Origin of the sequence: Micromonospora sp. CPCC 205554 (genome assembly GCF_036902745.1) — a bacterium.
Lineage (GTDB): Bacteria > Actinomycetota > Actinomycetes > Mycobacteriales > Micromonosporaceae > Micromonospora > Micromonospora tulbaghiae.
Genome location: NZ_JBAKHP010000003.1, coordinates 1 through 56,373, shown reverse-complemented (window position 1 = coordinate 56,373; position 56,373 = coordinate 1). Strand labels below are relative to the sequence as shown.

Here is a 56,373-nt window from a genome sequence, read left to right as displayed (position 1 = left end):
ACTGTCGTCCAGTCGCGCGATGACCGCCCGTCGAAGCTGTTCGCGCTTGTGTGGGTTGTCCCAGAAGCCGACCAGGCGAATGTCCTCACGGATGAGGTGTACGACGTCGATGGTGGCCTGTCGCAGCGGTCCAGTGGTCTCGGGGGAGACTGGCCGGCCATGTTCGGCCAGCGCTTCGGCGATGAGGTCATGGAACGGCGCCTCGGTACGCGGGTCGAGCCCCTCGGCATGCTTGGTCCGCCCGGCGGTCACCACCGGCAGGAAGTCGGCTAGCGCCAGCGCAAGCTGCTCCCACTGATCCCGCAGCTCGGTGAGGATCTGCTCCAGATGTTCGGAAAGCCGCTGGTAGTGGGCCGGGTCGCTGTCCATGTGCTCGCTGATGTGGTGCCGGATGGCGTGCTCCATCTCCGACGCCTTCGCGCGCGGGCTGGTCAGCCCGCTGACCTTCTCGGCGTAGTCGGCGGCCGTGATGGAGATCGGCGGGATCTTCTGCTCGATGCCCAAGGCATGGACGTGCGCGTCGATCAACGCGCGGACCTTCTCCCCGTACACGCGGACGTCGAACAGGGTGTGGTCGCGGTAGCGGCGGCGGGCCAGGTGCGCAATAGCGCCGAATGCCTTGCCGTCGGCCACGTACCGCAGCGCCTTCTCCGACGGCAACACGATCTCCAGGCTGCGGGTGAACATCTTGAGCGCAGCCTCGAACCTCGCCCGCAGCCGCTCGTCGGCCAACGCCTCCACGCAGGTATCCTGGGCATCGACGGTGCTGAGGTCCCGAATGCCACCGAAGAGCTGCCGGACGGCGGCGTGTGCGGCGGCCAGGCGCGGCACCTCGTCGTCGAGGCTGCTCAGCGCGCCCTCGATGTCGTCCGGGGCGTACGCCTCCAGCGCCTGCGCCAGATGCTGGGCGACGCCGTAGTAGTCCACCACGTAACCGACGCTCTTGCCGGGCGCGGTGCGGTTGACCCGGGCGATGGCCTGGAGCAGGTCGGCCTCGCGAACCGCCTTGTCCAGGTAGAGCACCTGCTCCCGGGGCGCGTCGAACCCGGTCAGCAGCATCGCGTTGACGATCAGCATGGCGACCGGGCTGGCCTGCTCGGCGGGCACGCCAGGCATCGGCAGCTTTTTGGCCTTGAAGTCCTCGACGACCTGTTCGTAGCCGCTGGTCCAGGCGGCCAGGTCTGCCGGGTCGTTCTGCCGGCCGGAGATCACTGGGACGAAGTCCAGGGCGGCGATGACGTCCCGGTACCGCCAGGCCCGCACCAGCGTGGCCCGCTTCGCCGGCAGCCGGTCGACCCGTGCCAGCGCCTCGGGCTCCCGCCACACCAGGTCCAGGGCGTCCAGCTCGGCCACCAACTCGTCGCGGGCGGCCAGTAGCGCGTTACGGTAGCGCACGGTGGCCCGCCGGCTGCTGGCCACCACCTGAGCCTTGAACCCGTTGGGCAGCACCACGTCCACGTAGTGGCGCAGCATGTTACGCGCCTTGGCGGCGATGAGCTGCTCGGCCTCGTTGACGTGCGCCTTGGTGGCGTACCGCTGCTTAAGCTGCTCGGTCTGCTCAGGGCTGAGCCCGTACAAGTCGATGAACTCGTCGATGTCGTCGGCGTCGGCAACCCCACCGCGGGTGGTGCGGCCCTCGTACACGATCGGCACGGTGGCGCCGTCGGCTTCCGACTGGCGGATGTCGTACCGGTCGAGGTAGGCACCGAAGATCGCGTGCGTTTTCTTTTTTGCACCCATGATGATCGGTGTGCCGGTGAAGCCGACTCGAGCAGCGTTGGGAAGGGCCGTGCGCAGCGCGGCATGCAGCGCGCTGGCGTGCGACCGGTGCGCCTCGTCCACCAGCACCAGCACCTCAGGTGACGGGTCGAGCTCGCCGATGGTCTTCAACGCCGCGTCGTCGTTCTTGCGCGCCTCCGGATTCCGGTACTTCTGGATCATCACGAAGAGCAGCGCCTTGCCCGGCATGGCGAGGAACTGCTTGGCTTTCGCGACGCTCTTGGCCGTGTGCACCGTCTCGCCGGTAAGCTCGGCCGTGCCCGCGAGCTGCTTTTGCAGGTCGCGTCGGTCGGTGATCACGACCACCTTGAACCCCACAAGCGCCGGATGCGAGCGCATCGCCCGCACCAGGAACACCATGGTCAAGCTCTTGCCGGAGCCCTGGGTATGCCAGATGATCCCGCCACGCCGATCATGCGCACCGTCCTGCGCCCGGGTCGGCCCGCTAACCAGCCGATCGATGGTCGCCCGCACTGCCCGGTACTGCTGATACCGTGCCACCACCTTGATCTTCTGGTCCTCTGGCTGCATGAACAACGTAAAGTGCCGCACCAGGTCCAGCAGCCGGGCCGGGTGCAGCATCCCCGCGGCCAAACGCTGCTGCGACGACAACCGCGTTACGCCGAGGTCGTCTTGGACGTCTTCTTCGGGTGCGGGGGCAGTTGTCTTCCACTCCACGTAGTGCTCGGCAAGTGAGGTGAGCGTGCCCACCCGGGCCTCGTGGAAGGAGGTGGCAACGACAAACTGGTTGGTGTGGAACAGCCGCTCGCTTCCCTCGGGCTCGACCGAGCCACGCTGATTGGCGTATCGGCGTAGCTGCTCAATCGCCGCGTTGATCGGAGCCGGCAGGGTCGGGGACTTGGCCTCCACCACAACCAGAGGGATGCCGTTGACGAACAGCACCGCGTCCGGATAGATCGGGGCACGTCCACCGGGCGGATTGACCCGGAACTGGTTGACCACCAGGAACTCGTTACGGGCCAGCGGATCGGTACTGGTCCAATCGATGAAGTGGACCGTACGGTCCCGGCCGCCATCCCAGCCCGGAATCCCCTCGACGGTGACGCCGCGTAACAGCTTCTCGGTCAGTTCCTCGTTGATCTCCAGCAAGGAATTGGCCTGAGGCCGGGTGAGCTGAGAGATCGCCTGGCTGATTCGCCTGTCATCGAGCCACGCGCGGCCGTCGTCATTTAGGTTGATCCGCAGCAGCGCGGCGCGGAGCCGGTTGATCAGCAGCACGTCCCGAAAGCTCTCCCGCCCCGTGACGTTGGGCGGGTCCGCCTTGCTGCCCTCGATGTGCTGCCAGCCCATCCGGATGAGCTGCTTAAGCAACGGTTGCTCGACCCGTTCGTACTCCGACCCCGAGCCCACCCCGCTACGCCCTTTCTGCCGGAACCCGAACACGTCCTGTCAACAGATCCTCCATTAGCCCTTGCTTGAGTTGTTCGAGCTTAGCCAGCTCAGCACGAGCTTGAGTCACAGGAGGGTCGCTGGCCGCAATCTGACGACATATCGCCTCCTGCTGTTCCAGTGAGTGCGGGAACTCGATTCGCACCTTCTTGAGATTAGTTGGATTGATGTTCACCTGGTGCACGCCAGGCGTGGCAAACCGCCGCATCTCGATTTGAACCTCGTCCAGGTTCAACCACAGCATGAGATACTCGGGTAGTATCTTTCGCTCATCCTGAACAAGCCTCACCAAATAGGAGGCGAAGGTAGTTGTTCCTGAGGCACCTCGCCAGATCGAAGTGCGCCCGACGTGATCGAGACTGTTGGTTCGATTGAACAGCACATCTTTGTAATTCAAGAACAGCCTTCGTGGCACGGGAAACACGGTGTACTTTAGGTCGGCGGTGTCGACTTCGCCACCCTTGAGATTATTCATCCGAAGGACTGGCACTCCGGCTCCATACCCAAGGGGTGAGGAGATGCCGTATTCGGCTCGAACGAGCACGTCCCCGATTCTTGCAGAACTACGATTCGCATCTGGCAGACCATTCCCTAGCAGCAGTTGGCGCCGGAGGGCGAAGCTAACAGTCGAAGCCTTCCCAACTAGCCGCTCAGTTGAGCGGATCGCCTCGTCCACCGAGTCTAATATCTCTGCAATTCTCCGCTGTTCAGGCAGGGAGGGAAGAGGCACATTGATAAGGCCGAACTCTCGCCTTGATATCTCCAGGAAAGTAGTGCCCGATGCGCGGCGCACCATCTCCGGTTTGAGAATTTTGAAGAGGTGGTAGAAGAAGTGGGGGTCGCAGCCGCCACGGAAGACGATGGACTTGAATCCTTGATTCGTGCTGAGGGGAACACCCGCAAGAGCTACTGACCCTATTGTCGCCCTCGTGGTAACAATAAGGCTATCGACCGGCACTACCCGTGCAGCGGAAGCAGCGCATCCTTGGCTGGTTATCCGATCACGGGTCGAACGCAGGTACTTGTCGCCATGACCCGTCAGTTCGCCTGGTGTCACCCATGGGATACTTCCGTTCCAATAGGCAGGTACGTAGCGAGACGGGGTTCCGCCGGACTCGATTCGAGTCGCGATCTTGTTTAGAGAGGAGACTGTCCACCCGTCGGGACGTCCGCTGAGTAGGTGTTCGTGCGTGTTAAGCATGGCCCAACTCCCGGAGGTAAGTGGTGAGCTGGGCGGCAGCGGCGTCGCGCCGGCCTTCGATATCGGCGAGTGACACTGCGTACTTGTCCCACCAATTCTCAAGCGCAGCGATAACCATGCGACGGTGGTTGCAAGTGTAACGGTCCAGGTGGGCGGTCAGGTGCTGACGCCAGATGCCCAGCACGAGGTCTTGTTCCTCTTGGTCAGTGAGGGCTGATCGAGCCTTGTCCATTCGAGCGATGAGCGCGGCCTCAAGCTCCCGCTGCCGCCGCTTGATCTTGGCAAGTTGGGCTTTGATCCGCTTCAACTCAGCCGGACCGATCTCCGGTTCGGCACCTGTCTCGTCGTCCTCTTCATCTCCGTCCCGACTTGAGGTGGCTATGGCGATCTGGGACTCCAACGACGCTCGCTCCGCCTCGACGCCATTGAGCTCTTCGAGATACTCGGGGATCAGCCGCAGCGGAAGCGGGTGATGGTACGGGGCGTCGGAGCCGAGTGCGGCCTCGATGGTGACCATCCAGCCGTCAATGACGCCACCGAACCCGTGAGTGGCAAGGGTTCGTAGGTTGTATTGGTTGTCGTCCCACCAACGCACAATCACCCCAGCGATCTGGAACCGGTCGAGTAGCCCTACCGGCAACAACGCGTCGATGAAGGACTCGATCAGCTCGGTGCGGGCTGCCATCAGCCGCTGTGTCGCCGGCAGCTCGATGACCAGCTTGCGGTGCTCGTCCCACCAGTCGTCCTGGGCGGCGGCCAGCGAGGACTCACGGGCGCGAACCCCGGCATGGTTCGTAACCAGTGCGGCGAGCGTGGCGCGGTCGACGGCTGGGGCAAAGTCGAAGTAGCTGTCGTCCCGGTCTGCGAACACGGCATCAGTGGTGAAGCCGTGCGCGGCGAAGAGGTCCGTTTTGTCGGCAACCTCGGCCTTCGGCACGCCGCCGTGCAGGTGGGCGCGCACGTCGTGCGGCTCGGGTGGCGGGGCGTTGTCGGCATACCTGCGGATGTTCAGATTGTCGTCGTTGTCTCGCAACTCCGCGCGGGTCACCACCCGGGCGTAGCCCGGGATGTTCGTGAACGCCTCATACGCGTACACGATTTTCTCGATGTGCTCGGGCAGCAGGTAGTTCTGGGCGCGGCCAGCGGCGTATTCGTGGTCGGCGTTGATGAACAGCACCTGGCCGGCCCGCTCTGGTGGCTTGGACCCGGGCGCGCGGAGCACCAACACGCAGGCGGGGATACCCGTCCCGTAGAAAAGGTTGGGGGCTAGACCGATGACGGCTTCGATGACGTCGTCGTTAAGAAGGTTAGTGCGGATGTCACGCTCGGCGCCACTGCGGAACAGCACGCCGTGCGGCATGACGGTGGCCGCAATGCCATTGGCTTTGAGCATGGCGATCATGTGCTGGACGAACATCAGATCGGCCTTCTTACCACCTTCGGGTGCCCAGCCCCAGCGGAACCGGCTGCTGTAGCGCATGCCGTCCGTGGAATAGTTCTGCGAGAACGGTGGGTTGGACAGCACCCGGTCGAATAGGTCGAGCTGGCCGCCGTGTGCGTGACGAGGGTTGGCCAGGGTGTCGTCGTTCTCGATCTTTGCGTCGGGGATGCCGTGTAACAGCAGGTTGATCTTCGAGATCGACCAGACGCTGCCGGCGTCCTCCTGCCCGGCCAGCAGTAGGTTGCGCGGGTTGCCGCCGTGCTCCTCGACGTACTCCTTGGCGTGGATCAGCATTCCGCCAGAGCCCGAGCACGGGTCGTACACGCTCATGCCCTCGGCCGGCTTGACCAAGCGGACCATCATCCGAACCACCGCCCGGGGGGTGTAAAACTCACCGCCCTTCTTGCCGGCCGAATCCGCGAACTCCTTGATCAGATACTCGTACGCAGCGCCTAGCAGGTCCGGAAACTCGAAGTCCTCGGTGCGCAGGCGGTACTTGCTGAAGTGCGCGATTAGATCCCGCAGCTTCTTGTCCGGTATACGCGAGTTCCCGACCTGCTGGTTGAAGTTGATGTGCTGAAGAACCGCTTCCAGTGAATCGGGGTTAGCCTCCTCCAAGGCAGACAATGCCTTGTTGATGCCGCTACCGACATCGTCGTGCAGCCGCCGAAGACGGTCCCAGCGCGCAATCTTCGGGACGAAGAAGGCGTCCCGGTACGACTCCGGCTGCTCGGCGCGGTGCTCGGCTTCCTGTGGGCCGCGATCGGCGTAGCGGGCCAGGACCCGTTCCCGCTCGGCGTCGAACATGTCCGACGCCCGCTTGAGGAACAGCATCCCGAAGATGTACTCCTTGAACTCCGAGGCGTCCATCTTGCCCCGCAGGATGTCCGCCGCCGCGAACAGATGCCGCTCCAACTGCGGCAACGTCAACTTCCGCACCCGCTCCACCCTCTACGCTCGCCCATCGTCGTGCAACCGCCAAGCCTAGGCCCGCGCAGTCCGCCGCTCGTAGGCGGATCACTGTGTCGCGGATGCTTTTAGACTGCCGATCGTGACCGGGTGTGACGCTCCAGCAACCCAAGGGCCGCCTGATGCGGGGTGCGCGGTGGGTCATGATGGCGGAGGAGTTCGCATTGGGTCTAATGCACATAAAACGACCGATAGGGTGCGAGCGATCTCGCAGAGCGAAGTTACTCTGCTGCGAGGCTGGGCGTTTGGTCTGCGCTACCGTTCTGCTCGTTGGTAGCTCGTTCGGGCGGTAGGTCTAAGGCTTCGAGAAGCCGCTCGGCGTAGGTCTCGGCAGCCTGGCGCACCCACGCGGGTCGGATGAAGAAGAGCCAGGCGGCGGCGAGGCTCAAGTGCAGTCCGCCGACCACTACGAGCGGGCTCGTCAGCCCGTCGCGCAAATAGATGACAGCGTCGGCCGCAGCTGAGGCCGTGAGCACGACGAGCGCGAGCGGTTTGATGCCAAGCAGGTTGCGGGCGAAGCCGTAGGCGGCGTTTTCGTGATCAATGAGGGGAAACTGGCCAGGTCGCGAACGCACATGGGTGATCAGGCAGCGGGTTGCTGCGATGTAGGCTTCATCTGCCTTTTGAGGGTTGGCGGCTTCTTGCCGACGGGTGGGTAGCGGAGCGCCGAACAGCGCTTCCAAGGCTTGTCGACGCCGTTGCAACATGACGCTGTTCTGAGCCTCGCGGAATCGGAGCAGCTTGGTCGTGGGCATGCCGTCCCACTTCACAATCAAGCGCTGCTGCGCGCGTTGGCCGAGTACGCGCACGATGTTGCTGGCTAGGAACAATGTTCCTGCGCTCAACAAGATCGGGCTCAGCGCTACGAGCGGTTTGTTGTTCGTGAGTAGCGCCGAGATCAGCGCGATGGGTAGCACGGCGAGCATCGCTGGATAGATGCGAGCCCGCCGGCTGTAGGAGTCAAAGCCGCTGACCGCCTCACTAAGCTTCATCGTCGTCCTCGACCAGCGCCGGGAGTGGCTGCAAGGTGCCCCATCCCGGACGCGTCAGTGTTCCCGAGTTATGGCAGATGGCTTTTCCCTCGGTGGCTCCCACGAAGCAACCTCGACGCGTCAGGGCGTTGACCACCTTCGGTGAGGGATGCTTCGGAGCCGCCTTGGCGGAGCTGATGAAGGCGATCGTCGAGGGCGCGTGCGGCGAGTTGGGCATGCCGAGGATGCGGTTCAGGAGGGTGGGCCCCAGGTTGCGCTTGCTCCCGTGGTGCGGCGCCTGCATGAAGGACAGCGGGAAAGCCGCGAACGACCCGTATGTGCTCTCGTACTGATCGGCGGCGGCCGTCATGGCGGGGATGCCGGCGTCGCCGGTGAACAACATCCGTTGTCCGTCCAGGGTCAGCAACGTGATCACCGAGGAGTTGTTCCGGTGGCTGGTCTCGCCGTCATCGGTCAGCGTCTCCACCGGCAGCCAGTCGACTGCTCGTTCGAGGAGGTTGACCCCTCGCTGCCACCAGCCCCTGGCGGACGTCGCCGACGCGGCCAAGTGCTTGGCTTCCCACAACTGCTGCGCCAGCAGGCTCTCGTAGTAGCTGGTCGTCGGCCCGAGCACCGTCAGCTGACCACCGAACCGCGACTCTCCGGTGAAGGGCTCGCTCACCGCCACGTTCCGGGCTTTGGCCCTGTCCAGGAGTTCGTCCAGGGCCTCGAGATTGCTGAAGTCGGACACGTCACGGGCATGTGCGCGGGGCTGGTGGACCATCAGCTCCCGCACCTCGAGGGCGTCCACGACGCCTGCCAGTCCATTCAGGTGGTCCGCATCGGGATGCGTGGAGATCATCAGGTCCACCACGTTCGTACCGTAGTACTCCCTGATGTGGCTGACCAGTGAGTCGGCGGTGTCCTTGAAGCCGCCGTCGATCACCACAACGGCTTGCCGCTGCTCGGCGTGCACCGTGAAATTGATCGCGATGGCGTCGCCGCTCTTGCCGCCGTCCTGGTCCCGGTTCTCCACCGGCAGAAAGTCCACCTCGAACATCGTTCTCTCAACCCCCCGAGAGGTGTCGTACACATGATCGAACTTTGCCGAACTGTACGCCTCGACCCTCATGGACGTCGGCCATTGTGAGAGACATCTTCTGCTCGTCACCTGCTAGACCTGTTGCTCGTTGACTATTGAGGCGGGATCTGTTGGCTTCTTGCGCTACTTGACTACGGTGAAGAGCCAGTCCGCCCGCGGTCTGGACACGTTGCGCGGCCTCCTGTCACCCATGCACTCACCGAGCGAGAAGGGGCAACGATGAACGGAGACCAGCTGCGCGAGGCGCTTCGCGACGAGATGCTCAGCGTCACCACGCCACCGCACCTGAACGCCGAGGGCATGCTGCGCTCCGCCCGGCGGGCCCGCACCAGGCGCCGAGCCGTCCGGGCCTGCGCCGGATCGGCGACTGCCGTACTCGCGGTCGCGGGCGTCGCGGGTGTCGTGGCGCTCTCCACCCCGGACGGCGGCGACCGGCGCCCACCGGCCGCGCTGCCCCAGGCCGCCCCGCCACCGTCGTCGGACGGCAGCGCCGAGCCGATGCCCACCGGACCCGACGGTCTGCCGCAGCAGGACCGCACCGCACGGGCGGGTTACCGGTCCGACCAGGCCGTCCTGCTGCTCGACCGGCTCGTCACAGTGGTGCCCGCCGGCTACACCGCCGAGAAGACCGTCTCCAGCGAGACCGGGAAGGAGACACTGGGGATGCACGAGGCGAACTTCGGCGGACGGGCCGGCGGCATCGAGCTGTGGAGCTACCTGGCCTCGGTCGACGTGACGAAGGGGACGTGGCGGGGACGCCTGCTCACCGAGGTGCACACCGCAGGCAACCTGCTGCCGACCGAACCGTGTGCCCTGGCGCGTGAGTTCTGGGGCATGGGGGGCGAGTGCCAGCCGATGACCGTCGGCGACGCGACGGTGGGTGTGGTGGTCCGGCCCGGCTCGGACAACCGGTTCGACCAGTGGGCCGCCTACCGGCATCCCGACGGCGTGGTGGTGTTCGTCGCGCAGGGCACGTACGACAGGCAGGCGCCCGCGGCCCCGCTGCCGTTCACCGCGCGCCAACTGGCGGCACTCGCGGTCGACGAGCGGCTGCACCTTCGGTAGTCCCGCCGCGGTGCGCGCCTGAACTACTCTCGCCGCCGTGGACACTGTGGAGATCGACGCGCCGGTCGTCGGCGTGACCGTCTACCCGGACCGCGCCCGGGTCACCCGCCGCGGCCGCGTCCGGCTGACCGCCGGCGACCACCGGGTACGCGTCGCCCCGCTCCCGCTGGGCCTGCGCCGGGACTCGATCCGGGTGGGCGGCCGGGGCGCGGTGACGGTACTCGGGGTGGACGTGGCCGCGTGGCGGCAGGCCCGCAGCACCGACGCCCAGGTGGTCGAGCTGGAACGGCGACGCCGGGAACTCGCCGACGAGCTGGCCGAGGTCGGCGACACCGACGCGGTCGAGGAACAGCGCGGCGAGTTCCTCGCCCGGCTGGCCGAGCGCGCGGGTGGCACGTACGCCCGGGCGCTGGCCGCCGGCGACGCGGCACCGGCCGACGTCGCGGCCTTCACCGACTCGGTGTCCGGTCAGCTCGCCGAGTCCCGGACCCGGCGGCGCGGGCTGGCCCGGCGGCGCACCGAGCTGGCCGAGGACCTGGCCGCCGTCGACCGGGAGCTGGACGCGGCGCGCGGCAAGCGGGAGCCGGACCGGCTGGCCGCCGAGGTGTCCGTCTCGGTGGACGCCGACGACACCGAGGTGGAGCTGGAGCTGACGTACCTGGTGGACGGCGCCCGCTGGACGCCCTCCTACGACCTGCGGCTGGTCGAGGACACCATGACCGTCACCTGGTTCGGGCTGGTCAGCCAGGGCACCGGCGAGGACTGGCCGGAGTGCGAACTCCAGCTCTCCACCGCCCGGCCGGCGGCGGCGAGCGGCGTACCCGAATTGTCGCCCTGGTATCTCGACCGCCTCCGGCCGGAGCCGCCGACGGCCGTGTCGGCCGCGTCGTTCGCCGGCATGGTGCCGCCCCCGGCGCCCGGCGCGACGCCGGCGGGCCGCCCCCGCGCGGCGCGGGCCGCGGCACCGGCGGTGCGGGAGAGCGTCGCCGAGGTGGAGCAGGGCGTGACGGCGGCGACCTACCGGCCCGCCCGGCCGGTGGCGGTGCCCGCCGACGGCAGCGCGCACCGGGTCACCATCGCGGTGCTGGAGCTGCCGGCCCGGCTGGACCACGTGAGCGTGCCGGTGCGCGCCGCCGAGGCGCACCTGCGGGCCACGGTCCGCAACACGTCGGACCACACCCTGCTGCCCGGCCCGGCGTCGGTCTTCCACGGCGCCGACTTCGTGGCGGCGACGCGACTGAAGACCTGGGCGCCGGGCGAGGAGACGGAGCTGGCGCTCGGGATCGACGACCGGGTGCGGGTGGAGCGGAAGCTGTCCCGGCGCACCGAGAGCAAGGCCACGCTGGGGTCGACGCGGCGGCGGGAGGTGGAGTACCGGATCACTGTCGCGAACCACACGCCCCGCCCGGCCACCGTCGAGGTGCGGGACCAGCTACCGGTGTCCCGGGACGAGGCGGTGGTGGTACGCGAGACCGCGCTGACGCCGCCACCGGCCGAGCGGACGGAGCTGGGTGAGCTGACCTGGCGGCTGTCGCTGGCACCGGGTGAGAGCGGCGAGATCGCCCTGGGCTTCCGGGTGGAGCTGGCGAAGGGCGTCGAGCTGACCGGCTGGCGGGAATGACACGACAGGGCCGCTCCCGCGACGTGCGGAAGCGGCCCCGTGTCGGGTGCCTCAGACGCGGCGGCGGCCGTAGAGGCCGGCGAAGACGGCGACACCGATGGCGGCGAAGCCGACCTGGAGCGCCAGCTCGATCCAGTCGATGCCGGGGGTGTCGTCGACGCCGAACGCGCCGGCCACCAGGGTGCCGACGAACGCGGCGACCACACCGATGAGCAGGGTCAGCCAGATCGGGATGTTCTGCTTGCCCGGCACCACCAGGCGCCCGAGCGCGCCGATGACGAGGCCGATGATGAGCGCGGTGAAGAAGCCCGTGATCTCCACGAGAGGCGTCCCTTCCCTCGGATGTGTTGACGCCTCGCTGGTTGCCCCAATCAACCACTCGGCCAAACCCGGGAGCTGCTTTCGTCACGGAACTGTCATGACCGTCCCTGATCAGTGGTCCGAGGGCTGGCGGCGGCGCGGCGCGCCGGGGGGCTCCTCCCGGTCGATGCGCAGTTCCCGCTCCAGCTCGGCGATCACCATCCGCAGGTCGTCCAGGCGCTGACTGATCGCGATCCGGTCCACCTCGTCCGGTATCCCGTCCCCGTCGGAGTCGTAGTCCGGGGCCAGCCCTTCGGTCATCTCCAGCCGCCGCGCCTCCTCCATCGAGTTGACGATGACGGCGATGAGGATGTTCAGCAGGAGATTGACCGCGATCATCACGAAGCTGACGTAGTAGAGCAGCGTCCAGGGCGACACCTCTAGACCCTGTTCGAGCAGGTCCGGCAGCGTCTCCAGGGACAGCAGCACGAACAGCGTGACGAGCGAGCGGCCGATGTCGCCGTACTGCTCGGGGTAGCGGTCCCCGAAGATCAGCCAGCCCGCCATGCCGTACACGTAGAGCGTGACGGCGGCGAGCGCGAGGAAACCCGCGACGCCGGGCAGGCTGCGCCACAGCGCCGCGACGATGGTCCGCAGGCCGGGTGAGAAGCGCACCAGGCGCAGCACCCGGGCGACCCGGATGAATCGCAGCACCGCGGAGTCGCCGTGCAGGCCCGGGATGAATATGGCCGCTGTGACCAGCAGGTCGAAGACGTTCCAGCCGTGCCGGAAGAAGTCCTGCGGGCGGCGGCCGTACGCGAGCACCCGGATGGTGATCTCCACGACGAAGACCGCCCGGAACATCCACTCCGTCCACCGCAGCACCGGCCCGGCAGCGCCGAGGTCCCGGTACGTCTCGATACCCAGCACCACACCGTTGGCCATGATGAGCACCACGATGGCCACCTCGAACGGCCGGGACGCGACGAGTCGTGCACAGTGGCCGGCCAGCCCGCGCTTTCCGGTGGCGGTCCGGCGCCCGCCGCGCGGTGCCGGAACCGTGTCGCCGATCAGCGCTCCCCTCCGGCACACGAGAGCCGGACGACGCGCGGACGACAGGGGGTAGCCACCCGGACACTTTAGTGGATCACCGACGGCGAACTGTTCCGGCCGAGGCGCGCCCGGCCCCGCTCACAGCCAGCCGCGGCGCTTGAACAGCAGGTAGAGCGCGCCGCAGACGGCCAGCATCAGAGCCACCGCGAACAGGTAGCCGAACCGCCAGCCCAACTCCGGCATGTGGCTGAAGTTCATCCCGTAGACGGTGCCGATCAGGGTGGGCGCGAACAGGATCGCCGCCCACGCGGAGACCCGTTTGATCTCCTCGTTCTGCTCGAAGCTCGCCGCGGTCAGGCTGCGCATCTCCTCGTTCTGCGCCTGCGACACCAGTGTGGCGTTGACGGTGAGGATGTTCTGGAGCAGGTGCCGGAACCCGTCCACCCGCTCCACCACCTGCGTGAGGTGGTCGGCCACGTCGCGCAGCCGGCGGCGCAGTTCCTCGTCCGTGCCGTAGCTGTCGAAGCCGTGGGTGAGCGCGTCGACCACCTTCAGCAGCGGCCGGGCGGCCCGCTGGAACTGGATCACCTCGCGGCTCAGCTCGTAGATGCGGCGGCTGGCGTTCGGGTCGCCGCCGAACACCTCGGTCTCGATCTCGTCGATGTCGTTCTCCAGCCCGGCGACCACCGGCGCGTAGCCGTCCACCACCCGGTCGAGCACGGCGTAGAGCACGGCTTCCGGGCCGAGCGCGAGCACCTCGGGTTCGGCCTCCAGCCGCCGCCGTACCCCGGCCAGGTCGGGCGTGCCCCCGTGCCGCACCGTGATCACGAAACCGGGGCCGAGGAACAGGTGCAGCTCGGCGAACTCGACCGCGTCCCGCTCGTCCAGGTAGCGGGCGGCGCGCAGCACCACGAACAGGGTGTCGCCGTACCGTTCCAGCTTGGGGCGCTGGTGGGCGTTGATCGCGTCCTCGACGGCCAGGTCGGGGAGCTGGAACTCGGCGGCGAGCGTGGCGATCTGCTCGCGGCCCGGCCGGCGCAACCCGATCCAGGCCATCGCGTCGTCGAGCTGTTGCAGGCAGCGGAACGTGTCGGCGAGGCTCATCGGCGACGCCCGGCGTATCCCGTCGACGTAGACGCCGCTGTCGACCAGCCCGTCGGGTAGCTCCGGCTCGGTCGCGCCGGCGTCGATGGCGTGCTCGTCCAGGCGCCGGCCGAACCCCTCCGAGGACCGGTTGTCCGCCATGCCCCTCCCCCGCTGCTCGGCCGGGTCGCCGAGTCCCCCACCGGCGCTCGCGCAAACGTCAGGGGCGGTAGCGGTAGCCCATCCCGGGCTCGGTGATCAGGTGCCGGGGCCGGGCCGGGTCGTCCTCCAGCTTGCGCCGCAACTGGGCCATGTACTGCCGCAGGTAGTTCGTCTCGTGGTGGTACTCCGGTCCCCACACGTCGTGCAGCAACTGGCGCTGGCTGACCAGCTTGCCCGGGTTGCGCAGCAGCTTCTCCAGCATGGCCCACTGGGTGGGGGTGAGCTTGACCTCGACGCCGTCGTCCCGGGTGACGGTCCGGTCGGCCAGGTCGACGGTGTTGCGGCCGATCCGCAGCGCGGGCACGGCGGGCGAGGCCGGGGCGAGCCGCCGGGTCACCGCCCGGATGCGGGCGAGCAGTTCGTCGACCCCGAACGGCTTGGTCACGTAGTCGTCGGCGCCCGCGTCGAGGGCGGCCACCTTGTCCTCGCTGCCGGCCCGCCCGGAGAGCACGATGATCGGCACGGCGGTCCAGCCGCGCAGCCCCCGGATGACGTCGGTGCCGTCCAGGTCGGGCAGGCCGAGGTCGAGCACCACCAGGTCCGGCGGGTGACCGGCGGCGGCCCTGAGCGCCGCGGCGCCGCTGTCGGCCACCTCCACGTCGTAGCCCCGGGCCCGCAGGTTGATCCGCAGCGCGCGCAGGATCTGCGGCTCGTCGTCGACGACCAGGATCCGGGTCATTCCTGCGGCACCTCCGGCAGGGCGGCCGGCAGCCGCAGCACCATGGTGAGACCGCCACCGGGCGTGGTCTCCGGGGTGATGCTGCCACCCATCGCCTCGGCCAGTCCCCGGGACAGCGCGAGCCCGAGGCCCACCCCGGTCTGGTTGTCCCGGTCGCCGAGGCGCTGGAACGGCAGGAAGACGTGCTCCCACTGGTCCTCCGGGATACCCGGGCCGGTGTCGATCACCCGCAGCTCGACCTGCCCGGCGTGCGCGCTGCCGGTGATCGCCGGCGGGTGTCCGGGCGGGCTGTGCCGCAGCGCGTTCGCCACGATGTTGACCAGCACCCGCTCCAGCAGGCCCGGGTCGGCCAGCGCCGCCGGCAGGTCGGCCGGGATGTCGGTGGTCACCTCGGCCGCCGCCGGGCCCAGTTCGTCGAGGGCCAGGGGTACGGCGTCCTCCAGCCCGATCGCGGTGGCGCTCACGCCCAGCGCCCCGGCCTGCAACCGGCTCATGTCGAGCAGGTTCGCCACCAGCCGGCCCAGCCGGTCCAGCGACTCGTCGGCGGTGGCGAGCAGTTCCTCCCGGTCGTCCGCGTCGAACTCGACGTCGGGACTGCGCAGGCTGCTCACCGCCGCCTTGGCCGACGCCAGCGGCGTACGCAGGTCGTGGCTGACCGCCGCGAGCAGCGCGGTCCGCATCCGGTCGGCGGCGGCCAGCGGGCGGGCGGTGGCGGCCTCCTCGGCCAGCCGTTCCTGACGCAGCGCGACGGCGGCCTGCGCGGCGAACGCCTCGACCACCCGCCGGTCGGCCGCCTCCAGCCGCCGGCCGGCGAGCACCACGCTGAGCCGGTCGTCGACCGGCACCACCGTCTCGCCCGCGCTCGGACTGCCCGGCGGCCGCTCGCCGACGCTCGCCACCACCCGCCAGGCGTCCGCCTCCCGGGCGCGCGCGGGGCGTCCGCCCGCCTCGTCGGCCAGCTCCAGCACGCTCACCGCGCGCAGCCCGAACGTCTCCCGCAGCCGGTCCAGCAGCGCGGGCAGCGGGCGCTCGCCGCGCAGCACGCTGCCCGCGACGGTGGCCAGGGTCTGCGCGTCGGCGGAGGCCCGGGCCGCCTCCCGGGTACGGCGGGCCGCCACGTCGACCACCCAGCTCACCGCGATGGCGACGCCGACGAACACGCCCAGGGCGAGCAGGTTGTCCGCCTCGGCGATGGTCAGCGTCCGGTACGGCGGGGTGAAGAACCAGTTGAGCAGCAGCGAGCCGCCGAGCGCGGCGACCAGCGCGGGCCACAGCCCGCCGACCAGTGCCACGCCCACCACACCGGCGAGGAACAGCAGGATGTCGTTGGTGAGGGTGAGGTCGGGCAGCGTCCGCAGCACGAGCGTGAGCAGCGGCATGCCGAGCACCGCGAGCGCGTACCCGATCAGCCGTCGCCGACGGGACAGCGCGGCGGGCACCGACGTGCCCCGGCGCCCGCGCCCTGCCTCGGGGTGGGTGACCAGGTGCACGTCGATCGGGCCGGACAGCGCGGTGGTGGTCACCCCGACGCCGCGGGCGAACACCTGCGCGAACCGGCCCCGGCGGCTCGCCCCGAGCACGAGCTGGGTGGCGTTGACGCCCCGGGCGAAGTCCAGCAGCGCCGCCGGGATGTCGGTGCCGAGCACCTGGTGGTACGTGCCGCCGAGGCTCTCCACCAGCACCCGCTGCCGGGCGAGCTGGGCCGGGTCTGCGCCGGCCAGCCCGTCGCTGCGGGCCACGTGCACGGCGAGCAGGTCGGCGCCCTTGCTGCGGGCGGCTATCCGGGCGGCCCGGCGGATCAGCGTCCCGCCCTCCGGCCCGCCGGTGAGCGCGACGACGACCCGTTCCCGCGCCTCCCAGGTGTCGGAGATGCCCTGCTGGGCCCGGTACGCGTCGAGCTGCTCGTCGACCTTGTCGGCCAGCCACAGCAGCGCCAGTTCGCGCAGCGCGGTGAGATTGCCGACCCGGAAGTAGTTGCCCAGCGCGGCGTCGATCCTGTCGGGCCGGTAGATGTTGCCGTGCGCCATCCGGCGGCGCAGCGCCTCCGGCGTCATGTCCACCAGCTCGACCTGCTCGGCGGCCCGGACCACCTGGTCCGGCACGGTCTCCCGCTGGGTGGTGCCGGTGATCTGCGCGACCACGTCGTTGAGCGACTCCAGGTGCTGCACGTTGACGGTGGAGAGCACGCTGATCCCGGCGTCGAGCAGCTCCTGCACGTCCTGCCAGCGCTTGTCGTGGCGGGAGCCGGGCACGTTGGTGTGGGCCAGCTCGTCCACCACGACCACCTCGGGCCGCCGCTCCAGCACCGCGTCCAGGTCCATCTCGGTGAACTCGGCGCCCCGGTAGGTCATCGACCGGCGCGGCACCACCTCCAGGTCGCCGATCATCTCGGCGGTGTGCCGGCGGCCGTGCGTCTCGACCAGGCCGACCACCACGTCGGTGCCGCGTTCGGCCCGGCGCTGGGCCTCCTCCAGCATCGCGTACGTCTTGCCGACGCCCGGGGCGGCCCCGAGGTAGATCCGCAGTTCACCCCTGCCCACAGCGTCCATCCTCCCTGACCGGCCGGGAGCGGCCCCGGGTCTTCCCCGGGGCCGCTCCGGTCGCTGTCGCGTCAGCGCGCCGGGAACGCCTCGTCCAGCGCGAGGTTGAGTTCCAGCACGTTCACCCCGGGCTCGCCCATGAAGCCCAGCGCCCGGCCGGTGGTGTGCTCGGCGACCAGCCGCCGCACCGCCGCCGGGTCCGCGCCGCGCTCCCGCGCCACCCGGGCCACCTGGATCTCCGCGTACGCCGGGGAGATGTGCGGGTCGAGGCCGCTGCCACCGGCGGTGACCGCGTCGGCCGGTACGGCGGGGCGCGCCGGGGCGTCCCCGCGTACCGGGGTGACGATGCCGCCCTCGGCCACGTAGTCGTGGCCGGGCCGGGCCGCCTCCACCGGCACGCCCTGCCAGGTGGCGACGAACGGCGTCGCGGGCGCGGCCTGGTTGACGCTCACCACGCGGGTGATCCGGCCGGTGAGGCCGTCGGCGCGGAACACGGCCAGCACCGCGCCCACCCCGTCCGGCGTGCAGTACGGGCGTCGCCCGTCCACGCCGTCCAGTTCGCCGACCGCCTTGCTGCGCGCGCAGACCTGGGTGAGCAGGCTCTGCGCCGAGGTCTCCTCGTCGCCGCTGAGCGTGTCCACCACGCTCTCCGGGCCGAGGTTGCTCGCCGCGGTGGCGGTCGGGTCGTAGCCGTCCCCGGCGGCCGACGGGCGGGACTGGAAGTAGCGCGGGACGGGGTTGCCGTCCGCGTCGGTGAACGACTGGCCGATCAGCGAGCTGCCGACGGTCCGGCCGCCGACGGTGAGCAGTGACCCGCCCGCCCTGCCGTCGAGGCCGGGCGTCCGGCCCACGGCGACCAGGGCGAGCGGGTAGACCAGGCCGAGCAGCACGGTGAAGACGAGCACCGCGCGCAGGGCGGCCAGGTGCTGGGAGAGCCAACTGGGAAGGCGCATCACGAGATCCCCGGAACGAACTGGACGAGCAGGTCGATGAGCTTGATGCCGACGAACGGCACCACGATGCCGCCGAGGCCGTAGAGCCACAGGTTGCGGCGCAGCAGCGTCGAGGCGCTGGCCGGGCGGTAGCGCACGCCGCGCAGGGCCAGCGGGATCAACGCCACGATGACGATCGCGTTGAAGACGACGGCGGAGAGGATCGCCGACTCCGGGCCGGCCAGGCGCATGATGTTGAGCCGGTCCAGCGACGGGTAGATGCCGGCGAACATGGCCGGGATGATCGCGAAGTACTTCGCGATGTCGTTGGCGATGCTGAACGTCGTCAGCGCGCCCCGGGTGATCAGCAACTGCTTGCCGATCTCCACGATCTCGATCAGCTTGGTCGGGTCGGAGTCGAGGTCGACCATGTTGCCGGCCTCCTTCGCGGCCGACGTGCCGGTGTTCATGGCGACGCCGACGTCCGCCTGGGCCAGCGCGGGCGCGTCGTTGGTGCCGTCGCCGGTCATGGCGACGAGCCGGCCGCCCTGCTGCTCCTTCTTGATCAGTGCGAGCTTGTCCTCCGGCGTGGCCTCGGCGAGGAAGTCGTCCACGCCCGCCTCGTCGGCGATCGCCTTCGCGGTACGCGGGTTGTCACCGGTGATCATCACGGTCCGGATGCCCATCCGGCGCATCTCGTCGAAGCGCTCCCGCATCCCGGCCTTGACCACGTCCTTGAGGTGGATGACGCCGAGCGCCCGGGCCGGTTCACCGGCCACGTGCTCGGCCACCACGAGCGGCGTGCCGCCGGTGCCGCTGATCGCGTCGACCAGTTCACCGACCTGCTCGGTCGGGTGGCCGCCGTTCTCGCGTACCCACTTCATCACCGCGGCGGCGGCGCCCTTGCGGACGTGCCTGATCTCGCCGTCGGCGTCGAGGTCGACGCCGCTCATCCGGGTCTGCGCGGTGAACGGCACGAACGTGGCGTGCGGGATGAGGCCGGGCTCGCGCTCGCGCAGCCCGAACTCGTTCTTGGCGAGCACCACCACCGAGCGGCCCTCGGGGGTCTCGTCGGCCAGGCTGGACAATTGCGCCGCGTCGGCGAGCGTGGCCGCGTCCACGCCGGTCACCGGCAGGAACTCGGCGGCCTGCCGGTTGCCGAGCGTGATCGTGCCGGTCTTGTCCAGCAGCAGCGTGTCGACGTCGCCCGCCGCCTCGACCGCCCGGCCGCTCATCGCCAGCACGTTGCGCTGCACGAGCCGGTCCATGCCGGCGATGCCGATCGCGGACAGCAGCGCGCCGATGGTGGTCGGGATGAGGCAGACCAGCAGCGACACCAGGACGACGCCGGTGACGCCGGAGTCGGTGATCGCCGCCGTGTCCGGCGCGGCGGCCTGGTAGCCCTTCGCGAAGATCGCCATGGGCTGGAGCGTGACGACGGCGAGCAGGAAAATGATCGTCAGCGCGGCCAGCAGGATGTTGAGCGCGATCTCGTTCGGCGTCTTCTGCCGGTTGGCGCCCTCGACCAGCGCGATCATCCGGTCGATGAAGCTCTCGCCCGGCTTCTGCGTGATCCGGACGACGATCCGGTCGGAGAGCACCCGGGTGCCGCCGGTGACCGCGCTGCGGTCGCCGCCGGACTCCCGGATCACGGGCGCGGACTCGCCGGTGATCGCCGACTCGTCGACGCTGGCGATGCCCTCGACCACGTCGCCGTCGCCGGGGATGACCTGCCCGGCCTCGACCAGGACGACGTCGCCCTGCCGCAGGTGCGGGGCGGGCACCGCCTCGTCCCGGTACGCGTTCGCGGCGGCACCGGGCGTCCAGCCGACCAGGCGGGTCGCGACGGTGTCCTGTTTGGCCCGGCGCAGCGTGTCGGCCTGCGCCTTGCCGCGCCCCTCGGCGACCGCCTCGGCCAGGTTCGCGAAGATCACGGTGAGCCAGAGCCAGACGGTGATCGCGATCGCGAAGACCGACGGATCGGCCACCGCGAGCGCCGTGGTGAAGAGCGCGCCGATCTCCACGATCAGCATCACCGGATTGCGCCACAGCGTGCGCGGGTCGAGCTTGCGCAGCGCGTCCGGCAGCGACGCGAGCAACTGCTTCGGGTCGAGGAGTCCGCCGCCGACCCGGTCGCCCCGGGTGGCTCGGTCGCCGGTGACCGCTGCGTCGGGAGCCGGCGCGGCGGCGGTCTGAACAGGCGCGGTCATGTCCTTGTCTCTCATGGTGGTCACAGCCCTTCGGCCAGCGGGCCGAGCGCGAGTGCGGGAAGGAAGGTGAGCGCGACGAGGACCACTGTGACGCCGACGACCATGCCGACGAACAGCGGCCGGTGGGTCGGCAGGGTGCCCTCGGAGGCGGGTGTGGGCTGCTGGCGGGCCAGCGAGCCGGCCAGCGCGAGCACGAAGATGATCGGCAGGAACCGGCCGAGCAGCATGCAGAGCCCGAGCGCGGTGTTCCACCACGGCGTGTTCACGGTGATGCCGGCGAACGCGGAACCGTTGTTGTTGCTGGCCGAGGTGAACGCGTAGAGCACTTCGGACAGCCCGTGCGGCCCGGCGTTGAGCGCTGTCGAGGCGTTGCCGGTGGCGAACGCGGCGGCGGTGCCGGCGAGCACCAGCGCCGGGGTGATCAGGAAGTACATCGAGGCGAACTTGATCTCGCGCGCGCCGATCTTCTTGCCCAGGTACTCCGGGGTGCGCCCGACCATCAGGCCGGCCACGAACACCGTGATCACCGCGAGGATCAGCAGCCCGTACAGGCCGGCGCCGACGCCGCCGGGGGCGACCTCGCCGAGCATCATGTCGCCCAGCGTCATCATGCCGCCCAGCGCGGTGTACGAGTCGTGGAACGAGTTGACCGCGCCGGTCGAGGTGAGCGTGGTGGCCGCCGCGAACGTGGCCGAGTTCGACACGTCGAAGCGCACCTCCTTGCCCTCCAGCGCCGCGCCGACCGCCTGCGGCACCGTGCCGTCGCCGGTCAGTTCGAAGACGTTGGTGAGGGTGATGCCGGCGAGCGCCAGGATCGCCATCACGGCGACGATCGCGTAGCCCTGCCGCTTCTGCCCCACCATCCGGCCGAAGACCCGGGGCAGGCTGAACGGGATCGACAGGATCAGGAAGATCTCCAGCCAGTTCGTCCACGCGGTCGGGTTCTCGAACGGGTGGGCGCTGTTGACGTTGTAGAAGCCGCCGCCGTTGGTACCGAGCTCCTTGATCACCTCCTGGCTCGCCACCGGCCCGCCGGTGACGGTCTGGGTGCCTCCGGTCAGCGTGGTCACGTCGGTCCCGCCGGACAGGTTCTGCACCACGCCGCCGAGCATCAGCACGAGCGCGCCGAGCACCGCGATCGGCAGCAGGATCCGCAGCGTGACCCGGGTCAGATCGATCCAGAAGTTGCCCAGCTCGCCGGTGCGGCTGCGGGCGAAGCCCCGGACCAGCGCCACCGCCACGGCGATGCCGACGGCGGCCGAGACGAAGTTCTGCACCGCCAGGCCGGCCATCTGCACCAGGTGGCCCATCGTCGACTCACCCGAGTACCACTGCCAGTTCGTGTTGGTCACGAACGACACAGCGGTGTTCCAGGCGCCGTGCGGCACCACCGGGTCGAATCCCAGCGACAGCCACAGGTGGTTCTGCAGGCGCTGGAACGCGTACAGGAACAGCAGGGAGACGGCCGAGAAGGCCAGCACCGAGCGGGCGTACACGCCCCAGGTCTGCTCGGCGGCCGGGTCGACCCCGACCAGGCGGTAGATCCCCCGCTCGACCCGAGACGACCGGGTTCCGGCGACCACGCGGTGCATGTGATCGCCGAACGGCCGGTGCACGGCGACGAGCGCCGCCACCAGCGACAGGACGAAGAGCACTCCCGCTGTCGTCATGCTCATCAGAAGCGCTCCGGGAACAGCAGGGCGGCGACCAGGAACACGCCCAGGCCGAGCGCCAGCACCAGGCCGACGGCGTTGACGGCGCTCACAGCTTCTCCACGCCCCTCACCACGAGGGCGAGAGCCGCGAACAGCCCCACCGTCAGCAACACGAACAGCACGTCAGACACGGCTGATCTCTCCTAGCGGAAGATGTCCTCGCGACCGCCTCCCGGCCGCGCCGGGCAATCACAACGCCGTATCCGCCGGACGGACAGGGTTCTTGACGCGACCATCACGCGGGGCCGCGGTTTCTTGACGCGCTTTTCACGCCGCCTCCGTGGCCGGTGATCCGGGTCACCGGACGGGCCTCGGCGCCGATCGACCGGAGATGCCGGAACCCGGTGGCGAGCACCGCGGCGAACCCGATCGGCGCGGCCCGGTACCAGGCGGCGCCCGCCCCGGCCGCTCGCCGGGTGCGGATCAGCGAGCGGCGGCGCGGGAGACGAGGGCCTCGGCCACCTCGCGCAGCTTGCGGTTGGAGTCCTGGGAGAGCTTGGCGAGCAGGCTGAACGCCTCGTCGGCCGAGCAGCGCCGCTGCCCCATGATGATGCCCTTCGCCTGCTCGATCACGGCCCGGCTGCGCATCGCCTCCTGCATCTGCCGGGCGAGCGTGGAGGCGCTGTCGTAGAGGTGCGCGTTGGCGAGCGCCACCGCCGCATACGCGGCGAACTCCTCCGCCAGCTCGATCGACGCCTTGTCGAAGGCGTGAGTGGAGGTGCCGTAGAGGTTCAGCGCCCCGGTGACCGCCTCCTGGATCGGCAACGCGATCGACAGCGAACTCGCCACGCCCGCCGTGTGGGCCTCGGCCGCCCACTCCGGCCAGCGCGGTTCGTCGGACAGGTCGGGCAGGGACACGCTCGTCGCGCTGACCGACGCGTCGAGGCAGGGGCCGTCGTCGTGCTCGTACTGCCACTCGTCGAGGCTGCGCGCCAGGTCGCTGGTGTAGGCGATGGCCCGGTTCGCGCCCGCCTGCACCAGGGAGACGGACACGTGCACGCTGCCCGGGACGGCCCGGTTGGCCAGCTCGGCGACGCGTGCCAGGACGTCGTCGAGCGCCACCTCGTCGAGCCGGATCCGGCTCAGCTCCGCGAGGGCGTCGGCGGGGTCCATGCGGGCGGATTCCATCCTCGTGTCCTGTCCTGGCGGGGTCATCGGCGCCTGTCGTTCCGCTGACCGTACCCGGCACGGGCGGGTCCGAACGCATCCCACGCTGCGACGTCCACCCGGTCGGCGTATGTTGGGTACGGGTCAAGACATGCGCCCTCCTGCTCACGGCGAGTCCGCCGGGAGCTTCCTCGGACGTTGAGGCGGGAGGTGCCATGTCGGACGAACGGCCGGTCTTCGGCTGTCATCACGTTCACACGGCGTCCGGGTCACTCCGACCCGACGAACCGATCATGTGGCTGAGCTGCGACACAGGCGCGGACATGACCCGGATCTCGGTGGCCGGCGAGGTGGACCTCAGCAACGCGCACCTGCTGACCGAACTCGTGGAGACCGCCGTCGCGGCTTCCGCCCCGCTCGTGGTGATCGACCTGTCGGAGGTCGGCTTCTTCGGGGCGTACGGCACCAGTGCGCTGGTGCTGGCGCAGCGGAGCCTCACCGAGCACGGGCGGCGGCTGATCCTGCACCGGCCCTCTCCGGTGGTCCGGCGCGTCCTCGGCGTCACCGGCACGCTCACCGCCTTCGAGGTCGTCGATCGCCCCGCGCTACCGGCCGCCGACGACGGGTCGGCACGTCCCGTCGTATCCACCCGCTCCGGGTCGTAGAGTTGTCCGGGTAGTCGACGTCCCGTCCGGGACGTCACGAACGAGCGTCAAGAAGCGGCGCCGGTCCCGATCCATGCCGGAATCGGGACGCTGGTCCGTCACCACGGGCCGCCCCGCCACCAGCCGTCGCGCCCCACCCGGGCCGGCGGCGTCGCTTCGCACAAGGACGTCAGCTCATGCCGCAGGCCCACCCCGACCTCGCCGCAGCCCTGATCAGACTCGGCCGGATCAAGTACGACGAGGTCGACCTCGACGTGGTGCTGTCGACCATCGCCCAGGTCGCCAAGGACACCCTGCCCGGGACCGCCGAGGTCTCGGTCACCCTGGTGCAGGGCACGCAGGCGCACACCGCCGCCTACACCGGCGAGCTGGCGCTGACGCTCGACGAGTGGCAGTACGCGCAGGGCCGCGGCCCGTGCCTGGACGCCGCCACCACCGGCACCGCCATGCTGGTGCCGGACATGGCGGCGGAGAGCCGCTGGCCGGAGTGGGCGGCCCGGGCGCACGAGGCGGGGGCCGCCAGTTCGCTGTCGATCGGCCTGCCCATCCAGGAGGCGGTGGTCGGCGCGCTGAACATCTACGGTGCCGCACCAGGTGTCCTGGACCGGCAGGTCGAGCTGGCACAGACGCTGGCCGGGTACGCCGCCATCGCGCTCGCGAACGTCCACCTCTACGAGAGCACGGCGACGCTGGCGCAGCAGATGCAGGAGGCGATGCAGAGCCGGGCCGTGATCGAGCAGGCGAAGGGCATCATCATGGGGCAGCGGCGCTGCTCGGCCGACGAGGCGTTCGCCATCCTGGCCCGGGTGTCGCAGGACTCCAACCGCAAGCTGCGCGAGGTCGCCGAGTCACTCGTCGATCGCGCGGTGCACGGGCCCCGTGACTGAGCGTGCGGTCAGCGCGGCATCTCGCGCCAGCCGGAGCCGCTCGCGCGCCACGCCCCGGCCAGGATCGTCGCCGAGCCGCGGCTCGGGCACTGCTGAATCTTCGACCGGCCGCTCGCCCCGCCGATCTGCGCCTGCACCTGCCACTGGCTTCCGTCGGTACGGATGTATACGTCGCGCCGTCCGCGAGGGTTGCTGACGCCGTTCCACCAGTGTTCCTCGACCACCATGCGGTGACCGTACCCCAGGAGACCCGGACCGGCCCAGACCGGAATTCCGTTGCTCCGCGTCACCGGGCGGCGGCACCCTCCACGGATGACCTCACCGGACCTGCCGCGCCAGTTCACCATTCGCGAGGGTGGCATGCGCATCCTCAACCCGATCGACGACGTCAAGCTGGCCACGCTGGGCCGGGCGATCCGATTGCGCCCCGGCGACGAGCTGCTCGATCTGTGCAGCGGCAAGGGGGAAATGCTCTGCACCTGGGCCCGCGACCACGGGATCACCGGCACCGGGGTCGACCTGAGCACCGTCTTCACCGCCGCCGCCCGGGAACGCGCCGCCGAACTGGGCGTGACCGACCGGGTACGCTTCGTGCACGGCGACGCCGCGGCGTACACCCCGGATCGGCCGGTCGACGTGGCCGCCTGCGTCGGTGCGACCTGGATCGGCGGCGGGGTGCCCGGGACGCTGGAACTGCTCGACCGGGCGTTGCGGCCGGGCGGCCTGGCGCTCGTCGGCGAGCCCTACTGGCGGCGTGACCCGCCGGACGACGAGGCGGTCACCGGCTCGCACGCCCGGTCCCGCGACGAGTTCAAGGATCTGCCCGGCCTGGTCGGGTCGTTCGGCGACTGCGGCTGGGATCTGGTCGAGATGGTCCTCGCCGACCAGGACAGCTGGGACCGGTACGCGGCCGCGCACTGGCTGAACCTGCGCCGCTGGCTCGACGCCAACCCGGACGACGAACTGGCCCCGGAGCTGCGCCGGGAACTGACCGAGGATCCGGTGCGGTACGTCCGCTTCCAGCGCGAGTACCTGGGCTGGGGTGTCTTCGCGCTGCTACGGCGCTGACCTGCTTAGCGGGCGGCTACGCAGGGTAAAGCCAGATCATGGGACAGTTGCGCACCTCGCCGCCGCCGCCACAGGCCACCGAGCTGGAGCAGTGGGTGCTGGACAGTCCCGAGGATCTGCGCGGGCTGCGCGCCTCGCTCCGGGACGCGCTGAACCGGCACGGGCTGGTGCAGGGCGAGGATCTGGACGAGGTGCCGCACCTGGTCGTGCTCGTCGCCACCGAGCTGGCCAGCAACGCGCTGCGGCACGGCCGCCCGCCCACGATCATCACGCTGCTCACCACCGACGACCGGTTCCTGCTCGACGTGGCCGACCACGACGTGAGCACGGTGCCGGAGCTGACCGACATCAGCCCCATGGACTCGGGCGGCCGTGGTCTGTTCCTGGCCCAGTCGGTCTCACTCGACGTCGGCTGGTACGCCACCGAGAAGACCAAGAACATCTGGGCGTCGTTCTCCCGCTGAGCCGGCCCGGCGGCCGGGCGGCCTCAGCGGTCCCCGGCCGGGATCGGGTCGTCGTACTGGCCGGGCGGCCCGGCCAGCGGTTCGCCGCTCACGATCGGCCACGGGTTCGGCGTGCAGCCGTGCAGGCCGAGCGTCTGCTGCACCATCACCGGCGCCGGACCGCCGGCGCGGGGGCAGCGCTCGTGGCCGCGGCCCAGCCGGTGGCCGACCTCGTGGTTGAGCAGGTACTGCCGGTAGCGGGAGAGATCGCCGACGTGCGGCACCCCGTACACCCAGCGGGCCACGTTGATCACGACCCGGTCGCCGTTGCGGCAGGACGTGTAGCGGTCGCTCGGGTCGTCGCACAGCCGCCCCCGCGTCACCGGCGTGGTGAGCAGCACGGCGAAGTCGGCCCGGTCGTCGCGGCCCACCCGTTGCAGCCGCCGCCGGCCGTCGCCGGTCCAGCCGCGCCGGTCGGCGAGGGTGGCGGCGACGTCCCGGGCGAAGCGTTCCACGTCCACGTTGCGGATGCCATCCTCGACCGCGACCTGGTAGCGCAGCAGCTCACCGGCGCTACCGGCGACCGCGCCGACCGTGTCGGCGGTCCGGAAGGTACCGGCGCCCCGGGCCGGGTAGCCGATGCCGGGGGCCACCCGGCCGGCCGCCGGGACCGCTGTCGGCGCGGCAGTCGGCGTGGGGCGGACGCCCGGTGCGGGCGCGCTCGGTGCGGCCGCCGGCACGGTCCGCCGGACCTCGATGCGGTCCAGCAGGTCCGGGTGCCGCGCGGCGTACCCGCCTGCGGCCAGCGCGGCCCCGACCAGGACCACTGCCAGGAACCGCCCTGATCGCGACCTGCGCCGTCGCCGGTGCAGCCCCCGGTCATGCCCGCCCACGTCGATCTCCGTCCGTCGCGCCGCCCCGCTCCGGGCAGGAGTACGGACGCCGGGCCCGGACGGTTGAACGGGCGGGCCGGGTACCGTCGGTGCCGGGGTGGGCGACCTGCCGCCTGTCGGAGTCCAGGGAGAGCCACCCGTGTCACCAGCCGAGCGACTGCTCGACGCCGCCGTCGCGACCGCGCGCGGCACAGACGTACGCGCTGCCGAGCGAGCCCTCGACGGGCTCGTCGTGGCCGACGGCGCGGCGGTGGACGCGGCGCTGCTCGCCCGGCTGACCCGCGACGTGGGCCGGCTCTGGCCGCGTGGCTGGCAGCCCGCCGACCTGGACCGGCTCGCCACCCGGCGGCTCACCCCGCGCGGCGCCCGGCTGCTGCGTGACGTCATGGCCGCGCAGCGGCGCACGCTGCCCGCGCCGGTCCCGGCCTGGTTCGACGAACAGCTCACCGACACCGGCGCCCGCTGGGACGACGACACGGGCTGGCTGGACCGGCGCGCCGACGGCGACCGGATCACCGCGCTGCGGGACGCGGTCGACGCGGTCGTCCTGGTGGCGGGGCTGCCGCCGGTCGCGGCGCTCCGCCCGCCACCCGGCTCGGCCGGTACCGCGCTCGCCGCCGCGACACCGAGCGGCTCCCGGATGCTCGACCGGGTACGCGCGCTGCTCGCCAAGGCCGAGTCGACCGGCTACCCGGCCGAGGCGGAGGCGTTCACCGCGAAGGCGCAGGAGCTGATGGCCCGGCACAGCATCGACGCGGCGCTGCTCGACGCCGGGGCCGAGCGGTCCGGCGGCCCGGGCGGCGTGCGGATCGGCGTCGACGCCCCGTACGCGGCCGCGAAGGCGCTGCTGATCCAGGAGGTGGCGGCGGCGAACCGGTGCGAGTCGGTGTGGTCCGACGACCTGGGCTTCGCCACGGTGCTCGGCTTCCCGGCCGACCTGGCCGCGGTCGAGCTGTTGCACACCTCGCTGCTCGTGCAGGCCACCGCCGCGATGCTGCGCGGCCGGGGTGAGCGCGGCCGGGCCGGCGGGCGGCGCACGAAGGGCTACGACGAGTCGTTCCTCAACGCGTTCGCGCTGCGCATCGGCGACCGGCTGCGGGAGGCGAGCGCGGCGGCGGCCGAGGAGCTCGACGACGACCGGCTGCTGCCGGTGCTCGCGGCCCGCTCGGACGCCGTCCGGGAACGCGTCGACCAGCTCTTTCCCGGGACCACCCGGCACCGGCTCCAGGTGCGCGACGAGCAGGGCTGGGTCTCCGGCACCAGCGCGGCCGACCGGGCCTCGCTCGACCCGGGCCGCCCGGCGCGCCGTCCGCTTCGCGGGGGCCGCTGAACTTTCCCCGGAGGATGATGTCGGATCGGGCGGACCGGCTCCGACCCGTCTGCGAGGCGCCACCGCCGGTGGCCCGCACCCGAGGAGTGCACCGTGAAGTACATGCTGCTGATCTGGAACCGGCCCGGCTTCGTGGAGGAGCTGTCCGAGGCGGAGCGCACCGCGATCTTCGGTGAGGTCGACGAGATCATGAAGGAGCTGACCGAGTCCGGCGAGCTGGTCGGCGGCGAGGCGCTCGCCCACCCGTCGCAGACCCGTACGGCCCGTCCGGCGGCGGGCGGCGTCGAGGTCACCGACGGGCCGTTCATGGAGAGCAAGGAGCAGTTCGCCGGTTACCTGACCGTCGACTGCGAGACCCCGGAGCGGGCCGCCGAGATCGCCGCGCGCTGGCCGGACGTACGGCACGGTTTCGGCGTGCTGGAGGTGCGCGCGGTGATGGAGCAGGCCGGGACGGAGATGTGACAGCACCTGTGGTCGAGGACCTGCTGCGTACGCTCGCGCCGCAGGTCCTCGGCGTGCTCGTCCGCCGCCACGGCCAGTTCTACGCCTGCGAGGACGCCGTGCAGGAGGCGCTGCTCGCCGCCGCCGTGCAGTGGCCGGAGCAGGGACCGCCGGACCATCCCCGCGCCTGGCTGGTCACCGTCGCCACGCGCCGGCTCACCGACGAGTGGCGCAGCGAGCACGCCCGCCGGGAACGGGAGGTGGCGGTGGCGGTCCGGCAGCCCGCGTACGCGGCGGTCGCACCGCCCGCCGACGAGGAGCCGCCCGACGCTGACGACACGTTGAAGCTGCTGTTCCTCTGCTGTCATCCGGCGTTGCCGGTGAGCGGGCAGGTGGCGCTCACGCTGCGTGCCGTGGGCGGGTTGAGCACGGCCGAGATCGCCCGCGCGTACCTGGTGCCGGAGGCGACGATGAGCCAGCGGATCCGCCGGGCGAAGCAGCGGATCGAGGCGTCCGGCGCGCGTTTCACGCTGCCGTCGCCGGCCGACCGGGACGAGCGGCTGGGCGCGGTGCTGCGCGTGCTCTACCTGATCTTCAACGAGGGCTACACCGCGTCCAGCGGCGAGGCGCTGCACCGGGCCGAGCTGACCGGGGAGGCGATCCGGCTGACCCGGGAGCTGCGCCGGCTGCTCCCGGACGACGGCGAGGTGGCCGGGTTGCTGGCGCTGATGCTGCTCACCGACGCGCACCGGGCCGCCCGTACCGGGCCGGACGGCGAGCTGGTGCCGCTGGCCGAGCAGGACCGCGGGCGGTGGGACCGGGACGCCGTCGCCGAGGGGGTGGGTCTGGTGACCGAGGCGCTCACCTGGTCGGCGCCGGGGCCGTACCAGGTGCAGGCCGCGATCGCCGCGGTGCACGCGGAGGCGCCCACCGCCGAGGACACCGACTGGCGGCAGATCGTCGCGCTCTACCGGGTGCTGGCGCGGGTCGCGCCGAACCCGATGGTCACGCTCAACCAGGCCGTCGCGGTGGCCATGGTGGACGGCCCGCGCGCCGGGCTGGCGCTGCTGGCCACGCTCGACACCGACGACCGGACCGCGGGACACCACCGGCTCGCCGCCGTCCGCGCGCACCTGCTCGACATGGCCGGTGACCGTACGGCGGCCCGGGCCGCGTACCTGGCCGCCGCGCGGGCCACCACGAGCCTGCCGGAGCGGCGTTATCTGGAGGTACGCGCCGCGCGCCTGGCCGGTGACCGGCCGCGCTGACCCGCGCCCGGACAGCACTCCGGGCCGGCCCGTGGGCCGACCCGGTGGGTGTGTGTGCGTCGCGTACTCAGCTCTTGAAGGCGTCCTTGATCTTCTCGCCGGCCTGCTTGAGCTTGGCGCCGGCCTGGTCGTTGCGACCCTCGGCCTCGAGGCGCTCGTTGTCGGTCGCCCGGCCGATGCCCTCCTTGACCTTGCCCGCGGTGTCCTGCGACGTGTTGTCGATCTTGTCGTCCAGACCCATGATGACCTCCACTGATGCGGTTGCCTGACGACAACTGGTTACCCCGGAGGCCGTCCGCTCAACCCCCTCACCCGATCGGGCGGAAGCGCCGCAGCCGGAGGCTGTTGCCCACCACGAAGACCGACGAGAACGCCATCGCCGCCCCGGCGAGCATCGGGTTGAGCAGCCCGGCCGCCGCCAGCGGCAGCGCCGCGACGTTGTAGGCGAACGCCCAGAACAGGTTGCCCTTGATGATCGCCAGCGTCCGCCGGGAGAGCCGGATGGCGTCCGCCGCGACCATCAGGTCGCCCCGGACCAGCGTCAGGTCGGCGGCCTCGATGGCCGCGTCGGTGCCGGTGCCCATGGCCAGCCCGAGGTCGGCCCGGGCCAGCGCGGCGGCGTCGTTCACCCCGTCGCCGACCATGGCGACCACCCGGCCCTCGCGCTGGAGCCGCTCGACCACGTCGACCTTGTCGGCGGGCAGCACCTCCGCGATCACCTCGTCGATGCCGACCTCGGCCGCCACCGCCTTCGCCACAGTGGTGTTGTCGCCGGTGAGCAGCACCGGCTTCAGGCCCAGCTCCCGCAGCCGGGCGACCGCCGCCCGGCTGGTCGGCTTCACCGCGTCGGCCACCGCGAGCACACCGCGGGCCCGCCCGTCCCATCCGGCCAGGATCGCCGTCCGCCCGGCGGCCTCCGCGCCGGTCGCGGCCCGCACGACCTCCTCGGGTACGTCGAGACCCCGCTCCCGCAGCAGCCGGGCCCGGCCCACCACCACGGTCCGGCCGTCGACGGTGCCGGTCACGCCCAGCCCTTCGGCGTTGGCGAACTCGCCGACCGGCGGCAGCGCCCCGGCCTCGGCTGCGGTTTCGGCGACGGCCCGCGCGATCGGGTGCTCGGAGGCGGCCTCCAGCGCGCCGGCCACCCGGAGCAGTTCGGCGGCGTCCTCACCGTCGGCGGGCAGCACCTCGGCCAGCGCCATCCGGCCGGTGGTGACGGTGCCGGTCTTGTCCAGCACCACGGTGTCGACCCGGCGGGTGGACTCCAGCACCTCCGGTCCCTTGATCAGCACACCGAGCTGCGCGCCGCGCCCGGTGCCGACGAGCAGCGCGGTCGGCGTGGCCAGGCCGAGCGCGCACGGGCAGGCGATGATCAGTACGGCCACCGCGGCGGTGAACGCGGCGGTCGGCCCGGAGCCGGTGCCGAGCCACCAGCCGAGCGTGCCGGCGGCCAGCGCGATCACGATCGGCACGAAGACGCCGGAGATCCGGTCGGCGAGCCGCTGCACCGCCGCCTTCCCGGTCTGCGCCTGCTCCACCAGCCGGGCCATCTGGGCGAGCTGGGTGTCGCCACCGACCCGGGTGGCACGGACCACCAACCGGCCGCCGGCGTTCACCGTCGCGCCGACCACGGCGTCACCCGGTCCCACCTCGACCGGCACGGACTCGCCGGTGAGCATGCTGGCGTCGACCGCCGACGTGCCCTCCTCGACCACGCCGTCGGTGGCGACCTTCTCGCCGGGCCGGACCACGAACCGGTCGCCGACCGCGAGCCGGCCGACCGGGATCCGGGTCTCCTGCCCGTCGCGCAGCACCGCCACGTCCTTGGCGCCGAGTTCGAGCAGGGCGCGCAGCGCCGACCCGGCGGTGCGCTTGGAGCGGGCCTCGAAGTACCGCCCGGCCAGGATGAACACGGTCACCCCGGCGGCGGCCTCCAGGTAGATGTTGCCGGCGCCGTCGCCGCGGGTGATGTCGAAGCTGAACGCGTGCGTCATCCCGGGCATGCCGGCGTCGCCGAGGAACAGGGCCCAGAGCGACCAGCCGAACGCGGCCAGCGTGCCGAGCGAGACGAGCGTGTCCATGGTCGCGGCGCCGTGCCGCAGGTTGACCAGCGCGGCGCGGTGGAACGGCAGCCCGCCCCAGACCACCACCGGGGCGGCCAGCGTGAGCGAGGCCCACTGCCAGTAGTCGAACTGCCAGGCCGGAACCATGGCGAGCACGATCACCGGCAGGGTCAGCACGGCGGAGACCCAGAGCCGGGTACGCGCGGTGCGCAGTTCGTCCACCGGCTCCCCGGCCGGGGCCGTCTCCGCCTGCTCGGGCGGCGGCGGCACCACTGCGGTGTAGCCGGTCTTCTCGACTGTGGCGATCAGGTCGGCCGGCGCGATGTCGTCGGCGTACCGGACGGTGGCCTTCTCGGTGGCGTAGTTGACGGTCGCCTCGACGCCGTCCATCCGGTTGAGCTTCTTCTCGATCCGGGCGGCGCAGGACGCGCAGGTCATCCCGCCGATCGCCAGTTCGATCAGGTTCGGCGCGGTGGGCAGCGCCTTTCCCGTGGCAGTCATCGCGGCACCTCCGGCGCTCAACTGTGCCCGTGCCCCGGGGTGCCGTGTCCGGCGTCCGGGGTCGGTGCGGTGGTGGTTGCCGGCGCGGCGGGCACCGGCGCGGTCCGGTCGCCGGCCAGGACGGTGAACTCGGCGGTTCGCACCGCGTCGCCGTGCCGGAAGTCCAGGTAGAGACGGTACGCCCCGGCCGAGGGCACCTCGGCCGCGAACGTGATCGCCGGACCGGCCGGTGTGCGCCCGTCGCCGGGCGTGCCCTCCGGGTGCACGTGCAGGTACGCCAGGTCGCCCTGCCGCAGCGCCACCAGGTGCCCGTACGCGCCGAGGTAGGGCTGAAGGTCGGTGACCGGCTGCCCGTCGCGGCTGACGGAGAGTGTGAGCCGGCTGGTGCGGCCCGGTTCCGGCGTGCCGGTCAGGGTGACCGTGTAGCCGTCGACTGTGGTGCTGGTCACCGGCGCCGGCAGCGGCCGGGCGGTCAGCTCGCCGGGGACCGTGACGTCCAGGCCGAGGGTCAGCGGCTCGCCGCCTTCCGGGGTGAAGTCGGCGAAGGCCCGCCAGACGCCGGGGCCGTGCAGCGGCGAGGCGACCCGCCAGGTGCCGTCGCCGGTCATCTCGGGATGGACGTGCCGGAACCCGGACAGGTCACGGCGGGCGACGATCAGGTGCATGCGCTTGTCGTGGGCCACCTCGAAGCGGGTGACCGGCGCGCCGTCCGGGCCGGTGATCCGGAAGGCGAACTGCCCGGCCGGGGCGGCGGCGGGCTGGAACGTGTAGCCGCGTTCGGAGACGAGCAGCCCGCCGGGCAGGTGCGCGGAGGCGCCCTCGTCACCGTGGCCGGTGTCGCCGGCCCCGTGATTGCTGTCGCTGTCGTCGTGGCGGGTCTCGGCGGCCGGGGCGACGGGATCGGCCAGGTTGCCGATCCCGTACGCCGCGCCGAACACCGCCACGAGGCCGAGGGCGAAGCCGCTGAGCTTCGTCGCCGTGTTCATGGTGTCTCCTCGGTTTCTACGGGTCCGTCGGACCCGTCACGCACCGACGAGGTCGTAGCCGGCCTCGTCGACCGCCGCGCGGACCGCGTCCGCGTCCAGCGGGTTCTGACTGGTGACGGTGACCCGGCCACTGGCCAGGTCGACCTGGACGTCGGTGACGCCCGGCAGCGCGCTCAGCTCGGTGCTCACCGAGTCGACGCAGTGCCCGCAGGTCATGCCGCTCACCTGGTAGGTGGTCTCCATCTCGCCCTCCGATCTGATACCCCCCAGGGGTACGATCCGAACGTTAGCATACCCCCGAGGGGTACGCTATCCTCGGTTTCATGACCGCGCCGTCCAGCCCGACCCGGGGCTACACCGCCAGCAAGGACCAACTCCTCGCCCGGCTCCGCCGGATCGAGGGCCAGGTCCGTGGCATCGAGAAGATGGTCGAGGACGACCGCTACTGCATCGACGTGCTGACCCAGATCTCGGCCATCCAGGCGGCGCTGGACAAGGTCGGCCTGGGCCTGCTCGACGGCCACGCCCGGCACTGCATGCACGAGGGCGCCGCCGAGGGCCGGGCCGACGAGATGGCGACCGAGATGATGGCCGCCGTCGGCCGCCTGATGAAGCGCGGCTGAGCGGGACCTCCGGCCCTCCGGGGCAGGGCACATCGACCCGCGCCGACGCGCCTGGGCGGACGTACCGTCGAAGTGGCGGGCAGGCCGGCCCGGCGGACCCGCGGCGACGGACGGAGGGCGGCCCGATGATGTGGCAGAGCCCGATGATGGGCTGGATGTGGATCTGGTCACTGCTGGTGCTCGCGGTGCTGGCGGGGCTCGTCTGGGCGGCCATGCGGTGGACCGGCCCGCAGTACCTGGGCCCGACGACGGCCCGGCGCATCCTCGACGAGCGGTACGCCCGCGGCGAGATCGACGAGGACGAGTACCGGCGACGCCGGGCGGGCCTGGCCTGATCCGCGCGGCGCGCGCGTCACCGGTCACCGTGTCCGGGGAGCGGCCGGCCGGGCTGCCTACCATGGCCGGGCGACGACCCGGACGTGGTCGACACGTCCGCGCCGGCCGGGTGACCAGACCGGTCCGGCGGACGAGGCGTCGCCGCGACCGTTGGGAGAGACGCCATGGGTGCCGACCACACCCGTCCCGTACCACCCACGCCGCCGGGCGTACGGCGGCTGCTCGTCGCCGCGGTGGTGCCGCTGTTCGTGATCACCGTGATCGCGGCGCTGGTGCTCTGGCCCCGGCAGGACCGCGAACCGGTCGGCGGCGCGGACGTCCCCCGCTACCACGGCACCGTGACCCGGGTGGTCACCGAGCCCTGCCCGCCGACCCCGGAGGCCCCGGAGGGCGGAGGTGGCCCCTGCGGCACCGTGACCGTCACCGCCGAACAGGGCCCGGACGCGGGCCGGCAGGTCGAGACGCCGATCCCGGCCGGGCCGGGCGCACCACGGGTCGAGGTCGGTGACGAGGTCGTCCTGGTCGAGCTGACCGACCCGGCCGACCCGGCGGTGAAGTCCTACAACATCGCCGAACACCAGCGCGGTACGCCGCTGATCTGGCTGATGGTGCTCTTCGCCGCCGCGATCGTGGCGTTCGGCCGCTGGCGCGGGCTCGCCGCTCTCGGCGGTCTGGTGGCCAGCTTCGCCATCCTGCTCGGCTTCGTGCTGCCGGGCATCGGCACCGGCCAGCCACCGCTGCTGGTGGCGATCGTGGGCGCCGCGTTGATCATGTTCGTGGTGCTCTACCTGACCCACGGGATCACCGCGCAGACGTCGGTGGCGGTGCTCGGCACGCTCGGCAGTCTGGTGATCACCGGCGTGCTCGGCCTGCTCGCCACGTCCGCCACCCACCTGACCGGATTCGGCAGCGAGGACGCCACCACGCTGTCCATGTTCCAGGGCGACGTGGACCTGCACGGACTGCTGCTGGCCGGCATCATCATCGGCTCGCTGGGCGTGCTGGACGACGTCACGGTCACCCAGGCGGCCACCGTCACCGAACTGGCGCACGCCAACCCGGGGCTGTCCCGGCGGCAGCTCTACCGGGCGGCGACCCGGGTCGGCCGGGCGCACATCGCGTCCACCGTCAACACCATCGTGCTGGCGTACGCGGGCGCCTCGCTGCCGCTGCTGCTCCTGCTGGTCGCCGACTCCCGCCCGGTCAGCGAGATCCTCACCAGTGAGTTCCTCGCCCAGGAGATCGTCCGCAGCGCGGTGGCGACGCTCGGCCTGATCGCCGCCGTACCGCTGACGACCGGACTGGCCGCGGTCGTGACCACCGCCGGGCGGCGCTCGCGCGGCGCGGAGCCGGCGCCACCCGCGGCCCGGCCGCCGGCCGGACGGGACGACGCGCTGGAGGCGCTCGGCGGCGGGAAGAGTACGGAGGCCGCATGGTGACACTGCGCAGCGTGACCGTCGATTTCAAACGCGACGCTGGTCACGATGCGCCACGGCGAAATCTCGCTATTGGTCGGCTTCCGGACGTAGATCCTCAGGAGTGCTGTCAGGTAACCTCGCTGCCGGTCACCGCCGAAGGCGCGCACCGGCGCCAGCGGTGCCGCCGCCCAATCGCCCGCGGGCGAGCCGGGGAACCAGGTACATGGGGTGAATCCGCGACAGCGGTAGGGGCCACTTCCGTCCCGAACCCGTCAGCTAACCCGGTCGGCGGCCGACGGAAGGGAACACTGTGACGGCACCCCTGCGCCGCTGGCTGACACCCGTGGTGGCCGTGCTGGCCTCGCTGGCCGTGCTGGCCGGGCCGACCCCGGCGACCGCGGCCCCCACCGCGGCGGCCCCCGGCAACCCCTCGGGACACGAGGAGGACGGCGACCCGCCGCTCATCACCGAGGCGATCGACGCCGCCAACCGGAACTTCCTGCAGGCCAAGGCGAAGCTCGCCAAGTCGCAGGACCGCCAGCGGCGGCTGGCGGCCGAGGTGAGGACGGCACAGGCCGAACTCGAAGCGCTCAGCCCGCAGGTCAACCAGCTCGCCGCCCAGTCCTACCGGACCGGCCGGATGGGCGCGATGGCGATGCTGCTGGAGAGCAACTCGCCCGACTCGTTCGTCCGCCGGGTCAACGCCCTGGACGAGCTGAACCTGCTCAACGCGCAGCGCCTGGCCGCCATCAACGCGGTCAAGACCCGCGCCGAGCAGGCCAAGATCGCGCTCGACGCCGAGGTGCGCGAGCAGGAGAAGCAGAAGAACGCGATGGAGCGCGAGAAGGTGCAGGCCGAGCGCGCGCTGAAGCTCGTCGGCGGTCTCGGCTTCACCGGCGGCCTGGTCTCCGCCACCTCACCGGTCGCCAAGATCGCCCCCGGCCGTACCGCCGACGGCGGCTGGAAGGCCGAGTCGTGCAGCGAGGACGACCCGACCACCTCGGGCTGCGTCACCCCGCGCACCCTGCACGCGTACAAGGAGGTCCGCCGCGCGGGCTTCAAGCGTTTCGTGGGCTGCTACCGGCCCGGCGGGCCGTGGGAGCACCCCAAGGGCAAGGCGTGCGACTGGTCGCTCCAGAACAGCGGCTTCGCGCCCTGGTACAACAACGACACCCGCCGGTACGGCAACGAGGTCGCCGCCTTCCTCATCCGCAACGCCGACCGGCTGGGCATCTACTACGTCATCTGGAACCGGCAGATCTGGTTCCCGGCCACCGGCTGGAGTTCGTACAGCGGACCGTCGAACCACACCGACCACGTCCACATGTCGCTGCTCTGACCCGGGCACAGCGAAAGGGGCCGCCCTCGGGCGGCCCCTTTTTCGTCTTCCCGACGGGTCAGCCGGCCAGTGCCGGATCGGCGGGCGCCGCCGGAGCGGGCAGCGGGGCCGGGGACTGCGCCACGGTCCGCACCTCGCCACCGGCGAGCCGGTACGACATGCCCACCACCGTGCACCGCCCGGCGGCCACCCGCTCGGCCAGCACGGCGGAGCGGGCCAGCAGCGTCTCGACGGTCTGCGCGATGTGCACGTCGATGATGCCGTCGAGGTCGTCGACGCCCTGGCGGGCGGCGCGCAGCAGGCTGGGCGAGACCGCGTCCACCACCGCGCCCAGGTGCCCGATTGGGGCGGCCCCGGTCCGAAACCCTTCCCGGGCGGCCTGGACCGCGCCGCACGAGTCGTGCCCGAGCACCACCACGAGCGGCGTGCCGAGCACGGTGACGGCGTACTCGACGCTGCCGAGCACCTCCGGCCCGGCGGTGTGCCCGGCCGTACGCACCACGAAGAGGTCGCCGAGACCGCGGTCGAAGATGATCTCGGCGGCGAGCCGCGAGTCGGAGCAGCCGACGATCACCGCGAAGGGATGCTGACCGTCGGCGACAGCCGTCCGGTGCCCGGCGTCCTGATTCGGATGCTGCGGTACGCCCGTGACGAACCGGTGGTTACCGGCACGCAGTTCGGTCAGTGCCTGCTCCGGGGTGCTCGGCGTCATGTCCCTCACCTCGTCTACCTGGGGAACCACCAGGCCGAACGGCCTCGCGACCCACGGTCACACGCACCTCGGGGTCCGTCAAGATTCGTGATACGCATTTCATACTTTCCCGTGCCTGCCCGCGCCGGTTCGGGCCGGTGGCCGCGGTGGCCATAGCATGACCACCATGGCGACCACACCAGTTGAGGACGGGAGCCGCCGTAACTGGACCTTCCTCACCAACCACGGCCACGTGCTGCTCGCGATCGCGCGCAACCCCACCGCCCGGCTGCGCGACGTGGCCGACGAGGTGGGCGTGACCGAACGGGCGGCCCAGGCCATCGTCGCCGACCTGGAGGCCGGGGGATACCTGCGGCGTACGCGGGTGGGACGGCGCAACGAGTACACGATCAACCCGAAGGGCCGTTTCCGGCACCCGGCCGAGGCCGACCAGCAGGTCGGCGCCCTGCTGGCCCTCTTCGCCGCCGAGCCGGCCGGGGACGCCACCGCCGACAGGTGACCCGGACCGGCACCACGAGTGCCCGCGCGGGCGGGCGCGGCGGGTAATCTCACCGCGTGCGCGACAGCTTGCGGCCGGGCGCGACCACGGGACGCGTCCGGGCCGGACACCGGATCAGGTCCGTCCTCTCCGGAGCGGCGGTGACCGCCCTGCTCGGCGGCGCGCTGGCGGTGCCCGCGCCCGCGCAGGCCGCCCCGAAGTGCGGTCCGGGCGGCGGTCCCGCGCCCACCGAGGTGCCGTGGGCGCTGAGCCGCCTCGACCCGGCCGCCGCGTGGCGGATCGGCAAGGGCGCGGGGATCACCGTCGCGGTGATCGACTCCGGTGTCTCGCCGACCCACCCCCTGCTGCGCGGGCGGGTCCTGCCGGGTGAGGACTTCAACCAGCTCGTCCGACTGAAGGGGCAGTGCGACCTGGTCGGCCACGGCACCATGGTCGCGGGCATCATCGCCGGCCGGGAGGGCACCGGCTCGCCGTACACCGGCATCGCGCCGGAGGCGAAGATCCTGCCGCTGCGGGTGCTGGCCGAGAACAAGGAGAACTTCGACCCGGACGTGCCGGCCGAGATCGGCAAGGCGATCCGCTGGGCGGTCGACCACGACGCCGACGTGATCAACCTGTCCCTGGTCACGCTCGACGACCCGGCGCTGAAGTCCGCGGTGCAGTACGCGCTCGGCAAGGACGTGGTGGTCGTCGCCTCCGCCGGCAACCGGCAGGAGAACCGGGAGGACCGGCCGGCCTATCCGGCGGCGTACGACGGTGTCGTCGCCGTCGCCGGGATCGACGAACAGGGCGGGCACGTCGGCAGCTCGGTCAGCGGAGACTATGTGGACATCGCCGGGCCCGGCCTGAACATCGTCGGGCCCGCGCCGCAGGGATCGGGATACCGGGCCGAGCCGCAGGGCGGGACGAGCTTCGCCACCGCGTACGTCTCCGGGGTGGCCGCGCTGGTGCGGGCCGCACACCCGGACATCAGCGCCGACGAGGTCGCCTACCGGCTGACCCGTACCGCCGACAACCCGCCCGACGGCCACAACGCCGAGGTCGGCTTCGGGATGGTCAACCCGTACCGCGCGGTCACCAGTCTGCTGGGCACCCGGGACGACCCGCCGCTGGGCGCGATGCCGCCACCGGCGCCGCCCACCGACCCGCTGGCCTGGCAGCGCACCGTCGCGATCTGGGTCGCTGTCGTCGGCGCGCTGCTGGCCGGCGTCCTGCTGACGCTGCGTCCCATCGTGGTACGCGGACGCCGGCGCGGGTGGCGGCCCGGTCGGCGCGACGTCCCGCAGGACGCCTGACAAAGCGCGACGGCTCCGCCCGGCAGAAGCCGGAGCGGAGCCGCTGTGGACCGGTCGGGGTCAGCTGCCCCAGACCTTGGAGTTGCTCATCTCCGTGGTCATGTAGTTCTCGCGCGCGATGCCCACGGCGCCGCCGATCTCGTTCAGGACCTTGTTGATGTCCCGCACGGCGGCGTCCCACTGGGCCTGGTGCTGCTGGTAGGCGACCCGGTCCTGGCCCTCCCACTCGAGCTTGGTCAGCATCGCCCGCAGCGTGTCCAGCTTCTCGTCGATGGTCCGCGAGATGGCCTGCATCTGCTGGTTGCTGCTCTCCAGAACAGCGTAGTCAACCTTGATGCTCATCGATTCCTCCTCTGCCTGTCTTCGCGGATCACGGGTTGAGAGCAGCGTGGAACTTGTCCAGCATCTGCTGCTGCTCTTCGTCGTTGACCTGGTGCGTGGTGCCCGACTTGTCGAGCAGGTCCGCGATGTTGTCCATCGCGGTCAGCAGCTTCGTAGTGTCCTCGTTCCAGCGAGTCATCAGGCTCTGGAAGCCCGTGGACGCCTGGCCCTTCCAGGCCATCGCCAGGTCGTCGACCACGTTCCACAGCTTCTTGAGCTCGCCGTCGACGTCGCTGCGCGTGGACCGCACGTCACTCGCGGCGGTGTGCAGAGTCGCTGCACTGACCTCGAACGCCATGCTTCACACCCTTCCGTCATCTTGTGGCGGCGGTTCCGCCGCGCCCTCCCCCGCGGCAAGGCGTACACACCCCACCGACGGACACTTCATCCGAACCGTAGCGGACGACGTCCAACCCGCGCAGCCCTGCCTGTCCCATCGTCGTATTCCGACACCCCACTGTCGACAGACGCGGCGGAACGCCGTCCGTGCCGAGTGGACGGTCGAGTCCGAGGTCAGGACCGCTCGCGTGAGGATTTGACGATCGTCGACACGCCGAAGACCAGCACCGCGACCAGCAGCACCACCACGGCCCACAGCACCGGCTTCTCGAACGCGCGCTGGAACGACAGCACCAGCAGCGCCGCGCAGGTGCTCAACGACACCACCTCGGCGGCCCGCCGCAGCCGCGCCGAGCGGGTCAGCGCGGCGAACAGCATCAGCACCACGAAGACCGGGATGGTCAGCAGGACGTACAGCAAAAGCGAGAAGAGCAGGGTGTCCACGCGTCGCTCCCGTCACCCGTAGAACTTGGCGTCCCGTACCCAGTCGATCTTGATGTCCTTGATGTCCGGGTCCGAGCCGGTCGGCGCCCAGCCCGGGCGGGAGTCAGCGGTGAAGGTGAACCGGTTGTCGGTGTGGAAGGCGGCCAGCAGCGCGTGCAGCAGCGCGCTGATCTCGCCGAAGACCAGGACCAGCACGGCGGCGGTGGCGGTCAGGCCGACGATGCCGATGGCCTGGGCCAGCGCGGTGGTGGCGGGGAAGAACTGGAGCGCGATCGAGGCGATCACCGCGACCAGGATCGGCATGAGCGCCTGGGCCAGCCCGGAGATCGCGTCGTTGTACGCGTCCCGGGCGGCGGTCAGCGTGTCCCGGTTGGCGGCGAACGCCTCGGCCAGCGAGTTGATCTCCGCCCCGAGCTTGCGGATGAACAGGTCGAACGCGTCGCGGTCGTCGAAGTCCCACTCCGCCGCGTCCGGCGGAACCGCCGCCATGGCCGCGCCGAACTGGTCCGCACCGAGCAGGCGGGCCGCCTCGTCCCACTTCTTGATCGACTCGTTGACCTGCTGGTTGTCGAACGACTCCAGGTAGAGGATCGTGCCGATCAGCGCTGCCGAGGCGACGATCCAGACCAGGTTGCCCTTGGCGATGGCCGCCGCCGACCGGACCGGCGCCGTGGTCTGTGCGACCGACACCGAGCCGGTCACCGTCCCGGACGCGTTGGCGATGAGGATCTCCGGAGGCATCAGGCGTCCTTCCCGTGGCGGACCCGGCCGGTCACTTGACCACCCAGGGCTGATCCGACCTCTCCCAGTTCTTCGCGCTCTGTTCGAGCTGCGCGGCGGCCCTGCGCAGATGCTCCACGCCGGTGCGGACGTTGTCCAGGTGCCCGTCCACGGCCGCGTTGTGCCGCTCCACCGCGCCCGTGCCGAACCAGCTCAGCGCGCCACCGGGCAGCTTGACCTCGCCCAGCAACGTCTCGACGTTGCGGAGGTATTGAATCGGGCCGTCCGGGGCGTCGAGCATCCTGCCCGCCTTCCGGATCGCGTCGACGTCGACCGTGTTCGGCATCGCCGGCCTTCCTCTCGTTCAGCGCCGCAGGTTGCGGGTCGGGTCGGACACGTCCACCCCGAACTGGCGGAACCAGTCCTCCGGGGTCAGCGTGCCGTCCTGCGCCCGGCGGACCATCTCGGAGTCGCCGAGCATCTCGCTCAGCATCTCGCGCTGGCGCTCCTCGAAGGCGACGTAGGCCGCGTCGATCGCCGCCTGCATCGCCTCCGCCAGGGAGAAGCTGTCCAGCCGCATCGCCCGCGCGTTCAGCTCGATGTCGCCGACCTTCATGTCGCCGTCCACCGTCACCCGCACCAGCCCGTCCGGGCTCTCCCCGGTGACCCGCAGTTCGGCGCGCTGCCGCTGGAGATCGGCCAGCCGGCGCTGCTGTTCCTGCGCCTGCCGCAGCAGGCCCTCCATGGCCGCACCGAAACCCGACGGGCTGCTCACGGACGCGCCCCTCTCCACTCGCGACGATCGATCGCGCCGACGCTACCGGACCGGGCCGCCCGGCGTCCGTCCCGTCAGGCCGGTTCCGTCCACGCGGTCTGGATCAGCTGCTGGCCGTCGCGGCGGCGGACGAGGGTGCCCCGGCCCGGTGGCTGCGGGGTCGGCCGCAGGTTGCCGAAGACGGCGCCCTCCTCCCGGCTGCCGGACATCAGCAGGCCCGGCGAGTCCAGCTCGCGCAGGCGTTGCAGCACCGGCTCGTACAGCGCCCGGGCCACACCGCCGACCCGGCGCGTGATGATCAGGTGCAGGCCGATGTCCCGCGCCTGCGGCAGCAGCTCGTGCAACGCGCTCAGCGGGTTGCTGCCGCCGGAGGCGACCAGGTCGTAGTCGTCCACCAGGATGTACAGGTCCGGGCCCTTCCACCAGCTCCGGTCGCGCAGCTGGGCGGTGGTCACGTCCGGGCCGGGCAGCCGGTTCTGCAACGCGCTGCGGATCGAGCCGAGCCCCTGGCTGAACACCTGGTTCGACGGCGCGTAGTCGAGCAGGTGGTCACCCTCGACCGCGCCCAGCAGACCACGCCGGTAGTCGGCGATGACCAGCCGCGCCTGGGCCGGGGTGTACCGCTCGGCGATCCCCCGGGCGATTAGGCGCAGCAGGTTGGTCTTGCCGCACTCGGCGTCGCCGAACACGGTCAGGTGCGGCTCGCCGGCCAGGTCCAGGTAGACCGGGGCGAGCGCCGACTCGTTGACGCCGATCGGGATGCCCGGGGCGGACCGGTCGACCACCTTCGCCAGCTCGCTGACGGCCAGCTTGCGCGGCAGCAGCCGGACCTTCGGCGCCGGCTGCCCCGGCCAGTTCGCCGCGACGTGACCCGCGAGCGCCACCGACGCCTCGGTCAGGTCCTCGATGTCGCGCTTGCCGTCGATCCGCGAGATCGCGGTCAGGAAGTGCAGCTTGTCCCGGGTCAGACCTCGACCGGGCGCGCCCACCGGCACGTTCTGCGCGGCCCGCCGGTCGATCTCCGACTCCGACGGGTCACCGAGCCGCAGCTCCAGCTTGGTGCCGAGCAGATCCCGCATGTTGATCCGGATCTCTGCCCAGCGCACCGCCGTGATCACCACGTGCACGCCGAAGCCGAGGCCCCGGTTCGCCAGGTTGGTGATCGTCTGCTCCAGCTCCTCGTACTCCTGGCGCAGCGTGTTCCAGCCGTCCACCACGAGGAAGACGTCACCGAACGGGTCGTCGGCGAACTCGCCGGCCGCCCGGCGGCGCCGGTAACTCGCCACCGAGTCGATGCCGTGCTGGGTGAACCGGTTCTCCCGCTCGTCGATCACGGCGACCACCTCGGCCACCGTCCGCCGGACCGCCTCGACGTCGCGCCGGCCCGCGACCCCCGAGGTGTGCGGCAGCCCGTCCAGGCTACGCAGCGCGCCGCCGCCGAAGTCGAGGCAGAAGAACTGCACCTCACGCGGCGTGTGGGTGAGCGCCAGCGAGGCCAGCATCGAGCGCAGCATGGTGCTCTTGCCGCTCAGCGACGCCCCGACGATCACCACGTTGCCGCCGGCCCCGGCCAGGTCGACCATCATCGGGTCGCGGCGCTGCTCGTACGGGCGGTCCACGATGCCGACCGGCACGGCGAGCCGGCCACGGCCCGGCCAGTCGGCGGTGGTCAGGCCGTACGTCGGGTGCACGCTCAGCTTGGGCAGCAGCTCGGCCAGCCCGGACGGCTCGGCCAGCGGCGGCAGCCACACCTGGTGCGCCGGCCGTCCCTTGCCCTTGAGCTGGTCGATCAGCACGTCCAGCATCGCCACGGCCTTGCCGTCACCGGTCTGCTCCGGCTCCGGGGCGGCCTCCGCCGGGCTCGGCTGGGCCGGCACCGGCACGTAGTCGATGCCGTACGGGACGATCCGGCGCTGCACCTGCGCCCGGGTGGAGCGCTGGACCTGCCCCGGCGCCCGGTACGGGCCGGACACGTAGGCGGCGCGGAACCGCAGCATGGTCGCGGTGTCGGTCTTCAGGTAGCCGTGACCGGGCGCGCTGGGCAGCTCGTACGCGTCCGGCACGCCGAGCACGATCCGGCTCTCCACCGCCGAGAACGTGCGCAGACCGATCCGGTACGACAGGTGCGTGTCCAGACCGCGCAGCTTGCCCTCCTCCAGCCGCTGCGAGGCGAGCAGCAGGTGCACGCCGAGCGACCGGCCGAGGCGGCCGATCATCACGAACAGGTCGATGAAGTCCGGCTTGGCGGCCAGCAGCTCGGAGAACTCGTCACAGATGATCAGCAGGCTGGGCATCGGCTCCAGCGGCTCACCGGCGGCCCGCGCCTTCTCGTAGTCGTACCGGGAGACGTAGTTGCCGGCCGCCCGCAGCACCTCCTGCCGGCGGTTCATCTCACCGGCCAGCGCGTCCCGCATGCGGTCGACCAGCGGCAGCTCGTCCGAGAGGTTGGTGATCACCGCGCTGGTGTGCGGCAACGCGTCCAGCGAGGCGAAGGTGGCACCGCCCTTGAAGTCGACGAGGACGAAGTTCAGCTCCTCCGACGAGTGCGTCACCGCGAGCGCCGCGACCACCGTACGCAGCAGCTCGCTCTTGCCGGAACCGGTCGCGCCGATCACCAGGCCGTGCGGGCCCATACCCTCGTGCGCGGACTCCTTGAAGTCCAGCTCCACCACGTTGCCGTCCGGCCCCAGGCCGAGCGGGATGCGCAGCCGGTCGCGGTGGCTGCGCGGACGCCAGGACTGCCGGGTGTCCACGGTGGCCGCGTCGCCGACACCGAGCAGGTCGGGCAGCTCCATGCTGCGGGCCAGCGGCTCCTCGGTGCTGGCGCCCTGCTGCTGGGAGAGCCGGAACGGGGCGATCTGCCGGGCCAGCCCCTCGGCCGCGCTCAGGGACAGCCGGTCGGGCCGGCCGAGCCGCGAGGTGGCGGTGCCGCGGACCAGGTCGAGCCCGGTGCCGTCCCCCGCGTCCAGGCAGAGCAGCCAGCGCCCGGCGTCGCGCGGGACCGCGCCGGACAGGTCGAACACGGTCGTGCCGAGCAGGCCCGGCCCGGTCAGCGCGCAGGTCGCCGAGACCTCACCGCCGTCCAGCACGACCACCACGTGCGGCGCGGTGGTCAGCGGCTTCGCCTCCGGCGCGAACCGGGGCCGTCCGCCCAGGTCCTGGGCCAGCGCGGTCTCCGCCTCGTCCAGCGCGGCGAACACCATCCGGCGCGCACCCGCCGCGTCCGTACGCCCCGGGTGCTGGGCGTGCGGCAGCCACTTCACCCAGTCCCAGGCCGCCTGCCGGTCCGGCGCGGCCACCACGACCACCAGGAGATCCTCCGGGGCGTGGAACGTGACGAGCTGGCCCAGCGCGGCCCGGGTCAGGTCCAGCACCGGCTCCCGGTCGCCGCGCAGCGCGATCCGGCTGAACGCGCGCAGCGACAGCGCGGTCGGCAGGTCCGGCACGCTGGAGTGGGCCCGGACGAACCGGCGCAGCGCGATCGCGCTCATCGGTTCCAGGTCCTCCACCGGCTTGGTCTCCGGCGGCACGATCTCCACGGCCAGCCGCTGCGGGCCGAGCGCGATCCGCACCTCGCCGAAGTCGTCCTCGGTGATCCGCCGCTCCCAGAGCCGGCGGGAGGCGGCGATCGACCAGAGCGCGTCCGGCTCCGGGTGCCGCCACGTCATCGCCGCGCGCTGCTGCTCGGCCGCCCGCCGGGTGCGCTTGCGCATCTGCGCGAGATAACGCATGTAGTCGCGCCGCTGGGCGTTCAGCTCGGCCTTGTCCTTGCCGCCGTTGCCGAGCGTGCCGATCGCCATGCCCAACATGGACACACCGAACAGGCCGCCGGCGACGTACGTCATCATGCCGCCGCCCCGACCGGCGTAGAGGAACGCCATCGCGCCGACGCCGCAGAGCATCGGCAGGATCATCAGCACCTGGCCCATGCCCTTGGCCTGCGGCTCCGGCAGCTCGGGCGGGGACTCCAGCAGCACCTCGCCGCGCGGCAGCGCGGGCCCCGGTTGACGCGGAAGTCGGCGGAACACCACCGTACTCACGGCTCTCCCCTCCCCAGAAGCGGCCCTGATCGTGGTCTGCCACCGCCGGTGAGCGTCGGGTGGGCAACCTGTGCGACCGCCATCGTAGGTAATCTCCCGGTGGCGTCGTGGACCCGTGGGGGGCGACGCCGACGGCCCAGCGGATCGTATGCGAGCACGAGGAGGCCACTGTGGCGACGAAGACGGCGACCGGTGGGCTGAGCCGGATCACCATCGTGGCGCCGCGTACCAGGATGGATCTGGCGTTGCCGTCCGACGTACCGCTCGCCGACCTGCTTCCCACGCTGCTGCGGTACGCGGGCGAGGACCTGGCCGACGACGGCGTGCGGCACGGCGGCTGGGCCCTGTCCCGGCTCGGCGGTCAACCGCTCGACGGCGGCCGGACCGCCGCGCAGCTCGGCGTACGCGATGGTGAGGTGCTCTACTTCAACCCGCGCGCCGCGACCGCCCCCGAGATCGTCTTCGACGACGTGGTGGACGCGGTCGCCACCTCCACCACCCAGCGGGCGGGCGCCTGGCAGGTCGGCACCACACGGACGTTCGCGATCCTGCTGGCCGCCTCGGCGCTCGCCGCGGGCGCGGTGGCGACCCTGCTCACCGGCCCGCCGCAGCTACCCGGCGCGGCGGCCGCGTTCGTGGTCGCGGTGGCACTGCTGGTCGGCGCCGCGGTGCTGTCCCGCGCCGCCGGCGACAGCCGCAGCGGTGCGGTGCTGGCCCTGGTCGGGACGGGCTACGCGGGCGTCGGCGGCCTGCTGGTGCTCGCCGGGGACCGGACGCTCGGCGAGCTGGCCAGTCCGCACGTCCTGCTCGCCGGCACCGCCGTGGTGGTCTTCGGCGCGATCGCCGCGCTCGCCGTCGGCGACCGCCTGCCGCTGTTCCTCGGCGCGGTGGGCGTGGGCGCGGCGGTCGTCCTCGGCGCGGTGCTCAGCCTGGCCTTCGGCATCGGCGCGGCGGCTTCGGCGGCGGTGGTCGCGACGGTCGCGTTCGGCGTGCTGCCCGCGCTGCCGATGCTCGCCTACCGCCTGGCCCGGCTGCCGGTGCCGTCCATCCCCACCGGCCCGGACGATCTCAAGACCGACACCGAGTCGGTGGACGGGCCGTCGGTGCTGCGCAACAGCGAGCGCGCCGACGCGTTCCTCACCGGCCTGCTCTGGACCGTCTCGCTGCTGGTGCTCGGCGGCGAGGTGGTGCTGGCCGGGAACGGCCGGCTCCCGGCGGTCCTGCTCTGCCTGGTGCTGGCGCTGCTGTCGCTGCTGCGGGCACGCCCGTTCCTCAGCCGCGCCCAGCGCACGCCGGTGCTGCTGTCCGGCACCGTCGGCCTGGGACTGGTCGCCGCCGCCACGTTCGCCGGCGGCTCGCTGGCGGTACGCCTCGGGCTGATCCTGGGCGGCCTGGCGGTGCTGGCCGTGATCAGCCTGGTCTACGGCCTGACCGTGGCCGGCAAGCGGATCTCCCCGGTCTGGGGCCGGACCCTGGACATCGTCGAGATCCTGCTGATCATCGCGCTGGTGCCGCTGGCCGTCTGGGTCTGCGGCGCGTACGGCTGGATCGTCAACCTTCGACCGTGACGGTCCCCATCGCGGTGCCGACCGGCGCGGTGGCGTAGACGCCGGGGCCGTGCTGGCCGTCCAGCGGACGGGCCGGCACGCCCGCGCGCCGGGCCATCTCCCGGACCGCCTTCACCAACGCCTCGGCGTGCCCGTCCATGGCCGCCACCCGCAGCAGCGGCGGCACCCGCCGGCCGCCCGGCAGCACCACCGCGGCGACCGTGTGCGAGGGCGCCGAGGTGGCGGTGACCGCGTCCACCAGTGCGCCGAGCGAGCCGTTGGGGCGTACCCGCAGGGCCAGGCAGCGCTGCGTCCAACCGCCCCCGCGCAGGCTGGTCCACGTCTCCACCGGAGACTCCGGCGCCAGGTCGAGGCCGGCGCCGGACACCACCGCCGCGTGCAGCTCGTTGCGGTCGAGCACCCGGTGAGCGAGGCCGGCGGCGTTGAGCGCCTTGCCGAGCCGGCCCACCCCGGCCGCCACCGTGCGGTGCACGCCGCGCAGGCCGCCGCCGCGGCTCACCGCCTCGGCCCGCGCGTCGGACACCGACAGGCGCAGCGCCACCCACACGGTCCGGTACGCCGACGGCGGCGCGCCGGGTGCCGGGTACCAGACCAGGGTGTGTGAGACGACCTGGGTCTGGGTGACCGGGCCGGAGAAGTCGGCGAGCACCGCGAGCGCGCGGTCCACCACCGCCGCCTCGATCGACCCGGCGGGCGCGCCGGGCCGGCCGGTCAGCGCCAGCGCGGCGAACCAGCCCCGGTCGTCCTGCCCGATGCCGAGCCGGGTGCCGCGCTCGGTCAGCTCCACCACCGTCAGCTCCGGTGCGAGCGCGGCCAGCCTCGGGTCACCACCGGGCGCCGCGCCCCGGGCCCGGTCACGGCGCCGGTGCAGCCGGCGGCGGAGCATCAGATCCTCGTACCACCAGCGGCCGCCCCGGCGCGCGAACGCCGCGACCACCGCCAGCAGCGCCAGGACGGCGACCACCGCGAGCAGCCACGCCGGGCCGGCGGTGGCGAACCAGACGGCGAGCGCGGCGCACTCCACCACCACGAGCTGCCCGACCACGACCGGGCCGAGCCGTCCCCGGCGGCGCTTGTCGGCCGGGGTGACCGGCCGGTCCGGCGGTACGGCGGTGACCGTGGCGGTACGACCGGGTGGCGCCTGGAGCTGCGTCATCGGTGTGCGTCCCTTCTGGACATCCCGGGCATCCGCCGGGCGGGTGCGGTCGTTCGGGCGGCGGACGGGGTCCGGCGCACCCCCGACGGCCCCTTATCGTAGGGAAGCCCGCGGCGCTGTTCGGACCTGTCGCCGTGGACCCACCCCCGCCGGAGGTTAGTCATGCGGACCCGCCGCGATCAGGTGCAGGCGTACCGCTTCGTCACCCGCCGCATCGTCTCGGCGCTACTCTCCGGTGATCCGGAGACCAACGACCTGCCGATGCGCCGCCTGGGCATGGCGGTGTTCGGCAGCGTCATCGCGGCGGCCGTGGTGCTCGGCGGCGTGGGCGCGTACGGGCAGCTCACCAGCAATTCGGCGCCGCTGGAGCCGAACACGCTGGTGATCGAGCGGGAGACCGGCGCGACGTACTACTTCGGCGAGGACGAGGTGCTGCGCCCGACGCTCAACTACGCCTCGGCGCGGCTGATCGTCAACGACGCCGCGGCGCAGCCGCGCACCATGTCCCAGGCGTCGATCAAGGACCGCCCGCGCGGGCGGCTGGTCGGCATCGTGGGCGCACCGGACGACCTGCCGGATCGCAAGTCGCTGGTCGGGCTCCCCTGGTCGGTGTGCGACGTGCCGGATCCGAACGACCCGCAGCGCTCCACCACGCACCTGGTGATCGACCGCACGCTGCCGGGCGGCACGGCGCTCACCGACCGCGCCGTGGTGGTGCGGACCGGCGACGCCCGTTACCTGCTCACCGGCGGTTCCCGGCTGCGGGTCGCCGGTGACGAGCAGGCGCTGGTGGCGTTGAAGATGGCCGGCGCGACGAACCTGACCGTCGGGCAGCAACTGCTGAACGCGGTGCCGGTCGGGCCGGTGCTGCGCAAGCCGACGATCGCCGGGGACGGCAGCGCCAGCGGGCTCACGGTGGCCGACCGGCCGGCCCGGATCGGCCAGGTCTACCAGGCCGCCGGCCAGTACTACGTGCTCACCCGGCAGGGCCTGGCGACCGTCCGCGAGGTCACCGCGCTGCTGCTGCTCGGCAGTGGCGGCGAGGTGACGCAGATCACGCCGGACGAGGCGGGCCGGCTCCTCACCGACCAGCGCCTGGACGCGGACGGCCTGCCCGCCCGGCTGCCGACGCTGCACGAGGTCCGTCCGGGACGGACGGTGCTCTGCGCCACCTACCGGCCCGGCCCGGCGGGTCAGCCGCCGACCACCACGCTGGAGGTCTTCGACTCCCCGCCGGCCGAGTTGACCTCGGCGACCGCGATGCCGGCCCGGCAGGGCGCCCGGGACGCGGTACGCACCGCCGAGAGCGTGCTGCTGCCCGGCGGCAAGGGCGTACTGGTGCAGGCCACGGCCGGGGAGAGCGGCAAGGCGGCGGCCGGCTCGACGGTCTACCTGATCACCGCCCAGGGCATCCGCTATCCGCTCGGCACCGCCGGGGGCGACGCGAAGAGCGCGCTCGGGTACGGCGACGTGACGCCGCTCGCCGTACCCGCCTCGCTGCTGGCGCTGGTGCCGACCGGCCCGACGCTGTCCCGCGAGGACGCGATGACCTACTTCGATGCGTCGACACCTCCGGGTGCCACCGCGACACCCTCGGCCGGTGGCGCGGCGGCGCAGGTCCAGGGCGGTTGACCGAACTCCGGGTGATCCGAAGTGGAGTATGTCCGGCACGGGTCGCCCGGGTTGGCCCGCTTCGACTAACCTGAGTACGGCGAACGGTTATCGACGATGACTACGGGGATGCAGCCATGACGGGGCGCACGACAGTAGACGTACTGTCCTTGGAGGACTTTCACCAGCGGCTCGAGCGGCGCCTGAACGAGGCGGAGTCGGTGTTGCGCAAGCTCAACACCCAGATGCAGTGCCGCCCGCCGGCCCTCGGCACGTTCACCGACGCGACCGACAACGCACGTCGCTACTCCGAGACCCACCAGAGCTACGTCAACCACGTCGACCGGCTGCGCCGGGCGATCCTGGCCGCCCGCGAGGCGACCCACAAGATCATGACGAACTACAAGACCGCCGAGGCCCGCAACGCCGCCGCCGCGGCCGACATCGCCGCCGCCCTCTCCGGGCTGAACGAGGCGATGAAGCAGCCGAAGGAGGACCCGCGTGTCTGAGTACACCCGGCGCTACGAGCACGTCAGTCACGAAGAGCTCTACCAGGGCGTCAACGCCGGCGACCCGAAGCAGATCGAAGCGCTCAGCGCCCAGTGGACCTCCCTGAAGGGCACGCTCGACGATCTCGGCCGCGACCTGACCGCCGACCTGGAGGCGCTGGCGAAGACCTGGACCGGCGACGCCGCGCGCGAGTTCCACCGCCGGCTGGACATGGTCGTCCGCTACTCCGGCAACCTCGCCGAGGGCATGACGGGTATCCGACAGGGCCTCGACATGATGTCCAGCGAGCTGCGGGCCGCCCAGTCCAAGGCGGAGAGCCCGGAGAAGACCGACGACAACGACAAGCTGCTCTCCGGCGCCGGCAAGGGCTTCCTGATCGGTGGCGCCCCCGGCGCGGTGATCGGCGGGATCGTCGGCCACCAGCAGGACAAGGCCGAGCAGGAGAAGGCGCACCAGCGGATGGTGCAGGTCGTGGCGAAGCTCGCCGAGGGCTACGACTTCTCGGCGTACGGCCGGATCGTCGTACCGGACCCGCCGGAGACCGAGCTGCCCGGCCACACCGGCAACGGTGACCCGACGCTGCAGAACGGGCCGTCGGTGAAGACGCCGTCGTCCGGCCCGAGCCTGGGCAGCTTCGGCCCGGGCGCGAGCGCCACCGCCACCACGTCGGGCGTGCACCACACGGCCCCGACCGCCGGCACGCCGGGCGAGGGCACGCCGGGTTCGGGCACTCCGGGCGGCCAGCCGGGCGCCGGTGCTCCGGGTTCGGTACCGGTCGGCAGCACCGTCGACCCGACCGGCACCTCGCTCGCCGGCGCCGCTCCGCTGACCAGCACCGCCGGCGGTCCGACGATCGGCGGCGGCCCGGGCTTCGGTCCCGGCGGCGGCGGCCCGACGACGATGAGCGCAGGCGGACCCGCCGGTGGCGGGCTCTACGGCGCACCCGGCGTCCTGAGCACCGGCTCGCTCGCGGGCACCGGCGCCAACTCGGCGTCGGCGGCTCGCCTCGGCGGCATGCCCGGCGCGGACAACCGCTCGGCGGCCGGCACGGGCCGGCTCACCTCCGGTCGTGGCCTCGTGGTCGATGCCGGGAGCAAGTCCGCCGAGCGCACCGGTGGCGCCACCGGGCGGCCCGCGATGGCCGGCCGCGGCGGTGTGCTGGGCGGGCGCGGCGGCCACGGCGACGACGAGTCCGACGGCCGGCTGACCTGGCTCACCGAGGACGAGATGGTCTGGGGCGACGGTGACGCCGCCCCGCCGCCGGTGCTCGGCGGCAACTGAACACGGCATCCAAGTGACGGCGCGGCCCCCCCGGCAGGGGTGCCGCGCCGTCTCGCGTCGGGCCCCGCGTGGGTCTCCGTCCACACCGACCCGTGGGGTGGCTCACGTAAACCGCAAGATCCTTGAGCTGCGAGATCCTCCGCCGACCGATAGGTTGAAACGGTGCTGCCCGTAGCGTTCGCCCCGTCCACCTGGACGGCGACGCTGCGCCGGATCGCCCGCACGGCTGTGGCCGGCCTGGTGCTGATCGCCGGCCTCCAGGGCATCGCCGCCGCACCCGCCCACGCCGCCGGGGCCTCGCACGCCGGCATCGCCTCGCACGCCGCCGCGACTGAGCACGCCGCGCCGATCAGGCACGCCGCGGCGATCGAGCACATCGCCGCCGTCGAGCACGCCGCGACGCGGCAGGCGGTCATGACCGGCGCCGCGCGTTCCGCCGAACCCACGGCGGCCGACGCCCTGACCGCCGCGCTGCGGACCACCGGTCCCGGCACCGGCCCGGCCGTCACCGAAGCCCCCTCCGCCGACTCCGCCGGGCGTGTCCCCGGCGTCGAGGGCGTCGCCGCCGCCGACCCCGGCCGGGCGGACATCGCCCGTCGCGGTCCGCCGCGCGCCTGACCGGGCGCCTTCCGGTACGCCCCGGCGCGGTCCCACGGGCCGCACGCCTCGCGCCCTGCCGCGCGTTCCCGTCGCGTCTGAAGTCACGACGCGCACCCGCCCGGACGTCCGGGCCACAACCGTTGATCGTCCTTCGTTCCACCACGAGGTGCTGGTGATGCAGACCGTCTTCTCCTCCGTCCTGCCCGACATGCCCGCGGCCGCCGTGATCTGGCTGGTCCTGCTCGCCGTGGCCGCGACAGTGGTCGCCGCGCTGATCGTCCGCCCGTCCCGGTTCCGTTCGGAACTGGTCGACCGGATCAGTGACGCCGCCCGGCCGAGCAGCATCGAACGCGCCGAGCGAGCCCGCGTACGGGACCAGGAACGGATCCGCTACGCCGACGAGGTGGCGGTGGCGGCCTCCCGTGCGGCGGCGACCGCCGAGCGGAGCCGCGCCGAGTGGCTGACCGCACAGGAGGAGGCCGAGGCCGCCTGGCAGGCGTACCAGGCGGCCGAGGAGGACGTCCGGCGCCTGGCCGCCGCCGCGGCGCTGCCGCTGCCCCGGACCGCCAGGACCCCGGCCGAGTACGCGGACCGGGAGCGCTGGCTGCACCGTGCCGCGATGGACGCCCAGTGGCGCGACGAGATCACGGTGCGGCAGCTCAGCGACATCCTCGGCGGCAACGGCTGGGATCCGAGCCGGCACCCGGTGGAGCAGGAACTGCTGCTGCGCCGGCTGGTCCGGGACAACATGGCGGCACGGCACCGGGCCGCCACGCAGCGGGAGCAGGCCGCCTGGCAGGCAGCCGAGCGGGCCGCTGCGGCGGCGCAGAGCCTGCGCGACGAGGCGTTCGCGGCACTGCACCCGGTCGCCGAGCCGCAGACGGAACTGTCCATCGTCGGGTTCGCCGGCCCCGAGGCCACCCGGGAACTGCCGACCGCAGCGGGCGTGGAGACCACTCGCGAGCTGCCCCCGATGGCCCGGGGCCGGGCGGCGGTCGTGGCCTGAGAGCGTTTCCGTGAGAGTCGTCTGTCGGCGGCAGCTACCGGAGGTAGCGGACACCACCGGGAACGGGAAGGCTCGGAGCTTCGACACCGGGCGGCCCGGGCCCCGCTCGGCTAGCGTGGTGGCGTGTCCCGTGAAACCTGGGTGCTGGTCGTCGTCGCCGCCGTCCTCGCGGCGGCCATGCTGGCCGGGGCGGTGCTGCTCGCCATCCGGGTGGTCCGCACCCGCCGCATGCTCGGCGCGCTCGGCGCCGGCGGCAAGGTCGCGTTCTACGGCGCGCTGATCTACACGATCCTGCCGGTGGACCTGCTGCCCGACCCGATCTACCTGGACGACATGGGCGTGCTGGCCGGCGCGCTGTTCTACCTGGGCCGGCTGGTCGCCAAGCACCGCGCCGAGCAGCGGGCCGCCGGGGAGTCCCCGGTGGCGACGTTGCCGCCCGGCGCGGCACCCCGCCGCTGAGACGTCACCGGCACGGAACGAGGAGACGACATGGCGGGACGGCACCGGTTGGATCCGCACGACGAGCGGGTGGCCCGTTTCTTCGCGGACCGGCACCTCGCCACGCTCACCACACCGCGTGCCGACGGCGCCCCGCACGTCGTACCCGTGGGGGTGACCTTCGACCCGGCGGCCCGGCTGGCCCGGGTGATCACCTCAGCCGGGTCGGCCAAGGCCCGGCACGTCGCGGCGGCCGGGCCGGACGGCGTCCCGGTCGCCGTGTGCCAGGTCGACGGCCGCTGGTGGCTGACCGTGGAGGGCCGGGCGGTGCTGCGCCGTGACCCGGAGGCGGTCGCCGAGGCCGAACGCCGGTACGCCGAGCGGTATCGCACGCCGCGCCCGAATCCCGAACGGGTGGTCATCGAGATCGCGGTGACCGGGCTGCTGGGAAGTCTCCCCGGCTGAGGCGTCTGTCCGGTTCGGCGGTGGCCCCGGTCACGCCCGGAAATGGCCTGCCGAGGCAGGGCGGTTGAACTCTCCGTACGCCGAGCGCCACTCCTGGTGCCGCGTCTCCCGCACGGAGCCGTCGACCCCCGAATGGAGCCTCGACCATGAACCCGATCATCCGTAAGTGTGTCCTGTCCGTCGCCGGTCTGGCCGCGGCCGGCGGTGCCGTCGCGGGTCCGGCTGCCGCCGCCCACGCCGCCCCGGTCAAGGGCAAGGGTGACCGCACCGCCGACTACGAGTACCAGGCGCAGCCGAACTTCTTCTACTGCGGTCCCGCCTCGACCCGGATCGCGCTGTCGGCCGAGGGCAAGGACGTGAGCCAGGACGAGCTGGCCGCCAAGCTCGGCACCACCGAGAACGGCACCGACTCGGCCATCGACATCACCCGGGTGCTCAACGAGTACACCGGAGGCAAGTACCGGACCACCGAGATCCGCGACGACGTGGCCACCCGGGAGCAGGTCGAACGCCTGCGCGCGGACATCCGTACCGCTGTGGACGACGACCGGCCGGTGGTGGCGAACATCCTGGGCGGCGCCCGGGACATCGACGGGGTGGAGCACAGCTACCCCGGCCACTACGTGACTGTCGTGCGGTACGAGGGCGACGGCGACCGGGTGCTGATCGCCGACCCGGCCCGGCCGGACGAGCCGACGTACTGGATGGACGTGACCGAGCTGGCCAACTGGATCGCCGGCCGCGGTTACAGCTCCTGACCCGCGACGCCTGACGGACGGGCCGGTCTCCCGTGTGGAGGCCGGCCCGACGCCGTGCCGGCCACCGAGGGGTGCTCGGCGTCTGGCATCGCCTACTCGGCGGCGGAACGCTCCC

The 56,373-nt window shown here is 71.9% G+C and carries 54 protein-coding genes and 1 riboswitch (1 of these 55 only partly in view); of the genes, 24 read left to right on the top strand and 30 right to left on the bottom strand.

The genetic code is table 11. The annotated features are described in order from the left end of the window. From V6U82_RS06065 to V6U82_RS06045, 5 genes are all read right to left on the bottom strand, one after another. Positions 1–3,183, bottom strand: partial view of a type I restriction endonuclease subunit R gene (locus tag V6U82_RS06065; protein ID WP_334459744.1) — the 5' portion only. The gene continues 108 nt to the left of window position 1, outside the view; the window shows 3,183 of its 3,291 coding nt (coding positions 1–3,183); the start codon lies at positions 3,181–3,183; its stop codon lies off the left edge, out of view. Beyond that, on the bottom strand, positions 3,155–4,390 hold the full coding sequence (locus V6U82_RS06060; protein WP_334459743.1) for a restriction endonuclease subunit S: 1,236 nt from the start codon (positions 4,388–4,390) through the stop codon (positions 3,155–3,157). Before V6U82_RS06060 ends, V6U82_RS06065 begins: the two co-directional genes overlap by 29 nt. Continuing rightward, positions 4,383–6,770 carry a type I restriction-modification system subunit M gene (locus V6U82_RS06055; RefSeq protein ID WP_334459742.1) on the bottom strand — a complete coding sequence of 796 codons (2,388 nt, stop codon included), beginning with the start codon at positions 6,768–6,770 and terminating at the stop codon, positions 4,383–4,385. Before V6U82_RS06055 ends, V6U82_RS06060 begins: the two co-directional genes overlap by 8 nt. Before the next feature lie 251 nt (positions 6,771–7,021). After that, the gene (locus V6U82_RS06050; RefSeq protein ID WP_334459740.1) at positions 7,022–7,792 is read right to left on the bottom strand and encodes a hypothetical protein; all 771 of its coding nucleotides are present in this window, start codon (positions 7,790–7,792) and stop codon (positions 7,022–7,024) included. Next, positions 7,782–8,831 (bottom strand): ComEC/Rec2 family competence protein, encoded by a 1,050-nt coding sequence (locus V6U82_RS06045; protein ID WP_334459738.1) that lies wholly within the window; start codon positions 8,829–8,831, stop codon positions 7,782–7,784. Before V6U82_RS06045 ends, V6U82_RS06050 begins: the two co-directional genes overlap by 11 nt. Before the next feature lie 261 nt (positions 8,832–9,092). On the opposite strand from V6U82_RS06045, the gene V6U82_RS06040 reads away from it, so the two are divergent. Both V6U82_RS06040 and V6U82_RS06035 read left to right on the top strand, forming a co-directional pair. Continuing rightward, positions 9,093–9,938, top strand: a complete 846-nt coding sequence (locus V6U82_RS06040; protein WP_334459736.1) for a hypothetical protein — start codon at positions 9,093–9,095, stop codon at positions 9,936–9,938. Between the two features lie 37 nt (positions 9,939–9,975). Then, positions 9,976–11,559, top strand: coding sequence for a DUF4139 domain-containing protein (locus tag V6U82_RS06035; protein ID WP_334459735.1), 1,584 nt, complete (start codon positions 9,976–9,978; stop codon positions 11,557–11,559). A gap of 51 nt (positions 11,560–11,610) precedes the next feature. On the opposite strand, the gene V6U82_RS06030 is transcribed toward V6U82_RS06035, so the two are convergent. The 10 genes from V6U82_RS06030 to V6U82_RS05985 all read right to left on the bottom strand — a co-directional run bounded on the left by V6U82_RS06030 (position 11,611) and on the right by V6U82_RS05985 (position 23,420). Continuing rightward, the gene (locus V6U82_RS06030; protein ID WP_073825816.1) at positions 11,611–11,880 is read right to left on the bottom strand and encodes a GlsB/YeaQ/YmgE family stress response membrane protein; all 270 of its coding nucleotides are present in this window, start codon (positions 11,878–11,880) and stop codon (positions 11,611–11,613) included. A gap of 111 nt (positions 11,881–11,991) precedes the next feature. Then, entirely contained in the window at positions 11,992–12,951 is a 960-nt protein-coding gene (locus tag V6U82_RS06025; RefSeq protein WP_128138509.1) for an ion transporter, read from the bottom strand. Between the two features lie 99 nt (positions 12,952–13,050). Then, positions 13,051–14,157: a magnesium and cobalt transport protein CorA gene (locus V6U82_RS06020; RefSeq protein WP_334459733.1), complete on the bottom strand. Its 1,107-nt coding sequence runs from the start codon at positions 14,155–14,157 to the stop codon at positions 13,051–13,053. A gap of 58 nt (positions 14,158–14,215) precedes the next feature. Further along, positions 14,216–14,896 (bottom strand): response regulator, encoded by a 681-nt coding sequence (locus V6U82_RS06015; protein ID WP_128138511.1) that lies wholly within the window; start codon positions 14,894–14,896, stop codon positions 14,216–14,218. Further along, positions 14,893–17,436: a sensor histidine kinase gene (locus tag V6U82_RS06010; protein WP_334459731.1), complete on the bottom strand. Its 2,544-nt coding sequence runs from the start codon at positions 17,434–17,436 to the stop codon at positions 14,893–14,895. The genes V6U82_RS06015 and V6U82_RS06010 overlap by 4 nt, the downstream gene beginning before the upstream one ends. 71 nt (positions 17,437–17,507) lie before the next feature. Further along, positions 17,508–18,389, bottom strand: coding sequence for a potassium-transporting ATPase subunit C (locus V6U82_RS06005; protein WP_334459729.1), 882 nt, complete (start codon positions 18,387–18,389; stop codon positions 17,508–17,510). Next, the gene (gene kdpB, locus V6U82_RS06000; RefSeq protein ID WP_334459728.1) at positions 18,389–20,578 is read right to left on the bottom strand and encodes a potassium-transporting ATPase subunit KdpB; all 2,190 of its coding nucleotides are present in this window, start codon (positions 20,576–20,578) and stop codon (positions 18,389–18,391) included. The genes V6U82_RS06005 and kdpB overlap by 1 nt, the downstream gene beginning before the upstream one ends. Positions 20,579–20,598: 20 nt before the next feature. Continuing rightward, positions 20,599–22,254 carry a potassium-transporting ATPase subunit KdpA gene (gene kdpA, locus V6U82_RS05995; RefSeq protein ID WP_334459726.1) on the bottom strand — a complete coding sequence of 552 codons (1,656 nt, stop codon included), beginning with the start codon at positions 22,252–22,254 and terminating at the stop codon, positions 20,599–20,601. Continuing rightward, the gene (gene kdpF / locus V6U82_RS05990; RefSeq protein ID WP_128137645.1) at positions 22,254–22,343 is read right to left on the bottom strand and encodes a K(+)-transporting ATPase subunit F; all 90 of its coding nucleotides are present in this window, start codon (positions 22,341–22,343) and stop codon (positions 22,254–22,256) included. The genes kdpA and kdpF overlap by 1 nt, the downstream gene beginning before the upstream one ends. A gap of 372 nt (positions 22,344–22,715) precedes the next feature. Continuing rightward, positions 22,716–23,420 (bottom strand): GAF and ANTAR domain-containing protein, encoded by a 705-nt coding sequence (locus V6U82_RS05985; RefSeq protein WP_128137646.1) that lies wholly within the window; start codon positions 23,418–23,420, stop codon positions 22,716–22,718. 302 nt (positions 23,421–23,722) lie between these two features. Here V6U82_RS05985 and V6U82_RS05980 point away from each other — a divergent pair, with 302 nt between their 5' ends. Together V6U82_RS05980 and V6U82_RS05975 are read left to right on the top strand one after the other, a co-directional pair. Continuing rightward, the gene (locus V6U82_RS05980) at positions 23,723–24,064 is read left to right on the top strand and encodes an STAS domain-containing protein (protein WP_334459724.1); all 342 of its coding nucleotides are present in this window, start codon (positions 23,723–23,725) and stop codon (positions 24,062–24,064) included. A gap of 176 nt (positions 24,065–24,240) precedes the next feature. Further along, positions 24,241–24,951 (top strand): GAF and ANTAR domain-containing protein, encoded by a 711-nt coding sequence (locus V6U82_RS05975; protein ID WP_128137648.1) that lies wholly within the window; start codon positions 24,241–24,243, stop codon positions 24,949–24,951. A gap of 8 nt (positions 24,952–24,959) precedes the next feature. Here V6U82_RS05975 and V6U82_RS05970 read toward each other — a convergent pair whose 3' ends face one another. Then, positions 24,960–25,178: a hypothetical protein gene (locus tag V6U82_RS05970; RefSeq protein ID WP_120574013.1), complete on the bottom strand. Its 219-nt coding sequence runs from the start codon at positions 25,176–25,178 to the stop codon at positions 24,960–24,962. Positions 25,179–25,263: 85 nt separating this feature from the next. Between V6U82_RS05970 and V6U82_RS05965 the strand changes: the two genes are divergently transcribed. Further along, positions 25,264–26,019, top strand: a complete 756-nt coding sequence (locus V6U82_RS05965) for an SAM-dependent methyltransferase (protein WP_334459722.1) — start codon at positions 25,264–25,266, stop codon at positions 26,017–26,019. Positions 26,020–26,057: 38 nt separating this feature from the next. Further along, a complete protein-coding gene (locus V6U82_RS05960; RefSeq protein WP_128137650.1) occupies positions 26,058–26,483 on the top strand; it encodes an ATP-binding protein in 426 nt (141 codons plus the stop codon). A 23-nt stretch (positions 26,484–26,506) separates the two neighbouring features. Here the strand turns inward: V6U82_RS05960 and V6U82_RS05955 are convergent, their stop codons facing one another. After that, positions 26,507–27,355, bottom strand: coding sequence for a DUF3152 domain-containing protein (locus V6U82_RS05955; protein ID WP_334459721.1), 849 nt, complete (start codon positions 27,353–27,355; stop codon positions 26,507–26,509). Between the two features lie 139 nt (positions 27,356–27,494). Between V6U82_RS05955 and V6U82_RS05950 the strand changes: the two genes are divergently transcribed. The 3 genes from V6U82_RS05950 to V6U82_RS05940 all read left to right on the top strand — a co-directional run bounded on the left by V6U82_RS05950 (position 27,495) and on the right by V6U82_RS05940 (position 30,394). Next, the gene (locus V6U82_RS05950) at positions 27,495–28,685 is read left to right on the top strand and encodes a DUF2786 domain-containing protein (protein ID WP_334459720.1); all 1,191 of its coding nucleotides are present in this window, start codon (positions 27,495–27,497) and stop codon (positions 28,683–28,685) included. Positions 28,686–28,787: 102 nt separating this feature from the next. Further along, positions 28,788–29,147: a YciI family protein gene (locus V6U82_RS05945; RefSeq protein ID WP_258545409.1), complete on the top strand. Its 360-nt coding sequence runs from the start codon at positions 28,788–28,790 to the stop codon at positions 29,145–29,147. Then, entirely contained in the window at positions 29,144–30,394 is a 1,251-nt protein-coding gene (locus V6U82_RS05940) for an RNA polymerase sigma factor (RefSeq protein WP_334459719.1), read from the top strand. The genes V6U82_RS05945 and V6U82_RS05940 overlap by 4 nt, the downstream gene beginning before the upstream one ends. 67 nt (positions 30,395–30,461) lie before the next feature. On the opposite strand, the gene V6U82_RS05935 is transcribed toward V6U82_RS05940, so the two are convergent. The 4 genes from V6U82_RS05935 to V6U82_RS05920 all read right to left on the bottom strand — a co-directional run bounded on the left by V6U82_RS05935 (position 30,462) and on the right by V6U82_RS05920 (position 34,187). Further along, positions 30,462–30,635: a CsbD family protein gene (locus V6U82_RS05935; protein WP_091416163.1), complete on the bottom strand. Its 174-nt coding sequence runs from the start codon at positions 30,633–30,635 to the stop codon at positions 30,462–30,464. A gap of 67 nt (positions 30,636–30,702) precedes the next feature. Next, on the bottom strand, positions 30,703–32,958 hold the full coding sequence (locus V6U82_RS05930) for a heavy metal translocating P-type ATPase (RefSeq protein WP_334459718.1): 2,256 nt from the start codon (positions 32,956–32,958) through the stop codon (positions 30,703–30,705). A 17-nt stretch (positions 32,959–32,975) separates the two neighbouring features. Beyond that, positions 32,976–33,944 (bottom strand): hypothetical protein, encoded by a 969-nt coding sequence (locus V6U82_RS05925; protein ID WP_334459716.1) that lies wholly within the window; start codon positions 33,942–33,944, stop codon positions 32,976–32,978. 36 nt (positions 33,945–33,980) lie between these two features. Then, positions 33,981–34,187 carry a heavy-metal-associated domain-containing protein gene (locus V6U82_RS05920; RefSeq protein WP_334459715.1) on the bottom strand — a complete coding sequence of 69 codons (207 nt, stop codon included), beginning with the start codon at positions 34,185–34,187 and terminating at the stop codon, positions 33,981–33,983. An 80-nt stretch (positions 34,188–34,267) separates the two neighbouring features. Here V6U82_RS05920 and V6U82_RS05915 point away from each other — a divergent pair, with 80 nt between their 5' ends. The 4 genes from V6U82_RS05915 to V6U82_RS05900 all read left to right on the top strand — a co-directional run bounded on the left by V6U82_RS05915 (position 34,268) and on the right by V6U82_RS05900 (position 37,660). Continuing rightward, on the top strand, positions 34,268–34,567 hold the full coding sequence (locus tag V6U82_RS05915; RefSeq protein ID WP_013283780.1) for a metal-sensitive transcriptional regulator: 300 nt from the start codon (positions 34,268–34,270) through the stop codon (positions 34,565–34,567). A gap of 125 nt (positions 34,568–34,692) precedes the next feature. Then, positions 34,693–34,902: an SHOCT domain-containing protein gene (locus V6U82_RS05910; RefSeq protein WP_334459713.1), complete on the top strand. Its 210-nt coding sequence runs from the start codon at positions 34,693–34,695 to the stop codon at positions 34,900–34,902. Positions 34,903–35,067: 165 nt separating this feature from the next. Next, complete coding sequence (locus V6U82_RS05905; RefSeq protein WP_334459711.1) at positions 35,068–36,342, top strand: YibE/F family protein; 1,275 nt, start codon at positions 35,068–35,070, stop codon at positions 36,340–36,342. Positions 36,343–36,496: 154 nt separating this feature from the next. After that, positions 36,497–36,627, top strand: a riboswitch (cyclic di-AMP (ydaO/yuaA leader). A gap of 4 nt (positions 36,628–36,631) precedes the next feature. Then, a complete protein-coding gene (locus tag V6U82_RS05900; RefSeq protein ID WP_128138026.1) occupies positions 36,632–37,660 on the top strand; it encodes a coiled-coil domain-containing protein in 1,029 nt (342 codons plus the stop codon). 58 nt (positions 37,661–37,718) lie between these two features. On the opposite strand, the gene V6U82_RS05895 is transcribed toward V6U82_RS05900, so the two are convergent. Beyond that, the gene (locus V6U82_RS05895) at positions 37,719–38,372 is read right to left on the bottom strand and encodes a carbonic anhydrase (RefSeq protein ID WP_128138025.1); all 654 of its coding nucleotides are present in this window, start codon (positions 38,370–38,372) and stop codon (positions 37,719–37,721) included. A gap of 157 nt (positions 38,373–38,529) precedes the next feature. Between V6U82_RS05895 and V6U82_RS05890 the strand changes: the two genes are divergently transcribed. Together V6U82_RS05890 and mycP are read left to right on the top strand one after the other, a co-directional pair. Beyond that, positions 38,530–38,871 carry a helix-turn-helix transcriptional regulator gene (locus V6U82_RS05890; protein ID WP_120571957.1) on the top strand — a complete coding sequence of 114 codons (342 nt, stop codon included), beginning with the start codon at positions 38,530–38,532 and terminating at the stop codon, positions 38,869–38,871. A gap of 56 nt (positions 38,872–38,927) precedes the next feature. Further along, positions 38,928–40,166, top strand: a complete 1,239-nt coding sequence (mycP, locus tag V6U82_RS05885) for a type VII secretion-associated serine protease mycosin (protein ID WP_334459709.1) — start codon at positions 38,928–38,930, stop codon at positions 40,164–40,166. Positions 40,167–40,226: 60 nt separating this feature from the next. On the opposite strand, the gene V6U82_RS05880 is transcribed toward mycP, so the two are convergent. The 7 genes from V6U82_RS05880 to eccCa all read right to left on the bottom strand — a co-directional run bounded on the left by V6U82_RS05880 (position 40,227) and on the right by eccCa (position 46,865). Beyond that, complete coding sequence (locus tag V6U82_RS05880; protein ID WP_128137805.1) at positions 40,227–40,508, bottom strand: WXG100 family type VII secretion target; 282 nt, start codon at positions 40,506–40,508, stop codon at positions 40,227–40,229. A 28-nt stretch (positions 40,509–40,536) separates the two neighbouring features. Next, a complete protein-coding gene (locus V6U82_RS05875; RefSeq protein WP_013283772.1) occupies positions 40,537–40,845 on the bottom strand; it encodes a WXG100 family type VII secretion target in 309 nt (102 codons plus the stop codon). A gap of 215 nt (positions 40,846–41,060) precedes the next feature. Then, positions 41,061–41,330 carry a hypothetical protein gene (locus tag V6U82_RS05870; RefSeq protein WP_128137804.1) on the bottom strand — a complete coding sequence of 90 codons (270 nt, stop codon included), beginning with the start codon at positions 41,328–41,330 and terminating at the stop codon, positions 41,061–41,063. A 12-nt stretch (positions 41,331–41,342) separates the two neighbouring features. Then, a complete protein-coding gene (locus V6U82_RS05865; RefSeq protein WP_334459706.1) occupies positions 41,343–42,071 on the bottom strand; it encodes a hypothetical protein in 729 nt (242 codons plus the stop codon). Positions 42,072–42,102: 31 nt separating this feature from the next. Next, complete coding sequence (locus V6U82_RS05860; RefSeq protein ID WP_091414816.1) at positions 42,103–42,396, bottom strand: hypothetical protein; 294 nt, start codon at positions 42,394–42,396, stop codon at positions 42,103–42,105. 18 nt (positions 42,397–42,414) lie between these two features. Further along, complete coding sequence (locus V6U82_RS05855; protein WP_128137802.1) at positions 42,415–42,825, bottom strand: YbaB/EbfC family nucleoid-associated protein; 411 nt, start codon at positions 42,823–42,825, stop codon at positions 42,415–42,417. A 74-nt stretch (positions 42,826–42,899) separates the two neighbouring features. After that, positions 42,900–46,865: a type VII secretion protein EccCa gene (gene eccCa / locus V6U82_RS05850; protein ID WP_334459702.1), complete on the bottom strand. Its 3,966-nt coding sequence runs from the start codon at positions 46,863–46,865 to the stop codon at positions 42,900–42,902. A gap of 170 nt (positions 46,866–47,035) precedes the next feature. Here eccCa and eccD point away from each other — a divergent pair, with 170 nt between their 5' ends. Next, the gene (gene eccD / locus V6U82_RS05845; RefSeq protein WP_334459700.1) at positions 47,036–48,433 is read left to right on the top strand and encodes a type VII secretion integral membrane protein EccD; all 1,398 of its coding nucleotides are present in this window, start codon (positions 47,036–47,038) and stop codon (positions 48,431–48,433) included. Here eccD and V6U82_RS05840 read toward each other — a convergent pair. Then, positions 48,417–49,589 (bottom strand): type VII secretion protein EccE, encoded by a 1,173-nt coding sequence (locus V6U82_RS05840; protein WP_334459699.1) that lies wholly within the window; start codon positions 49,587–49,589, stop codon positions 48,417–48,419. The two genes, eccD and V6U82_RS05840, sit on opposite strands and share 17 nt — an antisense overlap. Before the next feature lie 162 nt (positions 49,590–49,751). Between V6U82_RS05840 and eccB the strand changes: the two genes are divergently transcribed. The 8 genes from eccB to V6U82_RS05800 all read left to right on the top strand — a co-directional run bounded on the left by eccB (position 49,752) and on the right by V6U82_RS05800 (position 56,258). Next, positions 49,752–51,221, top strand: a complete 1,470-nt coding sequence (eccB, locus tag V6U82_RS05835) for a type VII secretion protein EccB (protein ID WP_128138397.1) — start codon at positions 49,752–49,754, stop codon at positions 51,219–51,221. Between the two features lie 149 nt (positions 51,222–51,370). Next, complete coding sequence (locus V6U82_RS05830; RefSeq protein WP_233585692.1) at positions 51,371–51,709, top strand: hypothetical protein; 339 nt, start codon at positions 51,371–51,373, stop codon at positions 51,707–51,709. Next, positions 51,702–52,991, top strand: a complete 1,290-nt coding sequence (locus V6U82_RS05825) for a WXG100 family type VII secretion target (RefSeq protein ID WP_334459695.1) — start codon at positions 51,702–51,704, stop codon at positions 52,989–52,991. Before V6U82_RS05830 ends, V6U82_RS05825 begins: the two co-directional genes overlap by 8 nt. Positions 52,992–53,153: 162 nt before the next feature. After that, entirely contained in the window at positions 53,154–53,609 is a 456-nt protein-coding gene (locus V6U82_RS05820; protein ID WP_334459693.1) for a hypothetical protein, read from the top strand. A gap of 157 nt (positions 53,610–53,766) precedes the next feature. After that, entirely contained in the window at positions 53,767–54,597 is an 831-nt protein-coding gene (locus V6U82_RS05815; protein WP_334459691.1) for a hypothetical protein, read from the top strand. A gap of 123 nt (positions 54,598–54,720) precedes the next feature. Next, a complete protein-coding gene (locus V6U82_RS05810; RefSeq protein ID WP_334459689.1) occupies positions 54,721–55,056 on the top strand; it encodes a YkvA family protein in 336 nt (111 codons plus the stop codon). A gap of 30 nt (positions 55,057–55,086) precedes the next feature. Next, complete coding sequence (locus V6U82_RS05805; protein WP_334459686.1) at positions 55,087–55,500, top strand: pyridoxamine 5'-phosphate oxidase family protein; 414 nt, start codon at positions 55,087–55,089, stop codon at positions 55,498–55,500. Positions 55,501–55,646: 146 nt separating this feature from the next. Beyond that, entirely contained in the window at positions 55,647–56,258 is a 612-nt protein-coding gene (locus tag V6U82_RS05800) for a C39 family peptidase (protein WP_120571971.1), read from the top strand. Positions 56,259–56,373: the final 115 nt, after the last annotated feature.

Excerpts from the sequence above, each read along its gene's own strand:
- V6U82_RS06060 (WP_334459743.1), bottom strand. The coding sequence starts at position 4,390 with ATGCTTAACACGCACGAACACCTACTCAGCGGACGTCCCGACGGGTGG.
- V6U82_RS06050 (WP_334459740.1), bottom strand. The coding sequence starts at position 7,792 with ATGAAGCTTAGTGAGGCGGTCAGCGGCTTTGACTCCTACAGCCGGCGG.
- V6U82_RS06045 (WP_334459738.1), bottom strand. The coding sequence starts at position 8,831 with ATGTTCGAGGTGGACTTTCTGCCGGTGGAGAACCGGGACCAGGACGGC.
- V6U82_RS06040 (WP_334459736.1), top strand. The coding sequence starts at position 9,093 with ATGAACGGAGACCAGCTGCGCGAGGCGCTTCGCGACGAGATGCTCAGC.
- V6U82_RS06020 (WP_334459733.1), bottom strand. The coding sequence starts at position 14,157 with ATGGCGGACAACCGGTCCTCGGAGGGGTTCGGCCGGCGCCTGGACGAG.
- V6U82_RS06015 (WP_128138511.1), bottom strand. The coding sequence starts at position 14,896 with ATGACCCGGATCCTGGTCGTCGACGACGAGCCGCAGATCCTGCGCGCG.
- V6U82_RS06005 (WP_334459729.1), bottom strand. The coding sequence starts at position 18,389 with ATGCGCCTTCCCAGTTGGCTCTCCCAGCACCTGGCCGCCCTGCGCGCG.
- kdpB (WP_334459728.1), bottom strand. The coding sequence starts at position 20,578 with ATGACCGCGCCTGTTCAGACCGCCGCCGCGCCGGCTCCCGACGCAGCG.
- kdpA (WP_334459726.1), bottom strand. The coding sequence starts at position 22,254 with ATGAGCATGACGACAGCGGGAGTGCTCTTCGTCCTGTCGCTGGTGGCG.
- V6U82_RS05985 (WP_128137646.1), bottom strand. The coding sequence starts at position 23,420 with ATGGAATCCGCCCGCATGGACCCCGCCGACGCCCTCGCGGAGCTGAGC.
- V6U82_RS05980 (WP_334459724.1), top strand. The coding sequence starts at position 23,723 with ATGACCCGGATCTCGGTGGCCGGCGAGGTGGACCTCAGCAACGCGCAC.
- V6U82_RS05975 (WP_128137648.1), top strand. The coding sequence starts at position 24,241 with ATGCCGCAGGCCCACCCCGACCTCGCCGCAGCCCTGATCAGACTCGGC.
- V6U82_RS05970 (WP_120574013.1), bottom strand. The coding sequence starts at position 25,178 with ATGGTGGTCGAGGAACACTGGTGGAACGGCGTCAGCAACCCTCGCGGA.
- V6U82_RS05965 (WP_334459722.1), top strand. The coding sequence starts at position 25,264 with ATGACCTCACCGGACCTGCCGCGCCAGTTCACCATTCGCGAGGGTGGC.
- V6U82_RS05960 (WP_128137650.1), top strand. The coding sequence starts at position 26,058 with ATGGGACAGTTGCGCACCTCGCCGCCGCCGCCACAGGCCACCGAGCTG.
- V6U82_RS05945 (WP_258545409.1), top strand. The coding sequence starts at position 28,788 with ATGCTGCTGATCTGGAACCGGCCCGGCTTCGTGGAGGAGCTGTCCGAG.
- V6U82_RS05935 (WP_091416163.1), bottom strand. The coding sequence starts at position 30,635 with ATGGGTCTGGACGACAAGATCGACAACACGTCGCAGGACACCGCGGGC.
- V6U82_RS05930 (WP_334459718.1), bottom strand. The coding sequence starts at position 32,958 with ATGACTGCCACGGGAAAGGCGCTGCCCACCGCGCCGAACCTGATCGAA.
- V6U82_RS05925 (WP_334459716.1), bottom strand. The coding sequence starts at position 33,944 with ATGAACACGGCGACGAAGCTCAGCGGCTTCGCCCTCGGCCTCGTGGCG.
- V6U82_RS05920 (WP_334459715.1), bottom strand. The coding sequence starts at position 34,187 with ATGGAGACCACCTACCAGGTGAGCGGCATGACCTGCGGGCACTGCGTC.
- V6U82_RS05915 (WP_013283780.1), top strand. The coding sequence starts at position 34,268 with ATGACCGCGCCGTCCAGCCCGACCCGGGGCTACACCGCCAGCAAGGAC.
- V6U82_RS05910 (WP_334459713.1), top strand. The coding sequence starts at position 34,693 with ATGATGTGGCAGAGCCCGATGATGGGCTGGATGTGGATCTGGTCACTG.
- V6U82_RS05905 (WP_334459711.1), top strand. The coding sequence starts at position 35,068 with ATGGGTGCCGACCACACCCGTCCCGTACCACCCACGCCGCCGGGCGTA.
- V6U82_RS05895 (WP_128138025.1), bottom strand. The coding sequence starts at position 38,372 with ATGACGCCGAGCACCCCGGAGCAGGCACTGACCGAACTGCGTGCCGGT.
- V6U82_RS05890 (WP_120571957.1), top strand. The coding sequence starts at position 38,530 with ATGACCACCATGGCGACCACACCAGTTGAGGACGGGAGCCGCCGTAAC.
- V6U82_RS05880 (WP_128137805.1), bottom strand. The coding sequence starts at position 40,508 with ATGAGCATCAAGGTTGACTACGCTGTTCTGGAGAGCAGCAACCAGCAG.
- V6U82_RS05875 (WP_013283772.1), bottom strand. The coding sequence starts at position 40,845 with ATGGCGTTCGAGGTCAGTGCAGCGACTCTGCACACCGCCGCGAGTGAC.
- V6U82_RS05865 (WP_334459706.1), bottom strand. The coding sequence starts at position 42,071 with ATGCCTCCGGAGATCCTCATCGCCAACGCGTCCGGGACGGTGACCGGC.
- V6U82_RS05860 (WP_091414816.1), bottom strand. The coding sequence starts at position 42,396 with ATGCCGAACACGGTCGACGTCGACGCGATCCGGAAGGCGGGCAGGATG.
- V6U82_RS05840 (WP_334459699.1), bottom strand. The coding sequence starts at position 49,589 with ATGACGCAGCTCCAGGCGCCACCCGGTCGTACCGCCACGGTCACCGCC.
- eccB (WP_128138397.1), top strand. The coding sequence starts at position 49,752 with ATGCGGACCCGCCGCGATCAGGTGCAGGCGTACCGCTTCGTCACCCGC.
- V6U82_RS05815 (WP_334459691.1), top strand. The coding sequence starts at position 53,767 with ATGCAGACCGTCTTCTCCTCCGTCCTGCCCGACATGCCCGCGGCCGCC.
- V6U82_RS05805 (WP_334459686.1), top strand. The coding sequence starts at position 55,087 with ATGGCGGGACGGCACCGGTTGGATCCGCACGACGAGCGGGTGGCCCGT.
- V6U82_RS05800 (WP_120571971.1), top strand. The coding sequence starts at position 55,647 with ATGAACCCGATCATCCGTAAGTGTGTCCTGTCCGTCGCCGGTCTGGCC.